Here is a 57,671-nt window from a genome sequence, read left to right on the forward strand (position 1 = left end):
TGGAGCTGACTGATACTAATCGTTCGAGGACTTAACCAAAATAGATTGCTCGTTCTTCTTGAATTCTTCTTACAACATTATCTAGTTTTGAGGGTACAAAACCTCAAATCAAATAGTCTGGTGGCGATGGCGAGAAGGTCACACCCGTTCCCATACCGAACACGGAAGTTAAGCTTCTCAGCGCCGATGGTAGTTGGGGGTTTCCCCCTGTGAGAGTAGGACGCCGCCGGGCACACGAAAGAACAGCTGTAATGGCTGTTCTTTTTTTGTATGCTGATTTATAAATGATGCGTGAAATATGGCAATAACCGATTATATTTGGCCTGACTACGGACAAGTTTCGTGGAAAAGCACACAAAGTTGTCTAACCTGAGTCAACTTCAGACAGGTTTGGAGGTAATGAACGAAAAGATGTCTGAACTTGATTCAACTTCAGACAGATTTGAAGGAAAAACACAAAAACTTGTCTGAACTTGATGCAACTTCAGACAAGTTTGAAGGAAAAACACGAAAAGTTGTCTGAACTTGAGCCAACTTCAGACAAGTTTAAGGGAAAACAACGAAAAGTTGTCTGAACTTGATTCAACTTCAGACAGGTTTGAAGGAAAAACACGAAAAGTTGTCTGAACTTGATGCAACTTCAGACAGGTTTGAAGGAAAAATACGAAAAGTTGTTTGAACTTGAGCCAACTTCAGACAGGTTTAACGGAAAACAACGAAAAGTTGTCTGAACTTGATGCAACTTCAGACAGGTTTGAAGGAAAAATACGAAAAGTTGTCTGAACTTGAGCCAACTTCAGACAGGTTTAAGGGGAAACAACGAAAAGTTGTCTGAACTTGAGCCAACTTCAGACAGGTTTAAGGGAAAACAACGAAAAGTTGTCTGAACTTAAGCCAACTTCAGACAGGTTTAGAGGAAAAAGCCGAAAAGTTGTCTGAACCTGAAGCAACTTCAGACAAGTTTGGTGGAAAAACACAAAAAGTTGTCTGAACTTAAGCCAACTTCAGACAGGTTTGAAGGAAAAACACAAAAAGTTGTCTGAACCTGAGTCACCTTCAGACAAGTTTGGAGGAAAAGCATAAATAGCTGCCCTATCAAGGCCAACGGCAACCTCAAAACACAGCAAGGACTTGTGAAAACAGCTATATTAGCTGTTCTTTAATTTACACCAACAATCAAAATAAGTTGAATGTGTCCATTTTATGAAAACCTTTCACCGATTATGGATATATGCTCTACACTTACCGATATTACTTTAGCGGGAATGGTTTGTATCTTGCAGTAATTTCATCAAGGGGGAGCACGAATTGTGGGGAAGAAAAAGTCTGGTCTGCGCTTGAAATTAGGGACTAAAATCAATTTAATTGTACTGGGCACGGTTCTGTTGTTATCTGTGATTATCGGCGTAGTCGTGACCAGGGAAGTGACAAAGGGAATCAAGTCTTTTGCGGTGGAGAAGGCAAGGGGAGACCTTGCTCTTAGTGAGCGGTATATCAACAATAAGTTTCCGGGTGAATGGGAAATCAAAAATGATAAGTTATATAAGGGTGATAAGCTTTTTAATGATTACTATGAGATTGTAGACACGATTGGTAATGATACAGGTGATACGGTAACGATTTTTCAGGGGGATACCCGGATAGCGACAAATGTCATGCTTGAGGGCGAGCGTGCTGTAGGAACGAAGGTTTCTGAGGAGGTGGCTGATGTTGTCCTGAAGCAAGGGAAACCATATTATGGTGAAGCAATGGTTGCCGGCCATTCTTATCAAACAGCTTATACGCCTATTAAAGATCAGAATGGTAAAGCAATCGGGATATTCTATGTAGGAGCTTCGGAAAAGACGATTGAACAGATACTTTCTTCTTTCATGACTAAGTTTATCATCCAGGTAATTGTCGTGGTCATCATCGCTTCGATAGGGATCTACTGGTTTACACGCAGTCTGAGAAGAAGGCTTGTGGCGGTATCGGAAGCGATGACAAATGCTGGAGCGGGGGATTTTACCGCAGTGGTTGAGGATCATAGTGGCGATGAACTTACTGATCTGGCATATAGTTTTAATAAAATGAAAGACAATCTAAGCTCGATGTTGAGAGAGGTTCTGGAAACATCCGAACAAGTGGCAGCATCATCTGAAGAATTGAATGCAGGCGCTGAACAGACAAGCAGGGCGACTGAGCAGATAACAGAGGCGATTCAACAAATTGCCGGCGGCTCGGTTAGCCAGACACAGGGTATAGAGGAGAGTGCCATGTCGTTGGAGGAGCTGGCCAGGGGAGTCGCTAATATTGCGGAGACTTCTTCCTTGATCGCTGAATCCAGTTCGGAGGCAAGTGACCATGCCAAACAGGGTGAGTCATTTGTCCAGCAGACTGCAAGCCAGATGAGTTTGATTCATGCTTCTGTCAATGAAACGGGAGAGGTCATCCGCTTGCTGAATGAAAGGTCGAGACAGATTGGAAGCATTTCCGAGGCTATTACCCAAATAGCGGATCAAACCAATTTACTTGCCCTTAACGCAGCCATTGAAGCAGCAAGAGCGGGAGACCATGGAAAAGGGTTTGCCGTGGTTGCGGCGGAGGTTAGGAAATTGGCTGAGCAGTCCCAGATTTCTTCATCCCAGATTTCGGATTTGATCAGGCATATCCAAACTGATATGGAGCATTCAAGTGATTCGATGGATACTGTCAAAAAAGAGGTGATGAGTGGTCTGGAGATAGTTGAAGGCTCGCAAAGAAGCTTTCAGGAAATCCTTCGATCCATGGAGAATCTGGGCGGACAAGTCGAAGGGATGGCTGCTACCGCAGAACAGATGTCTGCGAGTACAGAAGAAATATCAGCAACAGTCAATGGAATGGCCTCCATTTCCAGAGATTCCTCACTGCATAGCCAGAATGTTGCCGCATCGGCTGAAGAGCAATTAGCATCCATGGAGGAAATAACTGCTTCAGCAAATAACCTGTCGGCCATGGCAGAAACACTGAAGGATGCAGTATCAGCTTTTAAAATATAAAATCATAATCTCCAAGAACCCAAACATCAAGCCAATTCATGAATGGCTTGATGTTTTTTAAACTATGGAGACGGTGGAAAGCAGCTTTTCATTCCTGGCTTCCAAAAAGTATTGTTTTTGAATATACTCCTTCCCGCCATTCTCTTCGTACCAATTTTTAATGCGTTGCAGATGTTCCTGATCACAACTAACTTTATTTTCTATTTCTATGTAATTCTCATAGCTGTCGTATTCCCAGATAGCAAATATTTCTGTTGTATCATCATCATGTGGCAGCATCCATCTTCCTGTCAGTCTGGCTCCGTGCTTCAGTTGATTTGGCAAGTTTATCTCGGTGAAAAGCTTATTGAATGGTTCTACAAAATCATTTTTTACTAAGTAGAATTTACGCCGATAAAACAATACTTACAACCCCTTATAATCGTTTATCCTAAAATGGTATACTTATCCATCATACTCGTCAATCAACATCATTTTTAATGTAAAAAAGTTTCAAATCATGAGGTTAAGGAAACCTTAAAATAAGAATCTTTTTAGTTATGGTATTTAAAAATAGTGTCTAGCTCCAGCGCCTAGTCCCTCGAATCGCTTCGGTCCGTCCAATGAAGTCAAAAAGCGACTTCACTGGTCGGCCCTCTGAGGCATAGGAAGTGCAGACCCGCCAGCCACACGATGTGGCGTTTAGGCGGGCAGCGCTTGTCGGGACTGACCAAGACGCTTGCGCTTTTCCCTTTACAAGTGATTTGATTAATGCGAACATTAAGGCTTATTAGATGAGATGTCTGGAGGGTTTTGAATGCTGGAAAATAGTTTTGTCATGGTGGCCATCATCTTAATCATCAATATTGTGTATGTGTCTTTTTTTACAATCAGGATGATCTTAACGTTGAAGGGGCAGCGTTATTTGGCTGCTGGGCTAAGCACGATTGAGGTTGTGATTTATGTGGTTGGACTTGGTCTGGTACTTGAGAATTTAAATCAGATACAGAATCTGGTTGCATATGCTGTTGGCTATGGTATTGGTGTCATTGTCGGGATGAAAATTGAAGAGAAGCTGGCACTGGGCTATATTACGATCAATGTGATTACGAAAGAATATGATGTGGATCTGCCGAAGGCCTTGCGTGCTCTAGGTTATGGTGTGACGGACTGGGCTGCCCATGGGCTTGAGGGCGACCGGATGGCAATGCAAATTTTAACGCCGCGAAAATATGAGTTGAAACTATATGAGAAGATTAAGGAATTGGACCCGAAGGCATTTATCATCGCGTATGAACCAAAATCGATCCATGGCGGATTCTGGGTTAAATCGGTACGGAAAGGAAAGCTGTTTTCATGAGCAAGGGAAAAAAGAAGCAAATGTATGAAGTCGGTGAACATGAATCAATCGATGATTGTCTTAATAGAATGAAGAAAGATGGATTCGCCCCTGTCCGCAGGATGGAAAAGCCGATTTTTAAAGAAGTAGAAAAGAATGGCACCGTTGAATATGAGCCTGCTGGCAGGCAGACCATATTTGAAGCAAAGTTGATTGAAAGCTGACTTGCGTTAGTTGTTTAAAGACCTAAACACGAACAATATAAAATGGAAATTATCTAATGTTCGATTATTGATTGACAATAAGTCGAATTAGTTGTTAATATGTAAGTGTCGAAAGTGAAATTTAGTTTTCCCTCGTATAATAATGGGGATATGGCCCATGAGTCTCTACCCGGCAACCGTAAATCGCCGGACTATGAGGGAAAGTAGTTTTTTAAGTGAAGGGAAAAGAAATCGCGTTCACTTATGGATTTCTTTACTTATGCACCCGGACAGACTACTTTCTCTTCTATCAAGAGGAAGAAGTCTATCCGGGTTTTTTGTTGTGATACTCCAAAGGGAGGTTAGAGAAATGACGGTTGCAGTCATTATGGGGAGCAAGTCAGATTGGGAAACGATGAAGCACGCGTGTGACATACTTGATCAGTTAGAAGTTTCTTATATAAAGAAGGTCGTTTCAGCGCATCGGACGCCAGATTTGATGTTTCAGTTTGCGGAGAGTGCGAGAGACGCGGGAATTAAAGTTATCATCGCTGGAGCTGGCGGAGCCGCACATTTGCCGGGGATGGTAGCGGCGAAGACCACACTTCCGGTTATCGGGGTGCCAGTGCAATCGAGGGCTCTCAACGGCTTGGATTCACTTTTATCGATTGTCCAGATGCCTGGCGGAGTGCCAGTTGCGACGGTCGCGATTGGGAAAGCAGGTGCAACGAACGCAGGTCTCCTTGCGGCACAGATTCTTGGGGCATTTGACAGTGAAGTTGCCGGGAGATTGGAGTGGCTGAGGGAAGAAACAAAAATGTCAGTGATGGAAAGCAGTGATGAGCTTGTCTAAATTGATTTTTCCAGGAGAGACAATCGGGATCATTGGCGGCGGCCAGCTTGGCAAGATGATGGCGCTGTCGGCTAAAGCGATGGGATTCAAAGTCATTGTGCTTGATCCAACAGAGGATTGCCCGTGCGGCCAGGTGGCTGACGAGCAGATTGTCGGCGGATACGATGATCTTGTTAAAATAAAACAGCTGTCTGATAGCAGTGATGTAATTACTTATGAGTTCGAGAATATTGATGCGGATGCGCTTGACTGGCTGAATAAACATGCCTATGTGCCGCAGGGAACGGAATTGCTGCGGGTCACTCAGGACAGGATAGAAGAGAAGCGCAATATCCAGGCAGCTGGCGTCAGGGTTGCTCCATATACGACTGTGACAAGAGTGGAGGATGTCAGGGCAGGTGTCGAGGAACTGGGATTGCCAGCAGTATTGAAAACAGCACGCGGCGGCTATGACGGCAAGGGCCAGCTGGTCATCAGGTCTGTGGATGATATCCCATTGGCTGAAACATTAGTCAGCCAGGGGGCATGTGTGCTGGAGAAATGGATTCCTTTTGAAAAAGAAATTTCGGTGATCATCACTCGCAGTACGAAAGGTGAAAGTACCGTTTTTCCGGTAGCGGAAAACATCCATAAGGACAACATCCTGCACCAGACCATCGTGCCGGCGAGAATCAGTTCCGCGGCTGAAGCAAAGGCAATGGAAGCAGCTGAACAAATCGCGTCAGCATTAGGATTGGTCGGGACGCTGGCGGTTGAGATGTTTTTAGCGGCCAATGATGAGCTCTACATAAATGAACTGGCACCAAGGCCGCATAACTCGGGGCATTATACGATTGAAGCATGTGAGACTTCGCAGTTCGAGCAGCATATCAGGGCAGTTTGCGGCTGGCCAATGGGAAGCACGAATTTGCTGAAGCCAGCTGTGATGGTGAATATCCTCGGGCAGCACCAGCAGCCATTGCTGGATAAAATCGCCGACTTGCAGGATTGGAAAATCCATCTATATGGTAAAAAGGAAGCCAAATATAAACGGAAAATGGGGCATGTGACCCTTTTGCGAGAGACAGTAGAGCAAGCGCTGACAGAAGCGGAGCAAAGCAGCATCTGGGAAGGCGCAGCAGAAATGATCGGAGGACAAAAGAGATGATAGATCGTTATACAAGACCGGAAATGGGTGCAATCTGGACGGAGGAGAATCGCTTCAAGGCATGGCTTGAGGTTGAGATCCTTGCATGTGAGGCATGGGCTGAGCTTGGGGAGATTCCTAAGGAAGACGTAAAGAAACTGCGTGAGAATGCATCTTTTGATATTGACAGGATCAAGGAAATCGAAGAAGAGACGCGCCATGATGTGGTTGCTTTTACAAGAGCGGTTTCTGAAACGCTTGGCGAGGAGCGCAAATGGGTGCATTATGGCCTAACTTCCACAGACGTGGTGGATACGGCTTTATCGTATGTGCTTAAACAGGCGAATGAGGTTTTGCTGAAAGACCTTGAGAACTTTGTAGAGATCCTGGCTAATAAGGCCAAAGAACATAAATACACGGTCATGATGGGCCGTACTCACGGTGTTCATGCTGAGCCTACTACTTTTGGCTTGAAGCTGGCGCTATGGCTGGAGGAAATGAAGCGCAATCTCGAGCGATTCAAAATGGCGTCCCGTGATGTCGAGTTCGGCAAGATTTCCGGTGCGGTCGGAACATATGCGAATATCGATCCTTTCGTTGAAGCTTACGTCTGTGAAAAATTAGGGCTGCAGCCGGCACCGATTTCGACTCAGACCTTGCAGCGTGACCGCCATGCTTTTTATATGTCGACGCTTGCACTGATTGCGACTTCGATCGAGAAGTTTGCGGTTGAGATTCGCGGCCTGCAAAAGAGTGAAACACGCGAGGCAGAGGAGTTTTTTGCAAAAGGGCAGAAGGGTTCTTCGGCCATGCCGCATAAGCGCAACCCGATTGGCTCTGAGAATATGACAGGGATGGCCAGGGTCATCCGCGGCTATATGACGACTGCTTACGAGAATGTGCCTCTATGGCATGAGCGCGATATCTCGCATTCCTCTGCAGAGAGAATTATTTTACCAGATGCGACAATCGCATTGAACTATATGCTGAACCGCTTCGGCAATATCGTGAAGAATTTGACGGTGTATCCGGAGAACATGAAGCGCAATATGGACCGGACGCTTGGCTTGATTTACTCCCAGCGTGTGCTGCTTGCCTTGATTGACAAGGGCATGTCCCGTGAGGAAGCATATGACACTGTCCAGCCGCGAGCGATGGAGGCATGGGAAAAGCAAGTGCAGTTCCGCAGCCTGATCGAGCAGGATGAAAAGATTGCCGGACTGCTGAGTGAAGCGGAAATCGATGACTGCTTTGATTACAACTACCATATCAAGCATGTTGATATGATATTTGAACGACTGGGGCTTTAATATGAACGGGCAAGGTTTCTTGCCCTTCTTTTATCTAATAGTGACTGAAGATTGCTAATTATCTCAATCGGAGGGCGTTAAAATGGAAAATCTGTTATACGAAGGGAAAGCGAAACGGATATACGCAACAGATGACGAGCAGGTAGTAAGGGTCCAATACAAGGATTCGGCGACGGCCTACAATGGCGAGAAAAAAGCGGAGATTGTCGGCAAGGGCAGGCTGAATAACGAAATTACGAGTCTATTATTCTTGAAGCTTAGCGATGCGGGAATCCAATCGCATTTTATCGAAAAAATTTCCGGAAATGAGCAGCTGGTCAAGCGGGTTTCCATCATTCCGCTTGAGGTGGTAGTGAGGAATTTTGCTGCAGGCAGTTTTTCGAAGCGTCTTGGTGTTGAAGAGGGCCAGAAGCTTTCCCGCCCGATTGTCGAGTTTTATCTGAAGGATGATTCGCTGGGCGATCCGCTGATTACGGATGAGCATGTCGATGTGCTGAATTTAGCAACTTCAGAGGAAGTGGCTGAGCTGAAGACAGCAGCTTTGAAAATCAATGATGTACTTGGCGGTTTTTTTGCAGAGATTGGCGTGAGGTTAATAGATTTCAAGCTTGAGTTCGGCAAGGATGCAGACGGGAAGATTTTGCTGGCAGATGAGATTTCACCTGATACTTGCCGCCTGTGGGACATGGAGACACAGCAGAAGCTTGATAAAGATGTATTCCGCCGTGATTTGGGAAATCTGACAGATGCTTACGAAACCATTTTAACGAGATTGGGAGGACAATTGCATGTATAAAGTGAAGGTGTATGTGACGTTAAGGGAAAGTGTTTTGGATCCACAGGGGACGGCTGTTAAAAACTCGCTGGCAACCCACGGTTACGAAGGCATCCAGGAGGTTCGCATCGGAAAGTATATGGAGCTGACTTTGGATGAAACCGTGAAGGACGTTGATTCAGCGGTCAAGGAAATGTGCGAGCGCCTGCTGGCGAATCCGGTGATCGAGGACTACAGGTATGAAGTTGAGGAGGTTGTTGCACAGTGAAATTTGCGGTGATTGTCTTTCCGGGTTCGAACTGTGACATCGACATGTACCACGCGGTAAAAGATGAGCTTGGCGAAGAAGCGCAATATGTCTGGCATGATGCTGAAAGCCTTGAAGACTTTGATGCGGTGCTTTTGCCTGGCGGTTTTTCATATGGAGATTACTTAAGATCTGGCGCAATCGCGCAGTTCAGCAATGTCATGAAGGAAGTTGTGAAGGCTGCTGAAGCAGGAAAGCCCGTGCTAGGTGTCTGCAATGGTTTTCAGATTTTGCTTGAAGCGGGCCTGCTTCCAGGAGCGATGCGCCGCAATGACAGCCTGAAGTTCATTTGCAAGCAGGTGGAACTGAAGGTTGAGAATAACGAAACCATGTTTTCAGCTGGCTATGAAAAAGGCGAGGTCATCACAGTTCCGGTTGCGCATGGTGAGGGCAACTATTATTGCGACGAAGAAACCCTTGCTCGTTTAAAGGCAAATAATCAAATCGTGTTCACATACAAAGGCGAGAATCCGAACGGAAGCCTTGAAAATATCGCGGGAATCATCAACGAACGAGGAAACGTCCTCGGAATGATGCCGCATCCGGAGCGCGCGGTCGATGAGCTGCTTGGCGGCGCGGACGGGTTGAAGCTTTTCAAATCGATCGTCAAACAATGGAGGGAAGCATATGCGCTTAATGCTTGAACCAAGTCCAGAGCAAATTAAACAAGATAAGATTTATCAGGAAATGGGACTGTCAGACAGCGAGTTTGCTTCTGCCGAAAAGATCCTTGGACGTACTCCTAACTATACAGAAACAGGTTTGTTCTCTGTCATGTGGTCAGAGCATTGCAGCTACAAGAACTCAAAGCCTGTGTTGAAAAAGTTCCCTGTCACCGGAGAGCGTGTTTTACAGGGGCCAGGTGAGGGAGCGGGAATCGTTGATATAGGTGATGGCCAGGCGGTCGTGTTCAAAATTGAAAGTCATAATCATCCATCTGCAATCGAGCCTTACCAGGGTGCCGCTACGGGTGTTGGCGGAATCATCCGCGACGTTTTTTCGATGGGAGCAAGGCCGATTGCTTTACTGAATTCCCTCCGATTTGGCGAACTTGAGTCACCAAGGGTGAAATATTTGTTTGAACAGGTTGTTGCCGGAATTGCCGGATATGGAAACTGCATTGGAATACCGACAGTGGGCGGAGAAGTCCAGTTTGATGCTGCTTATGAGGGCAATCCTTTAGTTAACGCGATGTGCGTTGGACTGATCAACCACGAAGACATCAAGAAGGGCCAGGCACATGGGGTCGGCAATACGGTGATGTATGTTGGTGCGAAGACGGGCCGCGACGGGATTCATGGCGCCACATTTGCGTCCGAGGAATTGACTGAGGCATCGGAAGAGAAGCGTCCGGCTGTCCAGGTCGGCGATCCGTTCATGGAAAAATTACTGCTGGAAGCTTGTCTCGAGCTTGTAAAAAATGATGCTCTTGTTGGTATCCAGGACATGGGCGCTGCTGGTTTGACCAGTTCATCTGCAGAGATGGCGAGCAAAGCGGGTTCCGGGATCGAGATGAATCTAGACCTCGTGCCGCAGCGTGAAACAGGCATGACGGCTTATGAGATGATGCTTTCCGAATCACAGGAGCGCATGCTGATTGTTGTTGAAAAAGGCCGTGAGCAGGAAATTATTGATCTTTTTTCAAGGTATGAGCTTGAAGCAGTTACAATCGGAAAAGTAACGGACGACAGGAAGCTTCGACTTTTGCATAAAGGGGAAGTGGTGGCTGAGGTTCCTGCAGATGCGCTCGCTGAAGAGGCTCCTGTCTATTACAAGCCTTCCAGTGAACCGGCTTATTTCCGCGAGTTCCAGAACATGGACAATCAGGTTCCTGAAGTCGAAAACTATGAAGCGACTCTTTTGCAGCTGCTCCAGCAGCCAACGATTGCGAGCAAAGAGTGGGTGTATGACCAGTATGACCATATGGTGCGTACCAGCACGGTCGTTTCACCTGGTTCTGATGCAGCGGTTGTAAGGATTCGCGGCACAGAGAAGGGCCTGGCGATGACGACAGACTGCAACTCTCGCTATATCTATCTTGATCCTGAAACAGGAGGAAAGATTGCCGTTGCAGAGGCGGCGCGCAATATTGTCTGCTCTGGCGGCGAGCCTTTGGCAATCACGGACTGCCTGAACTTCGGAAATCCAGAGAAGCCGGAGATTTTCTGGCAGTTTGAAAAAGCGGTCGATGGCATGAGCGAAGCGTGCCGGACATTGAGCACACCTGTTATCGGCGGAAATGTGAGTCTTTATAACGAAACGAATGGCACAGCTGTCTATCCGACACCAGTTGTCGGCATGGTCGGTCTTGTTGAAAACTTAAAGCATGTGACGACTCAGCATTATAAAAATGCCGGCGACCTGATTTATCTGCTTGGTGATACGAAGGATGAGTATGGCGGCAGCGAGCTGCAGAAGCTTACGTATGGCCGGATTTTCGGCAAGGCGCCTGAACTTGATTTAGATGTGGAAGCCAGCTATCAAGCACAGATTTTAACAGCGATCAAAAATGGGCTTGTGGCTTCTGCGCATGATGTTGCGGAGGGCGGCGTGGCGGTTGCACTTGCTGAATCCGTGATTGGCAGCAAGGGGCTGGGAGCTAAGGTTACACTGGAAGGCAACACAGTTTCAGCCTTGTTCAGCGAATCGCAATCCCGCTTTATTTTATCGGTAAAACCAGAGCACCAAATCGAGTTTGAAAGCTTAACAGACGCGGTGCTGATTGGTGAAGTCGTTGAAACGCCGGTTTTAAAGATTGATGTCAATGGAGTGAACGTGATCAATCATGATGCAGAGGGGCTGAAAAAGGCCTGGAAAGGAGCCATCCCATGCTTGCTGAACTAAAAGGCTTGAATGAGGAATGCGGCGTTTTTGGAATCTGGGGACATCCCGAGGCAGCACAAATCACGTATTACGGCCTTCACAGCCTGCAGCATCGCGGCCAGGAAGGCACGGGAATCGTTGTCAGTGATGGTCAGCAGCTTAAGGGCCGAAAAGGCGAAGGGCTTGTGACAGAAATTTTTACGGCAGATGCGATGGACGACCTCCAGGGTGTCGGCGCCATTGGTCATGTCCGCTATGCAACTGCGGGAGGAGGCGGCTATGAGAATGTCCAGCCGCTTCTGTTCCAATCGCAAAGCGGCGGCCTGGCCCTTGCGCATAATGGCAATCTTGTAAATGCAGATGCGCTTAGGAACCAGCTTGAGGCCCAGGGAAGCATTTTTCAGACTAGCTCTGATACCGAAGTGCTCGCCCATTTGATTAAGCGAGGCGGCTTCAGCCAGCTGAGGGATCGCGTAAAAAATGCCTTGCCGATGCTGAAGGGTGCTTATGCCTTTTTGATCATGACCGAGACAGAATTCATTGTTGCGCTCGATCCGCACGGACTGCGCCCGCTCTCATTAGGCAGGCTGGGCGATGCTTATGTCGTCGCGTCTGAAACCTGCGCGTTCGACATTGTCGGAGCCGAGTTTGTCAGGGACATCCTGCCAGGCGAATTGCTCGTGATCGATGCAGACGGCCTGCATTCTGAAATGTACTCCATGAATTCAACCACGGCCATCTGTACAATGGAATATATTTATTTTTCCAGACCCGACAGCAATATCCACGGAATCAACGTCCATGCCGCACGTAAAAATCTCGGCAAGCAGCTGGCGAAGGAAGTGCCGATCGAGGCTGATGTGGTGACTGGTGTACCCGATTCCAGCATTTCTGCAGCGATTGGGTATGCAGAGGAATCTGGCATTCCTTATGAGATGGGTTTGATCAAGAACCGTTATGTCGGCCGGACCTTCATCCAGCCATCGCAGTCATTGAGGGAGCAGGGTGTGAAGATGAAGCTTTCGCCGGTGCGCGGAATTGTTGAGGGCAAGCGTGTCATCATGGTGGACGATTCGATCGTGCGCGGCACGACCAGCCGCCGGATCGTAAAAATGCTGAAGGAAGCAGGTGCGACAGAAGTACATGTCGTCATCAGCTCACCACCGATCCAGAATCCATGCTTTTACGGCATCGACACCTCGACACGTGAGGAGTTGATCGCTTCTGAACACTCAGTAGAGGAGATTCGCCAGTTAATTGGAGCAGACACATTGACGTTCTTGAGTGTCGAGGGCATGCTCGAGGCGATTGGGCGCAATGATGGCGGGGAGACCCGCGGCCAGTGCCTGGCATGCTTTACCGGGAAGTACCCGACGGAAATCTATCCGCAGGCCGTGCCTGCCGGACAGAAGTGTTGATTGGTTTTCGAGTTGTTTTTTCCGAATTTAGGATGGCGGCATGATTATCACGAGTTTTCGGGCAATTATGGGAAAAGTTTTGGAGATTATGGTCATGAATTGGGAGATTCCGGCCAGTGATTGGGAGAATATGAGTACTCATTAGGAGATTAGGGAAAATCATTGGGCAGCTGTGATTACTTATTAGAGGATTCCCGCTAGTAATCGAGAAAATTTGAATGTTTTTTCCGGGAATCCGCGGTGAGACCGTACATTCAGGTGCATTTCGTGGAACGATTGAACAAAAAACAGGTAACTAAAGATGAAAACAGCCAAATCGGAGGTAGTGAACATGGCAAATGCGTATAAGCAGGCTGGTGTGGATATTGAGGCCGGGTATGAAGCGGTCAAACGGATTAAAAAGCATGTGAATCGGACGGTCAGGCCTGGTGTAATGGGTGCGCTGGGCGGATTCGGCGGTATGTTCGACCTTTCCAGCCTTGGGCTGAAGGAGCCGGTGCTCGTTTCAGGTACGGATGGTGTCGGCACTAAGCTGATGCTGGCCTTTATGATGGACCGCCATGATACAATCGGCATAGACGCGGTCGCGATGTGTGTGAATGACATCGTCGTCCAGGGAGCGGAACCTTTATATTTCCTTGATTACATCGCCTGCGGCAAGGCTCAGCCTGAAAAAATCGAGGCGATTGTCAAAGGGATTGCCGATGGCTGTGAGCAGGCCGGATGTGCGCTTGTCGGTGGTGAAACTGCCGAAATGCCGGGGATGTATTCTCCGGAAGAATATGATCTGGCTGGGTTTGCGGTGGGAGCCTGTGAAAAAGCAGATATTATCACCGGCCAGCAAATCAAAGAAGGCGATGTGCTGATCGGGCTGGCGTCGAGCGGTATCCACAGCAATGGTTACTCGCTTGTGCGCAAGGTGTTTTTTGAACAGGCCGGCTGGGAGCTTGACCGCCATGTCGAGGAGTTCGGCTGCACGCTTGGGGAAGAGCTGCTCAAGCCGACGCGGATTTATGTAAAATCGGTGCTTGCCGCTATGAAGCAGTTCGAGCTTAAAGGTCTTGCCCACATCACGGGCGGCGGATTTATTGAAAATATCCCAAGGATGCTTCCGGAAGGGCTTGGCGCTGAAATCGAGGAAGGCAGCTGGGAGATTCCGCAGGTATTCAAAACATTGGAATCTTTAGCAGAACTTGATCGTACGGACATGTATAATACATTTAATATGGGCATTGGGATGGTAGCTGTTGTCGATAGTGAAATCGCCCATGAAGTTGCAGCGTTTTTTAACGAGCAGGGCGAGAAGGCTGCTATAATAGGCACAGTTACCGTTTCTGAAGGAATCCAGGCGAAAATGGCTGGTGAGCAGGCATGAAAAAAATAGCTGTTTTTGCATCGGGCAGCGGGAGCAACTTTCAGGCAATCGCGGTCGCGGCCCAGGCCGGCACATTGAAGGCTGACATCAGCCTGCTCGTTTGCGACAAGCCGGGCGCTTTTGCAATCGATCGCGCTGAAATGCTTGGAATTCCTGCATTCGTCATCAGCCCGAAGAGCTATCCTTCCAAGGCAGCATATGAGGCAGAGATTTTGCAAAAACTCGCTGGTCTTGAAATCGAGATGATTGTCCTTGCTGGCTACATGCGCCTGATCGGGCCGACACTTCTCGAGGCGTATGAAGGAAAGATAGTCAATATCCACCCGTCATTATTGCCTGCTTTTCCTGGAAAGGATGCGATTGGCCAGGCGCTGGCAGCTGGTGTGGAGAAAACCGGAGTGACGATCCATTACGTCGATGAAGGGATGGATACCGGACCGGCCATCGCAAGTGCGACAGTGAAAATCGCGCCAGGCGAGACGAGAGAGACACTTCAAAAGAAAATACAGCGGATTGAACACAGCCTGTTTCCAGAGGTTTTGGAGCAGCTGTTGAACGGAGAAGGGGAGGCAGTACAATGGGAAAAAAGCGTGCACTGATCAGTGTTTCAAATAAGGAAGGAATTGTCGAATTAGCGAAAGAGCTTGTACAGCTTGGATTTGAAATCGTCTCGACAGGAGGTACAAAGCAGGCGCTCAAGGATGGCGGCGTCCCGGTCATCGGCATCAGCGATGTGACAGGTTTCTCGGAGATCCTTGAGGGGCGGGTGAAGACGCTTCATCCAAAAATTCATGGCGGCCTGCTTGCGAAGTATGACGATCCATCCCACCAGGCTCAGCTATCTGAAAATGAAATCGAGAAAATTGAGCTTGTCTGCGTGAATTTGTATCCTTTTAAAGAAACAATCTCAAAACCTGGTGTTACGCCTGAGGATGCGATCGAAAACATCGACATCGGCGGCCCGGCGATGCTGCGTGCCTCTGCGAAAAACCATCAATACATAACAGTAATTGTCGACCCTGCGGATTACCAGCAGGTGATTGAAGAGTACAAAAGTCAGAACGAAACCACCCTCGAAACCCGCCGACGCCTGGCTGCGAAAGTATTCCGCCACACGGCTGCCTATGATGCGCTGATTGCAGAATACATGACCAACCTTGCGGGCGAGGAACAGCCGGAAAAAATGACGGTGACTTACGAATTGAAGCAAAGTCTGCGCTATGGAGAAAATCCTCATCAAAAAGCAGCTTTTTACCAGAAGCCGCTTGGCTCGGCATTTTCAGTTGCGGCAGCGGAACAGCTTCACGGAAAAGAGCTTTCCTATAACAATATTAACGATGCTAACGCTGCCTTGCAGATTGTAAAAGAATTTACTGAACCCGCAGCGGTTGCGGTCAAGCATATGAACCCTTGCGGAGTTGGCACTGGAAAAGATATTTTTGATGCTTTTGGAAGAGCATTTGAAGCAGATCCTGTTTCGATTTTTGGCGGCATTATCGCCCTGAACCGCGAAGTGGACGGAGAAACTGCCCGAAAGCTATATGAAATATTCCTTGAGATTATCATTGCGCCTTCATTTAGTGAGGAGGCCATAGAAATTTTAACGGCCAAGAAAAATCTTCGTTTATTGAAGGTCTCATTTGACGGGGAAGCTTCAAAGGAAAACACACTTTCCTCGATTGAAGGCGGATTGCTCCTCCAGGAACAGGATGCTTTTGGCTTTGATGAGGCAGAAATTTCTGTACCGACGAAACGTGAACCGACGGAAGCCGAGTGGGAAGCGTTAAAGCTAGGCTGGAAGGTTGTTAAGCATGTTAAGTCAAATGCAATCGTTGTATCAGATAAAGATATGACCTTAGGGATTGGAGCCGGACAAATGAACCGTGTCGGTGCCGCTAAAATTGCCCTTGAACAGGCTGGTTCGAAAGCGGATGGAGCAGCACTCGCATCGGACGCGTTCTTCCCGATGGACGACACCGTCGAGGCAGCGGCAAAAGCCGGTGTCACTGCGATTATCCAGCCAGGCGGATCTGTCCGCGATGCTGATTCAATCAAAAAAGCGGATGAATATGGCATTGCGATGGTGTTTACAGGCATAAGGCATTTCAGGCATTAATGGATGGCCAAATGCGGTTTTTGGCTTGAGTAAGGTGTCAATTTAATCAGTTATTCTGAAATTTACGGGGGTGTGTGTTATGAAGGTTCTTGTGGTTGGCAAAGGTGGCCGTGAGCATGCGATTTGCCGGAAGATCAGCGAAAGTCCGCTTGTGTCAGAGGTATTGGCGGCACCGGGAAATCCAGGGATGGCAGACTATGCTAAGCTAGTGGCGATCAATGAAAACGAATTGGATAAACTTGTTTCTTTTGCGAAGGAGGAGCAAGTCGGTCTGACAATCATCGGGCCTGAGGTTCCTCTGCTTGAGGGTCTGGCAGATCGTTTCATTGAGGAAGGGCTGAAGGTGTTCGGTCCGCGTAAAGCTGCGGCAATCATTGAGGGAAGCAAGTCGTTCGCGAAGGATCTTATGAAAAAGTACGGCATCCCAACTGCAGCGTATGAAACATTCACAGATTATTCGGAAGCACGTGATTATCTTGCCCAAGTTGGAGCGCCGATTGTCATAAAGGCGGACGGACTCGCGGCTGGCAAGGGTGTTGTCGTGGCGATGACAGTACAGGAAGCAGAACAGGCTTTGCAGGAAATGATGCTGGAGAGTAAATTCGGCGAGGCTTCTGCGAGCGTGGTAATGGAGCAATTTTTAACAGGAGAAGAGTTTTCGCTGATGGCGTTTGTGAACGGGGATAGTGTGATTCCACTGGAAATCGCTCAGGACCATAAGCGTGCCTTTGATGGAGATAAAGGGCCGAATACCGGCGGCATGGGGGCGTATTCACCAGTGCCGCATATCAGCAAGGAATCAATCGAGGTTGCAGTGGAGCAAATCCTTAAACCGGCGGCGATTGCGATGGAGATGGAAGGGCGCAGCTTTACCGGAATTCTGTATGCAGGGCTTATTGAAACAGTGGACGGTCCTAAGGTGATTGAGTTCAACGCGCGCTTCGGCGATCCGGAAACACAAGTGATTTTGCCAAGGATGAAATCAGATCTGGTCAAAGTCATGCTAGAAGTGCTGGAAGGAAATAAGCCAGAGATTGAATGGCATGATGAAGCAGTGGTCGGTGTAGTCGTCGCGGCCAAAGGCTATCCTGAGGAATATGAAAAAGGCGCTGTATTGAAGGGTCTTGAAAATATATCGCAGGTATTTCATGCAGGCACGGCGAAAAACAGTAGTGGTGAGTTTGTAACCAATGGCGGCAGAGTGCTGCTTGTCGGGGCAAAAGCGTCTTCATTAAAAGAAGCACAGCAAAAGGTATATGCTGAGCTTGAGAAACTGGACTGCCCGGAAACCTTTTACCGAAAGGACATAGGCAGCAGAGCTATCGGGCACGTCTCCTGTTAGAGCCCTTAGCGTAAACAAGCACAAGAGCGATGATGCTTCCGATCAATGCAATCCAGACGAAGCTGACATCCATTATATATTCCCAAAACATAAAATCATCTCCTTTAGATTAAGCCCCCGGTTTATTGGGGGCTTTTTAATTATGGCTCTTTTCTCAAACTTTGTTGCTATTGACTACATTGAATGACCTAACTTTCTTCGCAAAGTTGATCTTTTTATGAGAAAAGAGCCTGCAAACTTAATACCGACCTCCAAAATAACCTTTTATTACGTTAAAATCGGCAGTAGGATTTTAACAACAATCTTTACGAAAACAGCCTTAATTATTACATCAACTCGGGTTATAAGGAATCCAGCCTTCAGAATCCCCATTCTCAGCGTTCCGATCCTCCATCATGTCCTGGCCTTTTTCGTATGCGGCAGTCAGCGGACAATAGCGGACAATTCCTTCGCCGACCTTCATTGCGCCCATCATTGCCATGAAAATATAGGAATCCCTCCAGGGCCGTTTCACCATTTTCGATGTCGACCATGCCAGAATTGTAAGACCTGCTGTAATCCTGATCAGCGCGTTGATAATTCCGATATTCGGACGTACATTCATATCCTCATCGCTCCTTTACACTATTTTTACAGTTAATTTGAAATTCTTTAATGCGTTAAACAATGAAATATGTTACGATAGTACAATAATGTAAGGGCTTTCTTTTTAAGTGAATTACGATTTAAGCATGAGGCTCTGTTAAATCCATGTTATATATAACACTCTGTTGATTGAAGTGGAAGGCGTGTAGACTCCTCGGAAATTGCTAATGCAATTTCCTCGTGCGTGGGCCAATTCGCAGAAGCCTTTCAATGTCCTGCGGAATCAGCCGGCTAGGTGAGACCCCGCAGGAGCTTGCGACGAGGAGGCTCAGCGCCGGCCCCGAGGAAAGCGAAGCGCCTGGAACGAAAATCAACAGCCATTTTTAACAGAGCCCTAACATAGAGAAAAGGGGAACATGGTATGGAACAACGTTATCGATGGAAAAACAAACAATTGCGCGACCATGCTGCTGTTTTGGACGGCACCCTTTCACCGACGGTTCTATTGAAGAATGCGACATATTTGAACCAGACATTCCGCAAGTGGATGACTGCGAACATTTGGATTTACAATGACAGGATTGTGTATGTTGGTGAAAACCTGCCTGAAAATACAAAGCAATGTGAAATAGTGGATTGCACCGGGATGAAGCTGGTGCCGGGCTATATTGAACCTCATGCCCATCCATTTCAACTTTATAATCCCCATTCTTTCGCTGCCTATGCATCCCAGACGGGGACGACAACACTGATTAATGACAATATGGTGCTGGCTTTACAATTAGGAAAAAAGAAAGCGTTTTCTTTTATAAATGAGCTGAATGATAATCCGGTCACAATGTACTGGTGGTGCCGTTTTGATGCCCAGACTGAAATCCAGCATGAGGAGGAAGTCTTCTCCAACAGCAATGTAAGGGCATGGCTTGAGCATGAGAATGTCGTCCAGGGCGGTGAGCTGACGAGCTGGCCGAAGCTGATGAACGGCGACGACATGATCCTTCACTGGATGCAGGAAACGAAGCGCCGTCACAAGAAAATTGAGGGGCATTTTCCTGGTGCATCAGAAAAGACGCTGGCGAAGATGATGCTGTTTGGCGCAGATTGCGACCATGAGGCGATGACTGGCGAGGAAGTCCGCAGAAGGCTGATGCAAGGTTATATGGTTTCCTTGAGGCATTCATCGATCAGACCGGATTTGCCGAAGCTACTCGATGAGATCCATGAACTGGATATTGCGGTGTACGATCGGTTTATGATGACAACGGACGGGGCATCGTCTGCGTTTTACGAAAATGGCGTGATCGATGAACTGATCCGCATTGCCATCGATCGAGGCGTCCCAGTCATTGATGCTTATAATATGGCAAGTATCAACGTGGCCCGTTATTATAACTTCGAGCATCTTCACGGCAATATTGCGACAGGCCGGGTTGCGAACATCAATATTTTGAGTGATAAGTTGAACCCGACACCTGTGTCAGTATTAGCAAAAGGCCAGTGGGTAAAGCGTGATGGAGAAGCGATCGATGCAGCGAAAGAAATTGACTGGGCTCAAATGGGATTTGAGCCGCTTAAAATGGATTGGGACCTGACGGTGGATGATATGCAATTCTCGATGCCTTTTGGAATAAAAATGGAGAATTCGGTCATTACAAAACCGTACTCGATTTCAATTGATGTGTCCGCTGAGGAATTATCTTCAAATCATGATGAGTGCTTTTTCATGCTGATCGACCGTCATGGCAAATGGCGTATCAATACCATGCTGAAAGGGTTCGCGACAGACTTGCAGGGACTGGCAAGCTCGTTTTCCAATACTGGAGACATCATTCTGATTGGTAAAAACAAGCAGGATATGATGGCTGCTTTTAACAGGATGAAGGAACTTGGCGGTGGCATTGTAGCGTGTGAAAATGGCGTGACTGTCAGGGAAATCCCGTTGAGGCTGCAGGGCATCATGTCGAGCCATCCTGTGACTGAGCTGATGGCTGAGGAGAAGAAGCTGCTTGACTATTTAAAGGAAAAAGGCTACAAATTCGCCGATCCGATTTATTCACTATTATTCTTCAGTTCAACGCATTTACCATATATCCGTATCACACAGGAGGGTATCTATGATGTGATGAAAAAAACGGTACTCTTTCCAACGATAATGCGTTAAAATATAAAAGTGCATCTAGACATAGACAGCCATGAACGAACTGGGAGTTCAAGGGGTGGCTCAATAATGAAAAAATGGATCGCTGTGCTGGCAGCCGCAATTTTTCTTACGGCGGGGTGCAGCAGTAAAGAGACAGAGAAAAAAGAAGCAACAGAACATAAAGAAAAAGAGATTGTAGTAGATGAGGTTGTTCCACCGGAGGAACTTCCTTATCAATTCCCGCTGACCGGGATGGGTACTGCAGAAGAGAGCTTCGACCGGGCAGTGGCCGTGGTGGTCAATAACCACCCAAAGGCGCGGCCGCAATCAGGTCTTGACAAAGCTGACATCGTCCACGAGGTTCTTGCTGAAGGAGACGTGACAAGGTTCATCGCGATTTTTCAAAGTGAACATCCTGAAAAAATAGGGCCGGTCCGCAGCGCGAGGGAATACTTTATCGACCTGGCATCCGGATATGACAGCTTTTTTATCGCACACGGCTACAGTCCTGAAGCGAAGGACATGCTTGAACGCGGAGTGATCGATAACATCAACGGCATGCAGTATGATGGAACATTGTTCAAACGGGCCGATTTCCGCAAGGCGCCTCATAATTCTTATATTACCTATAAGAATATTGTGAAGGGAGCGGAAAAGAAAGGCTACGCACTTGATGAAGCACCGGCTTCTGCAGTATTCTTGAGCAGTGAGGAAGCGGAAGGCCATGAAGGTGCTCCAGCCGGGGAAATCATGGTCAACTACGGAACGCCGTCGTTCGATGCGATCTACGAATATGACGCGGAACAACAGAAGTACCACCGTTTTAATGGCAGTGAGGAAAGTGTTGACTTTGAATCGAAGGAACCAATTCTGATTGACAACATCCTTGTCGTGCAAATGGACCATCGCATCGTGGATGATGTGGGCCGCAGGGTCATTGACATGGCATCCGGCGGCAAGGGATATCTGTTCCAAAAAGGCAAAGTGAATGAGATACAATGGAAAAATGAAGCTGGCAGAATCGTCCCTTATAAGGATGGAGCAAGAGCTGGTTTCGTTCCCGGGAAAACATGGATCAACATTGTCCCATCGATCAGCGATGTCTCATTCGACTCTCAACAATAAAATTCTGAGTGAAATAAGGGGTAGACTATATGCAAATTGATAAATTAAGAGGCAAGGAACTCGATCAATTATTCAAGGCGATTTTATCGCTGAAAGATCTCGATGAGGCGTATCGCTTCTTCGACGACCTTGCGACAGTGAACGAAATCCAGTCACTTGCACAGCGCCTTGAGGTTGCCCGCATGCTTCGCGAGGGCAAGACTTATCATAAGATCGAAACAGAAACAGGCGCGAGCACGGCAACGATTTCCCGTGTGAAGCGATGCCTGAACTATGGAAACGATGCATACGAAATGGCGCTCGAAAGATTGAAAGAGCAGGACAACGCTGAAAAAGCGAAATAGTATTTTGATGAAGGACGGAACCGGGTATGGTTCCGTTCTTTTTTATGGGTGGCAGAATTGGAAAAAAGCGCAGGTAATTTCCAATTCCTATAAAGAAATTTTTTTCGTTATAAAAAAGAAAAAGTCGCTATAAAAAAATAATTCTTCATTATATCAGTCTAATCTGCTCGAATAAGTTTCCCAACTCAACAAAAAACTGCTAATAAAATTGGAAAAACAGACTGTAAATTTCCAGTTCGCCAATAAAAATAAAAAATCGCTAATAAAATATTATTTTCGCCAATAAATCCTGTGGAATAGCCAATAAAACTGTGAACTCTGCTAATAAGACAGGTTAACCTTGTTCCTAGGAAGTCTGGCAGTCTATCTTGGCGAAAAAGAGATCATCAGCTTCTTCGGACTTGATCCAATCTATCTTGCGCTGATTGTCAGCGGTATCAGCTTCTATGTTTTTTCAAGGTTGTTCACCGAGCAATATGAGCACCGAGATTTATAATTTTACATCAAAATGCGTTCCGGCATTTGGAGCGCTTTTTTCATATGTTTCCTTTTTTATATACAGGCAACAAATGCTATAATGGTGGAATGGATAGATAGAATGGGGGCAATTCAAGGATGTACGATGTTCGCGAGTGGAGACATGTGTTCAAGCTCGATCCAAATAAAGAGATAACTGATGAAGAATTAGATAGAATTTGCGAGTCTGGAACCGACGCGATCATGGTGGGAGGGACGGATGGAGTCACTCTTGAAGGAGTCCTTGATTTGATGTCCCGAGTCCGCCGCTATACGGTTCCATGCATTCTCGAGGTTTCGACGATTGACTCGATCACACCGGGATTCGATTTTTATTTTATCCCGACAGTATTGAACAGCCGCAATCCACAGTGGATCACCGGCCTGCACCATGAGGCGGTCAAGGAGTATGGCGAACTGATGGATTGGGACGAGCTGAAAATGGAAGGCTATTGCATCCTGAATCCGGATTGCAAGGCGGCTAAGCTTACTGATGCGAAGACGGAGCTTTCGATTGACGATGTACGGGCATACGCGATGATGGCAGAAAAAATGTTCAGCCTGCCGATTTTCTATTTGGAATACAGCGGGGTATATGGCAATCCTGAGTATGTTAAAGCAGCCAAAAGCGTCCTCGAAAAAACGGTTCTCTTTTACGGCGGAGGAATTGAAACAGCGCAGCAGGCAGAAGAAATGGCCGGGCATGCCGATGTCATCGTGGTTGGGAATGTTGTATACAGCAACCTTGATGAGGCATTGAAGACTGTAGCTGCAGCAAAGAAATAACGAAGTTGTATATAAGGGTTTTATGAGATAAAATAAGAACAAATGTTTGTATGGTGGTGACGAGTGTGCAATTTTTAACGGATAAATTATTGAATGGCTTGAACCCTGAGCAGCAGAAGGCGGTCAAGGCAGTGGACGGGCCTTTGCTATTGATGGCAGGGGCAGGCTCTGGTAAAACAAGAGTCCTGACACACAGAATTGCGTATTTAATGGTGGAAAAAGGGGTAAATCCTTATAACATCCTTGCAATTACGTTTACGAATAAAGCAGCGCGTGAAATGCGCGAGAGGATCCAGAAAATGATGGGCGGAGCGGCAGACGATATCTGGATTTCGACGTTCCACTCAATGTGTGTGCGCATTTTGCGCAGGGACATCGACCGTCTTGGCTATAACCGCAACTTCACGATCCTTGACTCGACTGACCAGCAGTCTGTCATCAAGTCGATTTTGAAGGACAAGAATATGGATCCGAAAAAATATGATCCTCGTGCGATCCTTGGTACGATCAGCTCGGCGAAAAATGAGTTGATTACGCCCGAGGAATATGCGAAGTCGGCGGGGGATTATTTTTCCCAGAAGGTCAGCGATGTGTATACGGAATACCAGCGCAGGCTGCGAAAAAATAACGCGCTCGATTTCGACGATTTAATCATGACGACGATCACGCTGTTCATCCGCGTGCCGGAAGTGCTTGAATATTACCAGCGCAAGTTCCAGTACATCCATGTCGATGAGTATCAGGATACGAACAGGGCACAATACATGCTGGTAAAATTGCTTGCGCAAAGATTCCAGAACCTATGTGTCGTAGGTGACTCGGATCAGTCGATCTATCGCTGGCGCGGTGCGGACATCACGAATATCCTTTCTTTTGAAAAAGACTACCCAAGGGCAAGCGTCATTTTGCTAGAGCAGAACTACCGCTCGACAAAGAAGATTTTGCTGGCGGCGAATATGGTCATCCAGAACAACATGAACCGCAAGCCGAAAAACCTTTGGACAGAGAACCCAGAGGGAAACAAAATCATGTACTATCGCGCGGACAGCGAACAGGGCGAGGCGCAGTTTGTCATCGGCAAAATCCAGGAGCAGCTTCGCAATGGCCGCAAGCTGTCTGATATCGCGATTCTTTACCGTACGAACGCCCAGTCCCGTGTGATCGAGGAATCTTTCTTGAAGTCGAACATCGATTACTCAATCGTCGGCGGCATCAAATTCTATGACAGGAAGGAAATCAAGGATATCCTTGCCTACCTTCGCTTGATTTCGAACCCTGATGATGATATCAGTTTGCAGAGGATCATCAATGTTCCGAAGCGCGCGATCGGTTCAACCTCGATTGATAAAATCGCCAACTTCGCGACAATGCATGATTTGTCGATGTTCCAGGCCTTGGAGACGATTGAAATGATTGGCCTGAGCCCGAAAGCGGAAAAAGCTGCGGCTGAATTCCGCAACCTGGTCAGCAATTACACTCATCAGCAGGAATATCTGTCCGTGACGGAGCTGGTGGAGGAAGTTCTTGATAAAACAGGCTACCGTGACATGTTGAAGGCGGAAAAATCGTTGGAGTCACAGAGCCGACTTGAGAACATAGATGAATTTTTAACGGTAACAAAAAGCTTTGAAGAAAGCAGTGAAGACAAGAGTCTGGTCGCATTCCTGACAGATTTGGCACTTGTCGCTGATATTGACCGCCTGGATGATGACGGCGAGAAAAAAACAGATTTCGTCACATTGATGACACTGCACTCAGCCAAGGGACTCGAGTTCCCCGTTGTCTTCCTGATTGGTATGGAAGAGGGAGTATTCCCGCACAGCCGCTCCTTGATGGAGGAGGATGAGATGGAGGAAGAACGCCGTCTTGCCTATGTAGGAATAACCCGTGCCGAAGAAGAACTATTCATCACGAATGCACAGATGCGTACCCTTTTCGGCCGTACCAATATGAACCCGGAATCACGGTTCATTAAGGAAATACCGGCTGATTTGGTTGAAGACGCCGTTCCGAAAGTGAGAAGGCCTGCGCCAGCAAGCGGCGGCAGACCTGCCCCTTCAGCAAGACCGTCCATGCCGACTCGCGGTGCTGTCTCCCGTCCGGTCGCAGCTGCAAGCGGCGGCGAAGGCATCGATTGGAAGGTTGGCGACAAAGCCCAGCATGGCAAGTGGGGAACAGGAACGGTTGTCAGCGTAAAAGGGTCAGGAGAAGGCACAGAGCTTGACATTGCATTCCCAAGCCCAACAGGAATCAAGCGATTGCTGGCTAAGTTCGCACCGATTACAAAGGCTTAAACAATTTTTAATAACACATTGAATACTGTCTAGCTCCAGCGCCTAGCCCCTCGAGTCGCTTGTCTGGGCTGACCAAGGCGCTTGCGCTTTCTGTTTTCACTTCATTTATGAAAGGGCTGGATTTATGGATTTTCAAAGTGCTGAGAGAAAAGCCAAGGATTTGCAAAATCTGCTTAATCAATATAGTTATGAATATCATGTTCTTGACCAGCCGTCGGTTCCGGATGCGGAGTATGACAGGCTTTTGAGGGAACTGATTGAAATCGAGGAGCAATTCCCTGAACTGCAGACTCCCGACTCTCCTACACAGCGTGTTGGCGGCGAGATTTTAACGATGTTCAATAAGGTGCAGCATGCAATTCCGATGCTGAGCCTGGGAAATGCCTTTGATGAGCAGGACCTGCGGGATTTTGACCGCCGTGTCCGCCAGGGTGTTGGCGACAATGTTTCTTATGTTTGCGAACTGAAGATCGATGGTCTGGCAGTTTCGCTTATTTATGAGGACGGGATGCTTGTCCGAGGTGCGACTCGCGGTGATGGAACGACTGGTGAGGATATTACGTCTAATCTGAAGACGATCCGTTCTTTGCCGATCCGCTTGAAAGAGCAGGTTTCGCTTGAGGTGCGCGGTGAGGCGTTCATGCCGAAGAAATCATTCGAAGCATTGAACAAAGCAAGAAAAGAGCTTGAAGAAGAACCTTTTGCCAACCCGCGTAATGCGGCCGCTGGCTCCCTTCGCCAGCTTGATCCGAAGATTGCTGCTTCAAGAAATCTGGATGTATTCCTATATGGTATTGCAAATGTCGGTAATACTGGAATCCGCGCACATAGCGAGGGACTGGATTATCTGGAGAATCTTGGATTTAAAACCAATAAAGAGCGCCGGAAAGTTGACAGCATTGAAGGTGTCATCGAGTATGTGAACAGCTGGGTCGAAAAGCGCCCTGACCTGCCATACGATATTGATGGAATTGTAATCAAGGTTGATTCACTCGACCAGCAGGCTGAGCTTGGGACGACAGCGAAGAGTCCTAGGTGGGCGGTCGCTTATAAATTCCCTGCCGAAGAAGTCGTGACAACTTTGAAGGAGATTGAATTGAGCGTTGGCCGCACAGGTGTCGTCACACCGACTGCCATCCTTGAACCAGTCCAGGTAGCTGGTACTACCGTTGGACGTGCTTCCTTGCACAATGAAGACTTGATCCGGGAAAAAGATATCAAAATCGGTGATAAAGTTGTCATCAAAAAAGCAGGAGATATTATCCCGGAAGTTGTTAATGTCCTTGCTGAGCAGCGCACAGGCGATGAAGTCGAGTTCCACATGCCTACAGAATGCCCTGAATGCGGCAGCGAGCTTGTCAGGATTGAAGGAGAAGTCGCGCTTCGCTGTATCAATCCGAAATGCCCTGCTCAAATCAGGGAAGGCCTGATCCACTTCGTTTCCCGAGATGCGATGAATATTGACGGACTCGGAGAGAGAGTGGTCAGCCAACTGTTTGTACAAGAGCTGATCAAGGATGTAGCCGACATTTATAAGCTGACACGCGAGCAGCTTCTGGCTCTTGAGCGAATGGGCGAGAAGTCCGTCAACAATTTGCTGTCAGCAATCGAAGCCACGAAGGATAATTCATTGGAAAAGCTATTGTTCGGACTGGGTATCCGTCTGGTTGGGGCAAAAGCCGCAAAGACTTTGGCTCAGCAATTTGAAACAATGGATCATTTGATGAAGGCGACGAAGGAAGAATTGACGGCCATTAATGAAATCGGCGACAAAATGGCCGACTCCATCGTTACATTCTTTGACAGTGATGAAGTGCGCGAGCTGGTTTCCGAGCTGAAGGCTGTCGGCGTCAATATGGAATACAAAGGGCCTAAGAAGGTTACCGCTGAAGAATCGGATTCATTTTTTGCCGGCAAAACAATCGTGTTGACCGGGAAGCTCGAGCAAATGGGCCGAAACGAAGCAAAAGAAAAAATCGAGGCGCTCGGCGGCAATGTAGCCGGAAGCGTCAGCAAGAAAACGGATTTACTCATTGCCGGGGAAGATGCAGGTTCAAAGCTGACAAAAGCAGAAAGCCTGGGGATTGAAGTGTGGAACGAGGAGAGAATGCTTGAAGAATTAAATAAATAAGCTCTTTTCGTAAGCTTTGTTGCTTTCACATCCAAAGTAAAAACCGGGTTTTGGGTTTTTACGGATATTTCCGCATCTCCGGTTCGGAAGTCTCCTCGAAAAGAACCCGATACTTTAAGGAATGCGGTTATTAATATGTGTTCGAAAAGCTGCAATGACTGCGAAAACAGCTAATAGATAAGAGGTGTACACGCCATGAGGAAGCTCTCAATGGTCGCTCTATCTCTTGTCCTTTTGCTGACGGCCTGTGCCCCTAATTTTCAAAAGCAGGAAGAGGTCGTCCAGGAGAAGGATGATGAAACAAAGGAAAAAGCGATTATTCCGAAATATAAAATTTCGGACAAATACTACCGTACTATTATGCCGTTCGAGCCTGGGGAAGCCCGCGGCATGGTCGTTAACAATCTGAATACGCGTTATGACATCACCGAGTTCGAGACCGGACTGATGAGGGTTGCCCAAAACTCTTTCCCAACAGACAAGTATGTCTTTAAAGAAGGCCAGTATCTCGACAGCAGTACCGTAGCATCCTGGCTGGAACGCGAAATGACTCCGGCTCAGGTCGATGCTAAGGAAAAAGAATTGCAGGCTAAGGCTAAAAAAGAAAAAAGTAATAAAAAGGTCACAGTGAAAAACCTGGGTCTGAATCCTGCCAATTCTGGCAAGGGCGACGCCCATGAACAGAATAAAAAGAATCCTATTTATCTAGCACATATCCTGGAGCATAATTATCTCGTCCAATCAGGGGAGAAGGATACGTACCAGCTTGGCGGCATCGCCATTGGACTGGCACTTAATTCCGTCCATTATTATCAAGAGGTTGAATTTGGGGCAGTATTTGAGAAGAATATTTCCCGATCCGTTCTTGAAGCTGAAGGGAAGAAAATTGCCCAGGAAGTCGTCAACAGGTTAAGAGGAATCGAAGAACTGAAAAATATACCGATTACCATCGGATTGTTTGAACAGGAAAGCCGATCTTCTGTTGTTCCTGGCAACTTTTTCACCTATGCAGAAGTATCACAGGGCAGCAACAATATCGGCAGCTGGAAGGATGTAAAAGAAGAATACATCCTGTTTCCGTCGGATAAAGCCGAGAAGGAACACCGGGATGACCTGACATTTTTCCAGAATTTCAAGCAGGATGTTGAGGAATATTTCCCTAACTTCAACGGCGTCATCGGCAAAGGCTTTTATCTGGATGGCCAGCTTCAGGAAATAAACATCGAAATACCGATCCAGTTCTACGGCGAAGCCGAGGCTATTGGCTTCACCCAGTATGTAACGGGACTGGTCATGGAGCACTTCCCTAACTACATTTCCGTGCAGGTCAGCGTATCATCCGTACTGGGGCAGGAAGCCTTGATCGTTAAAAAGCCGGATCAGGATGAACCATTTGTGCATATCTATCAGTAACGAGTAAAGGGCTTTTAGTCCTTTACTTTTTTTATTAAAGAAAAGTAAAGCAAACACTGCAAATTAAATTTCAGATTCCAAAAAGAAAAATATTTAAGCAAGGTAATAAAACCCGGATTTGCTAGTTTAATAAATAGTTATTCTGCACTTGGAGCCGTATTTTCCACTATGACTTTCCATCTATAAAATTATTTAGTAAACCAAAATAATATGACTATTCTATCAATTTGATTCCATTGCTGACTTATTATTTTATATTTTCCAATATTTATAATAACCTTACACTGTAAGCACTTACATATTGAAGGGAGGAGAAGAAAGTAACTTATTTGTGAAAATAAAGTCTATAGGAGGAATAAAATGAAGAAACTAAGTACCATGATTAGCGTTCTTGTGTTAGCTTCAACTCTTGTAGTGCCACTTGGAAGTAATGCTCAATCTTCTAACGACCTCAACTATCCTGATCCGCCAACAGATAAAGCAAGGAATGGTATGGTTCAAAGAATCATTGCCCATATGTCTGATAAAGAGAAAATCGGACAACTTGTGATGCCTTCTACTCATGATAATCAAAACCAGATGCCAGATGAACGCACTCGAAAATTAATTGAAGAGTACAATGTCGGTTCTGTCATAGTTTATGGTGACAGAGATGCAAAGAAAACCGCTGAATACAATAATCAGTTGCAAGGATGGGCTTCCCAAACCCGTTTGAATATTCCATTATTTATATCTGCCGACTTGGAATATGGCTCTGTCCAGCATGTTTCTGATGGTACAGCCTTCCCGCGTCAAATGGGGATTGGTGCAACAAGAGATCTTCAAGCTGCAGAAGAAGTAGCTAAAATTACAGCCATTGAGTCAAAGGCGACGGGATTTAACTGGAACTATTCCCCTGTAGCGGATGTCAACACAAATCCGGCCAATCCAGTCATTGGTGTCAGGTCCTTCAGCGAAAAAACTCAACTTGTATCAGATATGACCAAAGCACAAATCAAGGGATACCAGGATAACGGTGTCCTAGCAACAGCCAAACACTTCCCAGGTCACGGTGATACCAGTGTCGATTCGCATTATGGACTGGCTGCGGTAACCTATGATCGTGAAACGCTGGAGGAAGTACATTTACCACCGTTTAAAGCGGCAATTGATGCTGGCGTAGATTCCATTATGACAGCTCACGTCATCATTAATGCTATTGACCCTGAGCTTCCAGCGACTCTTTCTAAAAAAGTCCTTACTGGGCTCCTTCGTGAAGAAATGGGCTTTGATGGCATAATAGTCACTGATGCAATGAGTATGCATGCGATTGATAAAGAGTGGGGCGCAGGCGAGGCAGGTGTGATGGCGATTAATGCTGGCGCTGATATTGTTATGGCAACCGGAACATATGAACAGCAACTTGAAACTTATGATGCGTTATATAATGCTTTGAAATCAGGTGATTTAACGGAAAAGAGGGTTGACGAATCTGTAAAAAGAATTCTGACGGCAAAGTTTAAATATGATTTATTCAATGACCGTTATGACGACCCTGCAACTGCAACAAAAGTTGTCAATACTACTGCCCACAAAGAAGCAGCGTCAGAGGTAGCTAGAAAGTCAATAACTCTGTTGAAAAATGATGGAGTACTGCCGTTTGAGACAGCTAATGACGAAACTACACTTGTTGTTGGTCCAAAAATTTATGGATCAGCTAAACATATCAGTGAAGTCATAAATGCTGTGGATGCTAAGACTTCAGAAACAGTGCTGAGTGCGATTACCGAGACGAACTCTACTAATGCTGATATTGCAAACGCAGTTCAATTGGCAGAACAGGCAGATCGAATAATAGTAGCCACTTTCTCACCGGGTGAACTAGCTGAAGGACAGGTGGATTTGGTACAAGCTTTAAAGGCTACTGGTAAGCCAGTTGTAGCACTATCATTGGGATTGCCTTATGATATAAAACATTTCCCTGAAGTAGATGCATATTTAGCATCCTATGCTATTGAGCGGTGGGGCTCACCCGTCCCAACCTCATGGAACGCCGCAGTTGATGTTATCTTTGGTGCTCAGCCGGGAGGAAGGCTGCCGGTGAACATCGAAGGGTTTTATCAATTTGGGGACGGTTTAAGTTACTAGTGGAAAACAATCCGATTCGGAAAAAAGCAAAGAGCATCTTGGGCTCTTTGCTTTTTTGAATCAGTTTATGTTAAATACACTTCTTAATATCAAGGATTGTCTGTAAATGCATGCCTTCATGGAAAATGGTCCGAACCAGGACTTGCTCGATTGTATGCATCCCCATTTCGGTTGGGGTGAATTCATCATCCAATCTGTCACCATAAGATTCTTTTATTCTAGCAGGCTGTGTTTTCAGCAAGTCTTTTAACTCGCTGACGGTAGGGGTTTCCTCTGTAAAATTGGCCGGGGAGGTACCATAGCCAAACCAGGACTTGAACTCTTCCGGGACATCTGCCGGCTCTTTTGTCACCGCCTGGATCCATAAATATTGATCAAGGTAAATATGCCCAAGGTTCCAGCGGATATTATTGTTAAAGCCTGCAGGGATTTTCTCCGCATCTTCCTCAGAAACTGTATCTGTTACACCCAAAATATAGCTTCGATAGGATTCAAGCTGATTGAACAGCACTTCATGGCGTTTTTTCATGTATTATAGGCTCCTTTTTTGCATGGATAGAGTAATATTCGCTAGATTAAAGGGATTCCCTGCTGTTCATTAATGCGATTTTTACTAATCTATTAATTTTACTTTCGGAAAAAAATTTTGACCACCTTGAGAGATTATTCGTCCAATTTCACACTTCATTCGACCACATCTACGATTAAATCGACCAACACCAAAAAAGCAAACAAAAAACGAGCAAATTACAATATTGGCATAATAAAGATTGCGAAAATTCTCAATCCAAGACTTGCTAGTACGTTGACGTTGAACACTGTGAGACTCTCATGATAGAATGGGGAAGGAATGAAAACGTTTTAATACATAGGAGGGGATAGAATGGTTCAGCCATACAAACACGAGCCTTTCACGAATTTTAAAGATGAGGAAAACCGTGAAGGATACCTTACAGGATTGAAGACCGTAGAAGGCTATCTTGGCCAGGATTATGACTTGGTGATTGGCGGAGAGAGAATCTCGACTGAAGACAAAATTGTATCTTACAACCCATCCAATAAAGAGGAAGTTATTGGACGCGTATCAAAGGCAAACCGCGACCTGGCTGAAAAAGCAATGCAGGCTGCTGTTGAAGCGTTCAAGACTTGGAAAAAAGTAAAGCCTGAGACACGTGCAGATGTATTATTCAAGGCTGCAGCAATCATTCGCCGCCGCAAGCATGAATTCTCAGCGCTTTTAACAAAAGAAGCTGGTAAGCCATGGAACGAGGCGGATGCTGATACAGCAGAAGCAATCGACTTCCTTGAGTACTATGCTCGCCAAATGCTAAGAATCAAAGAGGGCGTGAAAGTAGAAAGCCGTCCAAATGAATATAACCGTTATGATTACATTCCTCTTGGAGTGGGAGTCATCATTTCTCCATGGAACTTCCCGTTGGCAATCATGGCTGGTACAACTGTAGCAGCGATCGTTACAGGAAACACAGTTCTTTTGAAGCCAGCTTCAACTACTCCAGTTGTTGCGGCTAAGTTCGTTGAAGTAATGGAAGAAGCAGGTCTGCCTGCGGGTGTCCTTAACTTCGTACCAGGAAGCGGCGCAGAAGTGGGCGACTACCTTGTTGACCACAAAGACACTCGCTTCATCAGCTTTACAGGTTCACGTGACGTAGGTCTGCGCATTAACGAGCGCGCATCAAAGCTGAACGAAGGCCAAATCTGGCTTAAGCGCGTAGTCGCTGAAATGGGCGGAAAAGACACAATGGTTGTCGACAAAGACGCTGATCTTGAATTGGCTGCTCAAGCGATCACTGCTTCAGCATTCGGCTTCTCTGGCCAGAAGTGCTCTGCATGTTCACGTGCTGTCATCGTTGAGGATGTATATGACCAGGTTCTTAACCGCGTGGTTGAATTGACAAATGAGCTTAAGCTCGATGATCCAACTGATCAAAGCACATTCATGGGTCCTGTAAACGACCAGGGTGCGTTCGACAAGATCATGAGCTACATCGAAATCGGCAAGCAGGAAGGCCGTTTGATGACTGGCGGCGAAGGAGACAGCTCTAAAGGCTACTTCATCAAGCCAACAATATTTGCTGATGTGGATCCAAAAGCCCGCATCATGCAGGAAGAAATCTTTGGACCAGTTGTGGCATTCGCAAAAGCGAAGGATTTCGACCATGCGCTTGAAATCGCGAACAACACGGAATACGGCCTGACTGGTGCGGTGATCACGCGCAACCGTGAAAACATCCAGAAGGCACGTGAAGATTTCCATGTCGGAAACCTTTACTTCAACCGCGGCTGCACAGGCGCAATCGTCGGTTACCAGCCATTCGGCGGCTTCAACATGTCTGGAACAGATTCAAAAGCTGGCGGACCAGACTATCTGCTTCTGCACATGCAAGCGAAGACTACTTCTGAAATGTACTAATACAGAATTGGAATCCCCTTCTCGTTTGAGAAGGGGATTTTTTGTGCGTTTAATCTGGGATGAACTGTTCAATGCCGCAACAGAGGTGTTCCTTTTGCCGTTTTTTGTAAGGGAACAGCAATTTGGGTAAAATAAGAAGCGCTCAAAATGACATTTGAATACAATAGCGTGTTCTCGGTTGTACTTTTCTACGAGTCCATGAAAAAAGTAACAACAATCTAAACTTTGATACATCAGTCCTCATGACCCTTTTCTATTGAGAAAAGGTTTTTTTTATAGGACGAAATTCTCACTCTTAAAAATTTTTCAGAAAAATTCAACAAAATAGTTGCAATCTAAAACCTCTGTTATATAATACATATTAGGGTTATTGATACTGTACTATAACAAAGGGGTGAAGACAGTCTATGTCGACACAAACTACAGGAATTGAAATAGTGGGCAGCATGAAAAAAGGATACGAAGAAATTTTGACACCAGAGGCTCTTGATTTTGTAGAGCGGCTTGAAAGGCATTTTGGCGAGCGTCGGGTGGAATTGCTGGCCGCGCGTGAAATGCGCCAGGCGGAAATCAACGGAGGGAAGCTGCCGGACTTCTTGCCGGAAACAAAGCACATCCGTGAGAGCGAGTGGACAATCGCGCCGCTCCCGAAAGATCTTCAGGATCGCAGAGTCGAGATCACTGGTCCGACTGACAGGAAAATGGTCATCAATGCGCTCAATTCTGGAGCGAAGATTTTTATGGCAGACTGCGAGGATTCAACTTCGCCGACATGGGAAGCGATTGTTGAAGGGCAGATCAATCTTAGGGACGCCGTTAACAAAACGATCTCTTTTGAAAATGCAAATGGCAAAAAGTATCAACTGAATGAAAAAACAGCTGTTTTAATGGTTCGCCCAAGAGGCTGGCACCTAGAAGAAAAACATGTATTGCTTGATGGCAACCCCATTTCTGGCGGCTTATTCGATTTCGCGATGTACTTTTTCCATAATGCGAAAAAGCTGGTGGAGCAGGGCACAGGCCCATACTTCTACCTTCCTAAGATGGAGAGCCACCTTGAAGCGCGCCTATGGAACGATGTGTTCGTTTATGCACAGAATCATCTTGGCATTCCACAGGGAACGATTAAAGCAACTGTTTTGATTGAAACGATCCTGGCTTCATTCGAAATGAATGAGATTCTATATGAACTGAAAGAGCACTCCGCTGGTTTGAACTGCGGCCGATGGGATTATATTTTCAGCTATCTGAAAAAGCTGCGTTCACAGGACGATGTGATTTTACCGGATCGCTCACAGGTAACAATGACGGTTCCGTTCATGAGGTCATACTCGTTGCTGACGATCCAGACCTGCCACCGCCGCAAGGCTCCGGCAATGGGCGGAATGGCGGCGCAAATCCCGATCAAAAATGACGAGGAAGCAAATGCTGAAGCATTCGCCAAGGTACGCGCTGATAAAGAGCGTGAAGCCCGCGACGGCCATGATGGCACATGGGTAGCACATCCAGGACTGGTACCGGTAGCACTTGAGGCGTTCAACAAGGAAATGCCAGAACCGAACCAGATAGAATCTGGCAAGCAGATGGATGTTGAAGTGAATGCAGCTGACCTGCTTGCTGTACCAGAAGGGACTATAACAGAAGCCGGTGTGCGAATGAACATCAATGTTGGCATCCAGTACGTGGCCAGCTGGCTGAATGGCCGCGGCGCAGCTCCGATTCATAACCTGATGGAGGATGCAGCAACAGCAGAGATTTCCCGTGCTCAGCTATGGCAATGGATTCGCCATCCAAAAGGACTTCTGGAAGATGGCCGCAAAGTGACGGTTGAAATGTACCACGAGCTGAAGGAAGAGGAACTTGAGAAAATCAAGCTGGAAGTCGGCGAAGCGGTATTTGAAAATGGGAAATTCGAGCAGGCGGCAGAGATGTTTGATGAATTGATTTTAAATGAAGACTTCGTTGAATTTTTAACATTGCCTGGCTATCAGGCTTTAGCTTAATAGATTGATAGATTCATATAAAACAAACACTAGGAGGAATAAAAAATGACTCAAGATCGTGTAAAGAAATTGCAGGAAAGCTGGGAAATGGATAGCAGATGGGTTGGAGTGGAAAGAACTTATACGGCGGAGGATGTCATCAAGCTTCGCGGTTCGATTGATATTGAACATACACTGGCTCGCCGCGGTGCAGAGAAGCTGTGGAAGCTTGTACATGAAGAGGATTTCGTTAACGCTCTTGGTGCTTTAACTGGCAACCAGGCTGTCCAGCAGGTAAAAGCTGGCCTTAAGGCAATCTACTTGAGCGGCTGGCAGGTTGCAGCGGATGCAAACCTTTCCGGAAACATGTATCCTGACCAGAGCTTGTACCCGGCGAACAGCGTTCCCGCTGTAGTTAAGCGTATCAACCAGGCGCTGCAGCGTGCTGACCAGATCACTCATGGAGAAGGAGATGATTCCATCGACTGGTTCGCACCAATCGTGGCGGATGCAGAAGCAGGATTCGGCGGACAGCTGAATGTATTCGAATTGATGAAGGGTATGATTGAAGCTGGTGCAGCTGGCGTACACTTTGAGGACCAGCTTTCTTCTGAAAAGAAATGCGGACACCTTGGCGGAAAAGTTTTGCTTCCGACACAGACGGCAGTCCGCAACCTGATTGCTGCCCGTCTTGCAGCCGATGTAATGGGAACACCAACTTTGATTGTAGCCCGTACTGATGCGAATGCGGCAGATTTGATCACTAGCGATGTCGATCCATATGATGCTCCATTCATCACGGGGGACAGGACACCGGAAGGCTTCTTCCGCGTAAATGCTGGCCTTGACCAGGCAATCGCCCGCGGTTTGGCATATGCTCCATATGCTGATTTGGTTTGGTGCGAAACATCTGAGCCGGATCTGGATGAAGCCCGCCGCTTTGCTGAAGCGATCCATGCGAAGTATCCTGGCAAGCTGCTTGCTTACAACTGCTCACCATCATTTAACTGGAAAAAGAAGCTGGATGACGAAACAATCGCGAAGTTCCAAACCGAGCTTGGCAAAATGGGTTACAAGTTCCAGTTCGTGACACTTGCTGGCTTCCACGCCTTGAACCACAGCATGTTCGAACTGGCTCGCGGCTACAAAGAACGCGGAATGGCTGCCTACTCCGAACTGCAGCAGGCTGAGTTCGACAGCGAGCAGTACGGCTACACTGCAACAAGGCACCAGCGCGAAGTCGGAACAGGTTACTTCGATGATGTATCAATGGTCATTTCCGGAGGAACTTCCTCAACGACTGCGCTAAAAGGATCTACCGAAGAAGCACAGTTTACTGCTTCCTGATCACGGGTTTTCTCTTCGCTTGAGCCCTCCAACTCAGGCGAAGATTCACCATAACTGTTTTTGATTTTTTACCTTGCATTCTCCTATTTGTGTCCTTCTCTTCGATTCGAAGAGGAGGTTTTTTTTGCTCAAAATAGGTTAACCTTAAACTAGCACAGACTTTTGGGCGGGAACATACATATAAGGGTGAATAATCCACATAGGAATTTAGAATTGCGGACGTAAAAAATAAATTCAAAAGGATAAAAACGTGTATCGATAATGGATAAGAATAAGGATGTACCCGAAAAGGCTGGACCCAGGATTGCTAGACTAATATGTGCCCGAAAAAGGAGAGGACCGAGAATTTCGGTAACAAGTGAGGCCAACATGTGCCCGAAAAGGGAGACAACCGAGAATTTCGGTAACAAGTCAGGCCAACATGTGCCCGAAAAACGAGAGAACTGAGGATTCCGGTAACAAGTAAGGCCAACATGTGCCCGCAAAGGAGAGAATCCAAGATCTCGGTAACAAGCTAGACTAACATGAGCCCGAAAAGAAAGTAACGAGAATTCGGCAAGAAAACTAAATGCATTGTATTTCATCAGGACATAAGCGACTGCCTGGGTTAAGATAAAAATGTATTTAAGGACTGCGGAACCAAGTATATGTGGAGGGGGTGACGATTATGGGCAGCAATAAAGTGGATGATTATCTGCAGCAGGGGATTCATGGTGCTAAACAGACAAAGCCTGATGAGAGACGGCGTTTCCTGACGACACTCAGGGAGCGGGTGGTCATTGCGCTTACGCAGGGCGAGGTCATGAGGAAGGGTGTTGAACCTGAAGTTGAGGAGCTTATGGATGAAAACCGCGAAGCCCACCTCTTTTTAAACGGCAATATATCATATTCTTATTTATCTGAGTACATTAAAGCGGCTGAAAAACGGGGCATCGAGTTTACAATCGTGACAAATAAGGATTACGATTCAGAACTCGGACTCGTTTTAGCGCACGGCCATGCTATTGATAAAGAGGAGATTTATCTTGGCAAAAAGAAACCCGTGATTCAAACAGCTGAACCTAAGAAGAAAAAGGGATTCTTATCTGGGTTTGGTAAGTTTTTTAGGAAATAGAGCAGCCTTTTAGGTTGGCTCTTTTTTTTTGGCCATTTTTCCAATGATTACAGTTACTGAAATCCAAAAAATTACAAAAATAAGTTGTAAATCGACAGCGGTGTCGTTATAATGAAAATAACAAACCGACATAAGTGTCGCTTTAGTCTGGAGGGATGAGAATGGGCGGTCTTTTAAAGAACAAGGGGTTTATCACCTTAATGCTTGCGCAGTTAATATCAAGTATTGGTGACTGGTTGAGTGTGATTGCAATCATCACGATGGTTGGCCTGAAGTGGGAGGCTTCTCCAATGGAGGTTTCCTTTATCATTTTATGTTTGGCTGTTCCGATGGCGCTGCTTGGACCATTCACCGGAACGATTGCTGACAGGATGAACAGAAAGGCGATCATGATCTTCTCAGACGTAGTCAGAGCGGGATTAATTCTGACTCTGGCATTTGCTGATTCCTTATGGATGGTCTATATTTGCTTGTTCATGGTCGGAATGCTCTCGGCTATATTTGTCCCGGCGAAGAATGGTAAGCTTAAAGAACTAATTGATCAAGAACATATGAAAAGTGCCATGTCCATTACCTCGATGATTGATTCCGGGACGAAGGTGTTGGGGCCATTATTAAGCGGTCTGCTGGTCTCGGTCTTTGGGACAAAAATGGTATTCATTATGGATTCAGGCACATTTATTATTTCAGCGTTACTGCTGATCACTTTACCAAAGGCAGCAGCATCTGTAAGAGTAGATTCGGGTGAACAAGGAGGAGCTTCGTTTAAGGAGGATTTCCTCGAGGGAATCAGGTTCATCAAAGGCAGTCGTTACTTAGTTATTGGTATGATTGTTATGGGGGTAAGCCTCCTGATCTTACAATTGTCTGATTCGCAAATCATTGTTTTATTGAGGGAACTATCGAATGCATCTCCTGATTTGTTTGGTTATATTGTTACGGCATCAGGTGTTGGAATGTTTTTTACAGGATTGCTGTTGGCTAAAAAAACAGATTACAATGCGCTGGTTCTATTGTTCATTGGAGTTTGCGGGATGGGGATCAGTTTTAGTATTCTGGCTTTATTGACCCAATTGGATTTAGCACTGCCGGTGTTATGGGGGCCAGCTCTGGGATTGGCGGCTGGATTTTCAGCAGGGTTGGTATTCATCCCTTTTCAGGCAGCAGTCCAAACCGAGACTCCTGTTCACATGACAGGCAGGGTTTTCGGAGTGTTGAACAGCGTGACCACCACGGCCACAGTCATTGGGCCATTGGCTGGCGGATTGCTTGCCACTGTCCTGGGAGTCATACCGACATTTGTGATAACTGGATTATTGTTGGTTGCAGTCTCGATTATTGGTCTGGTTTTCAAGAGTAAAATAGAACGGGGGAGAGCAAATGTCTCCGAAAGTCAGTCGGGAACACATGGAACAGCGTCGAGCTGAAATTTTGAAGGCGGCAGAGAAGGTTTTCATTGAATATGGATATGAGCGGGCCACGATGAAGCACATAATGGACGCTGCGAATGTCAGCAGAGGCGGGCTGTATCAATATTTTTCAAATAAAGAAGCAGTATTCGAAACGATTCTAGAAGAAGGATTATCGATAGAATTGGATGAGACATTGGAGATGTTAAAGGACAATGCCACATCCTATTGGGATCTGCTCATGCAAACCATCTTTGGCGAGACCGGGGAGCCTGATGATGAAATGGATCCTTTGGCGCCGGCAAAACTTGAGTTTTTTATAATCGGAAGAAATGATGAACATAGAAGAGAATACGGATCAGTTCGATACAATAATGGCTTGAAATTATATGCTCATATTATTGAACATGGCCAAAGAAGCGGGGAATTCAGCACAAGATTTGATCATGAAATCATTGCCCGTTCGATCATTGCCTTCATCGACGGCTTAGCAGTAGAGGATGCAATGTTATCCAAGGAAGATTTGAGGATTAAAGAGCAATCGATACTATTTGTGGAATATTTAAAACTGGCGTTGGGAATAGGTGATCAATCTACACGTGGTTTATAACTCATTTAGCAGATTCATAAGTTTTCTTAGAGGATTCGACAGCAAAATGGGCAAGGGGTGGATTTAACTTCCACCCCTTTTATTAAATCAGCTTTAAATCAAAATGAACAATAATGTTGAAGCCACAACTCCTAAAATGAACGGAAGCAGCTTGCTTTTGCGATCTTTAGGCAGTTCTTCCTTTATGGTGTTCAATAAGATGCCTCCAGCCAGCCAGCTGAACCACAGGGCGAAAATGAAGGTAGGAAGTGTGACGAGGTAGCCGAGCAGCCATCCACCCACCACAGAAACAGCCAGGATCAGCGAACCCCATGGATCATAACGCTTTTTATGGTCCAGCCGGAGTCCGACATCATTAACCATGAGGTGCAGGACGAAAACGGCCGTGAAAATGATTAACGCTTTAGGCTCCTGCTTCAAGCCTTTGATCAGGTAATAGCCAATGAACGAATTATAGAGGACAAAGGCTCCTATATGAAAAATAAAGACAGGAAGATTGGGCCTGTTCTGTTCAGAAGCTTTTACAAAATGATTGATAGAATAAAAAGCGATGAAGCCAATTGTCGCGATCAGGTACAAACTGTATTCTTCATAATGTTTGGGTAAGTGTATCAGCTTATTGAATTCCTTCTGCACCTTCTGGAATTCAGGCAGCAGATGCACGGTCACATAGGCAACGGATGCACCGCCGGCGAAGCTGAGTATTGGTTTACGCGGCTGTTCCATTAATTTTGAGTAGTATTTTACCGATAGATGAACTCCTGCTAACAGGATAACCAGGAAAAAAGTTAATATAGCCAAGTTTTTAACCTCCTTTGGCTATCCCTTCCCGCTGTCCTTCATCTGCAAACTAATTTAATGAACGAAAATGTCCTATATGTCTGCGATCAAGCTCTGCTTCTGTTAAAATAGTACAAACGGCAAGCTTGTATTGCTTTAACGTGGAAAACTTTGCTATGATCATTATTATTGTTATTATCAGACGATTAAGATGGAGGTGCTTTTATGTCAAGGATTTCTGAGGAACAGGTGAAGCATGTCGCGCACCTGGCAAGACTGGCTATTACGGAAAAAGAAGCGAAAATGCTGACGGACCAGCTGGATAAAATCATTACATATGCGGAGCAGTTGAATGAGCTGAATACAGATAATGTAGAGCCAACTGCACATGTGCTTGAAATAAAGAATGTCATGCGGGAAGATCGTGCAAAAGAGGGCCTTCCGCGTGAAGAGGTATTGAAAAATGCGCCTGAGCACCAGGATGGTCAGATCAAAGTGCCAGGAATTATGGAGTAGGAGGATCGGCGATGAGTTTATTTGAACACAAGATTTCGGAGCTTCATGAGCTTTTACATAAAAGAGACCTCAGCGTTTCCGACCTGGTCGACGAATCGTACAAGCGGATTGGCGAGGTTGAAGGCAAGGTCCAGGCGTTTTTAACATTGGATGAAGAAAATGCAAGAGCAGCAGCAAAGGCATTGGATGATAAGGCAATCCAACATGCTCCAACCAGTAAGTTATACGGACTGCCGATTGGCATCAAGGACAATATCGTCACGAAAGGTCTGCGTACAACGGCTGCAAGCAAGATCCTCGAAAACTTTGATCCTATTTATGATGCGACAGTTATCCAGAAGCTCCAACAGGCAGAAACGGTGACGATCGGCAAGCTGAACATGGACGAGTTCGCAATGGGATCCTCAAACGAAAACTCCGGCTTCAAAAAAACGTTCAACCCCTGGAATCTTGACCGTGTACCTGGTGGTTCTTCTGGCGGTTCGGCTGCATCGGTAGCGGCGGGGGAAGTACTGTTCTCGCTTGGTTCCGATACAGGCGGATCGATTCGCCAGCCGGCATCTTTCTGTGGTGTGGTCGGCATGAAGCCAACTTATGGACTTGTTTCACGCTTTGGATTGATCGCATTTGCCTCTTCTTTGGACCAGATTGGACCAATTACTCGGAATGTAGAAGACAATGCTTTTCTTTTAAAAGCGATCGCGGGGCACGATGAAATGGATTCGACCTCCGCAAACGTGGACATCCCTGACTATATCGCTTCTTTGACTGGCGATATAAAAGGCTTGCGAATCGCTGTGCCGAAGGAATACCTCGGTGAGGGCGTGAATGAAGAAGTCCGTAAATCAGTAATGGACGCACTTGTCATTCTAGAGCGACTGGGGGCGACTTGGGAAGAAGTTTCCCTGCCGCACTCCAAGTATGCTTTGGCTACATACTATCTGTTATCATCATCGGAAGCTTCAGCAAACCTGGCGCGCTTTGACGGCGTGCGTTATGGATACAGAACGCCGAACGCTGAAAACTTGCTCAATATGTATAAGATGACTCGCGAAGAAGGCTTCGGTGAGGAAGTAAAACGCCGAATCATGCTTGGTACATTTGCGCTGAGTGCAGGTTATTATGATGCCCATTATAAAAAAGCACAGAAGGTCCGCACGCTGATCAAGCAGGACTTTGAAAAGGTGTTTGAACAGTACGATGTCATCATCGGACCGACCGCACCAACACCGGCATTCAAACTTGGCGAAAACACAAGAGACCCACTGACGATGTATGCCAATGATATTTTGACGATTCCGGTCAACCTTGCAGGTGTGCCAGCCATCTCGGTTCCGTGCGGCTTTGACAAAGGTCTGCCGCTTGGCCTGCAAATCATCGGGCGTCATTTTGATGAAAGCACTGTATATAAAGTTGCCCATGCATTCGAGCAGGCAACAGATTACCATAAACAACAACCTGAGCTGTAAAGGGGTGAAAATGATGAAGTTTGAAACGGTAATTGGCCTTGAGGTCCATGTTGAATTAAAAACAGAATCAAAAATCTTTTCGGCGAGCCCGAACCATTTTGGTGCCGAGCCGAATACAAATACAAGCGTAATCGACCTGGGTTATCCGGGAGTACTCCCAGTCGTGAATAAAAAAGCGGTTGAATACGCGATGAAAGCCGCAATGGCTTTGAACTGCGAAATCGCGGAGCATACAAAGTTCGATCGAAAAAACTATTTTTATCCGGACAATCCTAAGGCCTATCAGATTTCCCAGTTCGACAAGCCTATTGGCGAGAACGGCTGGATTGAGATCGAGGTGAATGGCTATAAAAAGAAAATCGGCATCACGCGAATTCATATGGAAGAAGATGCTGGCAAACTGACTCACGGTAATGGTTATTCGCTGGTGGATTACAACCGCCAGGGAACACCGCTCGTTGAGATCGTATCGGAACCCGATATACGCACGCCGGATGAGGCATATGCCTATCTTGAGAAATTAAAGTCAATCATCCAATATACGGGCGTATCGGATTGCAAAATGGAAGAGGGCTCACTTCGATGTGATGCGAATATCTCCATCAGGCCGGTTGGGCAAAAGGAATTCGGTACGAAAACTGAGTTGAAAAACCTGAACTCTTTCAACTTCGTACGCAGAGGCCTTGAGTACGAGGAAAAGCGGCAGGAAGAGGAAATCCTTGCTGGCCGTGAAATCCAGCAGGAAACAAGGCGATATGATGAATCCACGAACACCACTCTCTTAATGCGTGTAAAAGAAGGATCAGATGATTATCGATATTTCCCTGAACCGGATCTTCCTGACCTTTATATCGACGAAGAATGGAAGACAAGGGTTCGTGCGGAAATCCCTGAACTTCCGGACGAGCGGAAAAAGCGATATATCGAGGGAATGGGACTGCCAGCTTACGATGCAGAGGTGCTAACGGTATCAAAAGAAATGGCTGATTTCTTTGAATCGGCTGTGAAAGCCGGGGCGGATCCTAAGCAGGCATCCAACTGGCTGATGGGAGAATTCTCAGCCTACCTGAAGGCCGAATCGAAAGAGCTGCATGAAACAGCACTGACTTCTGAAGGACTTGCTGGCTTGATCAAGCTGATTGAAAACGGCACAATCTCTTCCAAGATTGCCAAGCAGGTGTTCAAGGAATTGATCGAAAAGGGCGGCGATCCGGAGAAAATCGTCAAGGAAAAAGGACTTGTCCAAATTTCCGACGAAGGCGAACTGCTTAAGATCATTATTGAAATAATCGATGCGAATCCTCAATCAGTAGAAGATTTCAAGGGTGGCAAGGATAAAGCAAAAGGCTTCCTCGTCGGCCAGATCATGAAAGCAACAAAGGGCCAGGCAAACCCGCCGCTTGTAAACAAATTGCTTGTTGAAGAGTTGAATAAAAGATAATTGCGAAAGCTGGCGAACCACTCGCCAGCTTTTTTGTCGATATTTCCCGGGAAAGGGGGAAAAGAATCGGGATTTATATTGTTTTAGTAACCAGAGCCTTGTATATCAACCCCGACCATCATCCATCACACGTTCGATCAACTTTTCCTTATCATGGACGGTTTGCTGGAGAAACGCGCGATCAAAAATCATATACACTGGAGTTATATTGGTTAGAAGCTCAGGATATTTCTTCTTAAGTCCATCCAAATCATCTGATATTTGGAAGGACTCAAGTTTTTCCTTTACTTCGTCTGGAATGTCATACTTTTCTGAATCTCCACGTGGAACAATTGCCAGGACTGATAGTTTCTCAGGATCCTTTGAGAGGAAATCATAGAAAAGTGGCAGGTCCTCTATATCCGTTTTAATATAATATGTGCTGTAACCCTTTTTCCATTCTGCTTTTATTTTAAAATATATATTTTCTGGGGTAAGGCTTTTAGGAATTGGCAGGGTGTTTTCTTTAGCTTTTTGCTTTTCCATGCCAGGGGCTGCGTTAACCTGGCTGATTGAAATAGTTTCAGGCTCTATTTCTGGAGGAAATGAGACCTCGAGTGTTTCTCTTTCCTTCACCTTGGAGGGATTCGTGCCAGCCATGGCTTTGATTGGATCCATTTTCTCCGTTTTCGTGCCATGCCAATCATATTGACCGAGAATGTGGGGGATCTCCTGCCCATTCACCGTTACGGTCGGTATAGGCGGCTTTTCCTCTTTATATAATTTATAGCGGTCCATGGCAATCAAGACGGTTAAAAGCAATATAGCAGATGTTCCGTAGAATAGCAGCTTTCTCTTCATCATTTTCCCCTCAGACTTTTAGTTATCATTATATGAATTCGATTATCGATATGTAATTTCCTGTAAGTTTTTATCGGAAAATCAAATTAAAATACCACAGAGAAAGGCTCTCTGTGGCATCAATTTTAGGATTTTAAGTTTTCAACACTCATATCGAATTCTTTTTCAATCTCAGGGTTTGGTTTATAAGTTACCAAGCTGACAGCAACAGAAATAATCAGGTTGATAATGAAACCCGGAACGATTTCGTACATCACATCGCTCAGGCCGAAATTGCTCCAGATGACGACGGTAGCGGCCCCGGCAATCATACCGAGAATCGCGCCCCAGTTGGTCATCTTCTTCCAGTACAGGCTAAGGATGATGATTGGTCCGAACGCTGCGCCGAAGCCAGCCCAGGCGTACGCAACCAGGCCAAGGATCGTGTCGTTCTGCACCCAGGCAAGTGATGCAGCGATGATGGCTACTAAGAGTACCGCCAAACGTCCAAAAAACACGTATTGCTTATCAGTTTTTTCTTTTTTGAACAAGATTTTATACAAGTCCTCAGTCAGGGCGCTGGACGTTACGATCAGCTGGGAGGAGATTGTGCTCATGATTGCTGCCAGTACGGCTGCCAGCATGAGGCCGGCGAACAATGGATGGAAGAAGATTTGCCCGAGTACGATAAATACTGCTTCAGGGTTATCCAGCTTAACATCCGGATTCTGTGTAAAATAAGCAAGACCGATCAAAGCTGTCAGCATTGCTCCAATCAAGGAGAAGATCATCCAGCCCATTCCGATTCTTCTGGCGCTCTTTGTTTCTTTTATTGAGGTGATTGCCATGAAGCGGGTGATGATATGAGGCTGGCCGAAGTAGCCAAGACCCCATGCTGCAGTTGATATGATACCGAGCACCGTCGTACCTTTAAATAAATCTAGCAATGCAGGGTCAATCGAACGGATGGTATCGAATGTTTCTGCAGGTCCCCCAGTTTTTGAGAAGCCGATAATCGGCACTAGCAGCAGGGCGAGAAGCATCATCATTCCCTGGATAAAATCTGTATAGCTTACTGCCAGAAAGCCGCCGAATAATGTGTAGGCAACTACGACTGCAGAGACCAGCAGCAAGCCGGTATGGTAATCAAGGCCGAATGAATTCTCGAAGAAAACAGCTCCGGCGACCATCCCGGAGGAAACGTAGAAAGTAAAAAATAGAAGAATAACAATTCCGGATACAATTCTTAAAAGCTTTGTATCATCTTTAAAACGGTTTTCCAGGAAGCTTGGAATCGTGATGGAGTCATTCGCCACATGGGTGTATGAGCGAAGTCGAGGTGCTACATAAAGCCAGTTGAGATACGCGCCGACGGTCAATCCTATGGCAATCCATGCATTCGCTAAACCGCTTACATAAATTCCTCCTGGAAGGCCCATCAAAAGCCATCCGCTCATGTCAGCCGCACCGGCGCTGAGCGCTGTGACTGCCGGACCGAGTGATCTGCCGCCAAGCATGTAGTCAGTCAAATTGCTTGTCTTTTTGTAGGAATACCAGCCGATATAAAGCATCGCGGCCATGTAGATCCCGATGGCAATGATTTGATACATTTCATTGGACATAATCTTTCCCCCTTTGTTATTGTGAAAAATTATTGAAAAAATATTGCTAATACAAATAATATTCTATCATTTCATATTAATGAATAACAATCTATTTTTTCTCCAAAAATACTATTATATAAATAGTATTTTATTTTACTAATATATCTATAGAGTAAAATAATAACCATGGCTGATGGAAGCCATGGTTAAAGTTTACGTCTTAAGATCTTTTGGAGGGAGACGGTCACCCTTCACCTTTTTATCATTGATTTTTGGTTCCTTGCCGATGAAAAAGTTCTGCAGATTAGAACGATGGAGGAAAATTAAAAATATAATAAAAGCAGTAAAGATGATTGGTTCATTAATCTCCGGAGAGTAAAATGAAAAAATGAGCATCGCGATACCCACCGAAATCGAACCCATGAACACATATTTGGTCAGAAAAATGACCGCGAAAAAGGTCACATACACGGCCAGGAACATTCCGATGTCAACTACCAGCAGTGCGCCCGCCGTCGTTGCGATCGCCTTGCCGCCGCGGAATCCTGCGAAAATCGGGAAGCAGTGTCCGATGACGGCAATCAGGCCGGCATACAGCGGTTCAACAGGAGTATTGAAGATCAGCGGAAGCGAAGTTGCCAGCATCCCTTTTGCTACATCCACAAGCAGCACGACAATCGCTGCCCGCTTGCCCATGACCCGCAATGTATTCGTCGCGCCTGGGTTTTTGCTGCCATGATCCCTGATATCCACATGGAAAAAATATTTACCAATCAATAAAGCAGTAGGGATGGAACCAACCAAATATGCTGCAAAAAGACAAATCCAAGTCATATAGCGTCACCCTTTTAATCTAGTTAAAGAATTTTATTCTGAAATAGTCCTGGTTAGAAGGTTTTTATTACCGTGCCAAAAGTATTTTGATACTAAAACTGGTGTTGTGCATGCAGATAACCTTCGGGAACTTTTATACCGTTTTTAACGTCTGTAATATCAGAAAGCAGTTTGTATCCTTTTTTTATTGAAGCACTTAAATATGAAAACACGCATGGAAATAGAGTCGAGCAAGACAATGGGTTCATGTCCAATTGAGTAAATCAATAGTGCAGCCCGAAACGCAGCTTGTACTTTTGCCAAGATTGTAAATTGGGTAATAAGGTTTGAATGGGCTATAAATTTATATCCTAAATCACAGGTGGAGGTTTCCAATTTATGTAACCACCCTCTTTGTATTGTAAAAAAGAAAGAGGATGAATGGAAGAGTTTTTCGAAAAATACGATAGTTAACACTTTGAATAAATAGTGGGTTCTTTTTGGCAAATGGGCAGAAATTAGTTTATGATATATCCGGTACCATCGATATTCAGGTAATTGCCTGGATAGTCGTAATGGGCTATGATGTAAAAGAATGGAATTTAAAACCATATTAAGTAGGATGATGGGTATGAAAAGAGCAAGAATCATTTATAATCCGACTTCAGGTCGTGAAATTTTTAAAAAGCATCTTGCTGAGGTCTTGGTGAAGCTGGAGAATGCCGGCTATGAGACTTCATGCCATGCAACGACAGGTGAAGGGGACGCGACGCAGGCAGCAAGGATTGCGGTCGAGCGGCGCTATGACCTGGTGATTGCGGCTGGCGGGGATGGTACGATCAATGAAGTAGTCAATGGGATAGCTGAACAGGAATACCGCCCGAAAATCGGTGTCATTCCGGTCGGCACAACAAATGACTTTGCACGCGCGCTCCATATCCCAAGGGATATCGATGCTGCGGTCGACATTATTGTTAAAGGTGACACGATCCCGGTGGACGTAGGCCGGATCAACGATAAATATTTCATTAATATAGCAGGCGGCGGCAGACTGACGGAGCTGACATACGAAGTGCCGAGCAAGCTCAAGACCATGCTGGGACAGCTCGCTTATTATCTAAAAGGAATCGAGATGGTGCCATCCATTCGTGCTTCTGAAGTAACAATTGAGTATGATGGAAAGCTTTACGAAGGCGAAGTCATGATGTTCCTTGTCGGGCTGACGAATTCCGTCGGAGGCTTTGAACGCTTGGCTCCAAACTCATCAATCAATGATGGAATGTTTTCTTTGTTGATTTTGAAAAAGACGAACCTGGCTGATTTTATCAGAATTGCCTCACTCGCAGTCCGCGGTGAGCACATTAATGACCCGGGTGTGATTTACACACAGGCAAACCGTATCAAGGTTCAATCTAAGGAAACTGTGCAATTGAACCTCGACGGTGAATATGGCGGCAATCTGCCAGCAGAATTCGAAAACCTGTTCAGGCACATTCAAGTCTATGTGCCGCTGGATGAAATTCGTCCCGAAGACCGTCCGGAGAATCTGGAATTGAATTTTAAAGCGGAATGATCGGAAGCCACTCCTTGGTTTGGAGTGGTTTTTCTGTGCGCTGAGATAGGGTATAGGAGGATATTATAGATTACTTGAAACAAGGCTAGTGTATTTACTTGGTCTTCGGACAACAGCAAGAGGAGAATCCGCGAAAATGTCCGAACCTGGTATGACTTCGGACAAAATGAAGAGGAGAAGCCGCGAAAATGTCCGAACCTGGTAGACTTCGGACAAAATCAAGAGGAGAATCCGCGAAATTGTCCGAACCTGATGTGACTTCGGACAAAATCATGAGGAGAGGCAGAGGTTTTTTCTGATGACTGGTTTTGGAGGTAATTTCTAAAAAGCAATCAACCAAAATATCCTGCCAAGATGAAAAATTTGCCTGTACATCATATTTGGAAGAAAATAAAAGATAATAAGATAAAAGGATGTGGATACATAATGGGGAAGAAGGCGTTGATCAATATCGACTATACATATGACTTTGTTGCGGATGATGGGCGGCTGACTTGCGGAGAGCCGGGGCAGGCGATTGAAGAGAAGCTTGTCGGCGTGACGAAGGGGTTCATCGGAAATAGTGACTATGTTGTATTCGCGATTGATGTCCATGATGAAGGCGATGAGTTCCATCCGGAGACAAAGCTGTATCCGCCGCACAATATCCGCGGTACGAAGGGCAGGGATTTGTACGGAAGCCTGCAGGAGGTTTATGAGGAAAATAAGCATCTTGACTATGTACACTATATTGACAAGACCAGATACTCGGCGTTCGCAGGCACGGACCTGGAGATCAAGCTGCGCGAGCGGGGAATCACTGAAGTACATCTCGTCGGCGTCTGCACGGATATATGTGTCCTTCACACGGCAGTTGACGCTTATAACAGGGGATTTAAGGTTATTGTGTATAAAGATGCTGTTGCTTCCTTTGACCAAATAGGCCATGAGTGGTCGCTCCGTCATTTTGAGAGCTCGATTGGAGCCGAGGTCAAGTAATGCCCAACGAAGTTATAACTGCTCGATTTGAAGCCAGGGCAGGTAGTGCCGACCGGCGTTAAAAATAGCTCTCTATTGATGGCAGTAAATTTGGAGGTTTTTTGATGAGCACTAAATTCACAGATGACAGCTTGATGCTGCATACGGACTTATACCAATTGAATATGATGGAAACATACTGGCGCGATGGCGTTCACAATCGCCGCGCAGTCTTTGATTTATTTTTCCGGAAGCTTCCTTTCGGCAATGGCTATGCCGTTTTTGCCGGGCTAGAAAAAATCATCAGCTATATCGAAAACTTTGGCTTTACGGAAGATGATATTCAATACTTAAGAGAAGAAGGAAAGTTCGATGAGGATTTTCTTGCCTTTTTAAAAGATTTGCGTTTTACAGGATCAATCCGTGCGATGCAGGAGGGCGAGATTGTTTTTGCCAATGAGCCCCTGGTCAGAGTGGATGCACCCCTGGTTCAAGCGCAATTGATTGAAACGGCGCTGCTTAATATTGTGAACTATCAGACACTAATTGCGACCAAGGCCTCAAGGATCAAACAGGTTGTAAAGAACGAAATCGCGATGGAGTTCGGCAGCCGCCGTGCGCATGAAATGGATGCAGCACTGTGGGGCACACGCGCCGCGTATGTTGGAGGCTTTGATTCCACAAGCAACGTGCGTGCTGGCAAGCTGTTCGGAATCCCGATTTCCGGAACGCATGCACACTCAATGGTACAGGCGTACAGAGATGACTACACCGCTTTTAAAAAATACGCGGAGACGCACAGGGACTGCGTTTTCCTTGTCGATACGTATGATACGCTGAGATCCGGAGTGCCAAACGCAATAAAAGTGGCAAAGGAATTCGGCGATAAAATCAATTTCGTCGGCATCCGTCTCGACAGCGGCGACCTTGCCTACCTTTCAAAGGAAGCTCGTAAAATGCTTGATGAAGCAGGTTTTAAGGATGCTAAAATCGTAGCATCCAGCGATCTGGATGAGTATACGATTATGAACTTGAAAGCTCAGGGTGCGAAAATCGATACTTGGGGAGTCGGAACAAAGCTGATTACTGCCTATGAACAGGCTGCCCTAGGTGCTGTATATAAAATCGTCTCAGTCGAGCAGGGTGACGGAACGATGGAGGACACCATCAAGATTTCTTCCAACCCCGAAAAAGTGACGACGCCGGGCATTAAAAATGTATACAGGATCATCAACAAAGCCAATAATCGCTCTGAAGGGGATTACATCACGCTTGAAGGTGAAGATCCACAGCAGGAAAAGCGCCTGAAGATGTTCCACCCGGTCCATACTTTTGTCAGCAAATTCGTCACCAATTTCGACGCGCGGGATCTGCATCACGATATTTTCAAGGAGGGCAAGCTTGTGTACACCCAGCCGAGCCTGGAAGAAGTCCGAAAGCATTCTAAATACTGCCTCGGCGTTCTCTGGGAAGAATACACACGTATGCTTAATCCCGAAGAATATCCAGTCGACCTCAGCCAGAAATGCTGGGACAACAAAATGCGCAATATAGAAGAAGTGAAAGAAAAGGTCATGGAGATGACTGGAGAGAAGACGGAATAGAATGGGCTGCTTTCCTTAGGGGGAAGCAGTTTTTTATATTGCGTGGATATTATTGAAGCACAAATGAACCTAATCCAGGTTCATTTTTTATTGGAAAAATAAACAAAAACCTTGTCCAAATGTGTTAACTTTTCAATAGGATAAACGTTATATAAGCGGGAGGTCGGTATGGGAGATGTAAATCAAGATCTTAATAATGAGCTGAACATTGTGTATCGGTATCTGCTGAAGCAGGGAATTGCCCATGTCGATGCAGAAGATATTGTTCAGGAAACCGCATATAAATATTTGCTTTATAGTGATTCGATCCAGCCGGCAAAAACCCGCAGCTGGCTGATTCGTGTCGCCTTGAATTTTCATTATGACCAATACCGGAAGCTTAGACGCATTGAGCTTACTTTGGAGAATGATCAGCACACGTCCAATAGTGACGAACAGCCTGAAGCAGCCATTTTAACAAAGGAAAGCGCAAGTGAGCTTGGAGAATCGCTGGGCCAGTTAAAGCCCCAATACCAGGAGTTATTATTATTGAAATATCAGAGCGGGCTTTCCTACCAGGAAATTGCGCAATTATTGGGCGTTAGTATGAGTTCAGTCAAAACTAATTTGTTCAGGGCCAGGCAGCGGTTAGCTAAGGTATTAAAGGAGGCAGACTATGACTGAGAATAACAGAGAAAAAACCTCGCAGGATATTGACTTTATGAGCAGTCCTTCCATGCAGAGAGCATTAAGGAAATCGAGACTGAAGCAGACCATTAGGTACACAGTCATTGCATTCCTTGCGTCGGCGTTATTGTTGACTGTGGTATTTATAGGCAGTGATTATCTCATGAATAAAAAACTGCGGGACAACCGGAACTTCATGCAACGCATGGTGAAGGGCGCAAATATTACTGGGGAAAACACTTATTATATTCATAATCTCTTCAGCGTCTTAGGGGAAACAACTTATTATAAAACAATTGGTGGCAGGCAGATTGTCTGGGATAAAACAACTAAAAAAATCCCTCTTTTCGGGCGGACCCAAATCATCCACCGCGGCAGCGGAATGGTTGCAACGAATGGCATGGACGAAGAAGCGAAAAGGACGGTCCGTTATAATGATTTTAATAATGAACGGAAGATTGATTTCTATTATCCGGGCCTGTCATATGATTTTTTGCCAAAGGAATTGGATCTTGCTGCAAGTTTGGATCAGAATATGCTTGTTGAGGTTGCCCTGTCTTTCAAGGAGCCGATGACATTGGATCAGCTGAGCAAAACTCTTGGGCATGAAAATGTCAATTGGTTATGGGTGGATACGACGTCTGAATCACAAAGGGCAAGGATGAATGATGAATTAGACGATGACAGCTTAAAAGTAAAGGGCGGAGGCAATGCTTTTGGATTTGAAGTGACAGAAGCTTATCCTTATTCAGCAAGTAATGGCCCAGGGTATATTGGCGCCTTAGAAGGAGCAAGCCAATCAAGCTCTTCTGCAAAAAAAGCCCTGAATGCGATCAAGGCTAATGCCCAAAATGGTGAAATTTTGATCAGCGGTGCAGTCGTTACCGGGACCCCGGAAGAATTGCAGCGTTTCAGGACGCTGGATTTTATCAGGGCATCGGTACTTGGAGTGACAATTGATAAATATTAGTTCTAATCCGTCACTATTTCACTGTTTTTTTAGAGGATTTCCCCTAGTGATAAAGAATTATTAGGGTACGAATCTTTTCTAGGGGTGCTGCCGTGTGAATGACAAGTATATCGGTGTAGATTATGAACAGTTCATACCTAGGGAAACAGGCTTTATATTTAAATTCATCAAAAAAGACAACCAATTCATCCATACTTTTATTGAAGGGAAGCTCATAGAAAAGATCGGTCTTTACTCAGACCTTATAATCGGAAAAACGTTGATCGAATTTTTGCCGGCTGACCAGGTAAAACGCAAAGAGATTTTTTACGAAAAGGCCTGGAATGGGGAGCAAGTCAACTATGAAGGCAACCTTGGAGGCATTTATTATTTGGCGGTTCTGAATCCAATTCAAATAAATGGAGAGACGGTTGAGGTCATCGGGACAGCGATAGATATAACCAGCGAAAAAACGAGGGAGAAGCAGGCGCAGCAAATGGAGAAGCTCTCTGTAGTTGGAGAACTGGCAGCAGGGATTGCGCATGAAATCAGGAATCCGCTCACCTCGCTAAAAGGTTTTGCTAAAATCGTCAAAGAAAGCGTTGCAGATCAAAAGTTGATTCCTTACCTCGATATCATGCTGGATGAAATGGACCGAATCAATCAAATCGTCAATGAGTTCATGTTCATTGCCAAACCGAATGAGAATGTTCATTTTCAATATGTGAATTTTAGTAAGCTGGTTTCCGATTGCATTCACTTCATGGAACCCCAGGCCAACCTTAAAAGTATAAAAGTTGATTTTGAAGTTGATAGGGAAATCATTTTGAATTGTGACCGGAACCAGATGAAGCAGGTGTTGATTAACCTTCTCCAGAATGCGATTGAAGCGACGGATGATAATGGCCATTTTATCAGCGTAAGGCTTGATGAAGTGGTTGGGGAATCGGTCATGGTCACCATTCGTGATAAGGGCTGCGGAATACCAGAATCCCGGTTGAAGCGATTGTTTGAACCTTTTTATTCAACGAAGGAAAAGGGCACCGGATTGGGTTTGCTCACCTGCAAACGGATCATCGACCTTCACCAAGGCAGCATCGATATTGAAAGCCAGCCTGGGGAAGGCACACTCATCCGTATCGTGCTGCCTCGCAATAAAAATGCAGAAACATTGTTGATTGCAGAATAGACGGTGCCATGCTTTTTTGAAGCATGGCATTTTTGCTGTCGTTCTAGAAGGTTTATCTGTTAAAATGAAAGAGTAACCCTCTATTTCCCCCACATTTTCTCACTGAAAGGAGCCACCTCGTTATGCTGCAAAAAGCTCATGAATTATTGCAAAATCATTTTGGTTATTCCTCATTCCGCTTGGGGCAGGAACAGGCGATTTCATCTGTGCTTGAAGGAAAAAACACGGTCTGCGTCATGCCGACTGGAGGAGGTAAATCGATCGTCTATCAAATCCCGGCGCTCGTGCTGCCTGGGACAACCATCGTCATTTCTCCGCTGATCTCTCTGATGAAGGACCAGGTCGATACGCTCACCCAGCTTGGCATTCCGGCAACATATATCAATAGCTCGCTGACTGCGGGTGAAGCTGCCGCTCGAATGGATGACGCCAGGAACGGAAAGTACAAGCTATTGTACATCGCGCCCGAGCGGCTGGGGTCCTGGGAGTTCATCGATGACCTGCAGGACATGGAAATCCCGCTAATCGCCGTCGATGAAGCACACTGTATTTCCCAGTGGGGACATGATTTCCGCCCAAGCTATCTGCAGATTTCGGGACTTGCTGACCGTTTGCCGAGAAAGCCGATTGTTCTTGCCTTGACGGCAACAGCAACACCTAAAGTACGGGAAGACATTTGCGCTTCGTTAAAAATAAACCCTGAGAATACGGTGATTACCGGGTTTGAGCGCAGCAATCTCAGTTTTTCTGTAGTAAAAGGGCAGGATCGCCAGGCGTATTTAAGGGATTTTATCAAAAAGAATGAAAAGGAAGCTGGCATCATTTATGCGGCGACAAGGAAGATTGTCGACCAGCTGTATGAATGGCTGCAGAAAGAAGGTTTCGATGCGGCACGCTACCACGCGGGCATGAACGATGAAGACCGCAACAGAGAACAGGAACGATTTTTGCAGGATGAAGCGACCGTGATGGTTGCGACATCGGCATTCGGAATGGGCATCGATAAAAGCAATATCAGATATGTCCTCCACTTCCAGCTGCCGAAGAATATGGAGAGTTACTATCAGGAGGCCGGCCGTGCCGGTCGTGATGGACTGGACAGCGAATGTACCGTGCTTTATTCGTCGCAGGATGTCCAGGTTCAGCGCTTTTTGATTGACCAGTCCCCCGATCGCGAACGAATAGGGCCTGAGCTGGAAAAATTGCAACAAATGGTCGGTTACTGCCATACCGAGGAATGCCTGCAATCCTACATCCTTCACTATTTTGGCGAGACAGAGACGGAGCCGTGCGGACGCTGCGGCAATTGTACGGATGCTCGTGATACGGAGGATGTCACGAAGGATGCTCAGATGGTGCTGTCTTGCATCATCCGGATGGGACAGAAATACGGTAAAGCAATGACGGCCAATGTTTTGACCGGCTCTAGGAATAAAAAGGTCCTCGAGTTCCGGCTTGATAAATTGCCGACGTATGGCTTGATGAAGGATCGGAATGCCAAGCAGGTCAATGACCTGATTGAGTTCCTGATTTCCCAGGAGCTGATTGGCGTCGAGCATGGGACCTACCCGACGATTTATGTGCCGGAGAAAGGGAAGGATGTTTTGCTCGGCAAGACAAAGGTTTTCAGGAAGGAAGCCATCAAGGTCAAGCAGGTTTCAAATGATGATCCGTTGTTTGAAGAACTGCGTGAATTGCGCAGGGAGGTTGCCGCTGCGGAAAAGGTGCCGCCGTTTATGATTTTCTCCGATTCCTCATTGAAGGATATGTGCCTGAAGCTGCCGCTGACGGATGCTGAGTTTCTCAATGTGGCTGGTGTCGGGGAACACAAGCTGCAGAAATATGGTGCTCCGTTCATACAAAGGATTATCGAGTTCTGCGAGGAGCATCCTGAGCGCCAGCCAGTGATGAATGCCGTTGCAGAACCAGTGGGGAAACCGGCGAAAAAAGCCGTCGGGGATTCTCATCTTGAAACCTACAAGCTCCATCAGGAGAAACTGTCCGTAGCCGAGATTGCCGCGAAGCGCGAGCTGGTCGAAAGCACGGTCGAAAATCACCTGATCCAGTGCATCCAGCAGGGAATGGAAGTTGATTATGGGGTGCTGATCCCTGCTCGGCATATCGATGGCCTTGAAAAGGCCGTCGCAGAAGCCGGCCGCGAAAGGCTCAAGCCAATCAAGGAACTGCTGCCTGATGAAGTCAGCTATTTTATGATCAAGGCATTTCTGTATATGTCGAAAAAGAAGGTCCATTAAGAAGAGACGAAGCCCGCGGGCTTCGTCTTTTTTAATACCTCTGAACGATTATGACCATCTAAGCTGAAAATTCTGAGGTAAGTGGCCGTTGTGGGACCCTAAAGACCATCGGAGCCGGAAAAACAGCCCAAGGTGGTCATTAAAAGAGTTCTATAGACCTCCAATACCAGAATATTTAAGTAAGGTGGTCGTAAGAGCAGTCAGAAGGTATAGAGAGATATAAAAACTTTTAAATAATACTTTTCTGAAAAATTAAAAATGGTAAAATATAACTAGTGTCAAAAAAAGGCTGGTGTTAGGATGCATCCGATTACAGTTATTGAGATATTGTCGGCCTTGGGTTTCATCTTGCTGATATTAGGTGTTGGTTATTTTTTGCCCGGAAAAAAGAGAAATACTGCGATAAAGATTATGTAATTGTCGCAGAGCTCGCTTTCTTTTCGGTCCGGCCGCTTTGGATCGACTACCATCGCGGAATCAAAACGGAACAGCTGACTGATTACCTGGAAGAGAGGTATCCGGGTGAGGAGTTTAAGATTAGTTACCGAACGAGCAGGAGCTATAATCCATACCATTTGGAAGTGACGTTCGCTAATGAGCCTGGCTGGATTTACTCCTATTCTGTCAATGATGAAAGGATCAAGCAGGTAAGCGTAGGTGTACCGGATGCTCAATTGCCGGATGAAGGCCTCCATTATG

Annotated in this window: 49 protein-coding genes, 1 rRNA gene and 1 riboswitch (1 of these 51 running past the window's edge); of the genes, 42 read left to right on the forward strand and 8 right to left on the reverse strand. The window is 46.1% G+C overall.

Annotation, left to right across the window (positions count from 1 at the left end; all coding sequences use genetic code 11):
• Nucleotides 1–116 precede the first annotated feature (116 nt).
• Nucleotides 117–232, forward strand: a 5S ribosomal RNA gene (gene rrf / locus J7E35_RS18405).
• 1,078 nt (nt 233–1,310) lie between these two features.
• A complete protein-coding gene (locus J7E35_RS18410) occupies nt 1,311–3,017 on the forward strand; it encodes a methyl-accepting chemotaxis protein (RefSeq protein ID WP_214782267.1) in 1,707 nt (568 codons plus the stop codon).
• Nucleotides 3,018–3,074: 57 nt separating this feature from the next.
• On the opposite strand, the gene J7E35_RS18415 is transcribed toward J7E35_RS18410, so the two are convergent.
• Nucleotides 3,075–3,419, reverse strand: coding sequence for an NIPSNAP family protein (locus J7E35_RS18415; protein WP_214782269.1), 345 nt, complete (start codon nt 3,417–3,419; stop codon nt 3,075–3,077).
• Between the two features lie 394 nt (nt 3,420–3,813).
• Here J7E35_RS18415 and J7E35_RS18420 point away from each other — a divergent pair, with 394 nt between their 5' ends.
• The 14 genes from J7E35_RS18420 (at nt 3,814) to purD (ending at nt 17,983) form a co-directional block, all read left to right on the forward strand.
• Entirely contained in the window at nt 3,814–4,356 is a 543-nt protein-coding gene (locus tag J7E35_RS18420; RefSeq protein ID WP_041963873.1) for a DUF2179 domain-containing protein, read from the forward strand.
• Entirely contained in the window at nt 4,353–4,559 is a 207-nt protein-coding gene (locus J7E35_RS18425; RefSeq protein ID WP_214782272.1) for an NETI motif-containing protein, read from the forward strand. Before J7E35_RS18420 ends, J7E35_RS18425 begins: the two co-directional genes overlap by 4 nt.
• 112 nt (nt 4,560–4,671) lie before the next feature.
• Nucleotides 4,672–4,773: riboswitch (purine riboswitch) on the forward strand.
• 135 nt (nt 4,774–4,908) lie between these two features.
• Nucleotides 4,909–5,391 carry a 5-(carboxyamino)imidazole ribonucleotide mutase gene (purE, locus tag J7E35_RS18430; RefSeq protein ID WP_214782275.1) on the forward strand — a complete coding sequence of 161 codons (483 nt, stop codon included), beginning with the start codon at nt 4,909–4,911 and terminating at the stop codon, nt 5,389–5,391.
• Nucleotides 5,378–6,538 carry a 5-(carboxyamino)imidazole ribonucleotide synthase gene (gene purK / locus J7E35_RS18435; RefSeq protein ID WP_214782278.1) on the forward strand — a complete coding sequence of 387 codons (1,161 nt, stop codon included), beginning with the start codon at nt 5,378–5,380 and terminating at the stop codon, nt 6,536–6,538. Before purE ends, purK begins: the two co-directional genes overlap by 14 nt.
• Nucleotides 6,535–7,827: an adenylosuccinate lyase gene (gene purB, locus J7E35_RS18440; protein ID WP_214782281.1), complete on the forward strand. Its 1,293-nt coding sequence runs from the start codon at nt 6,535–6,537 to the stop codon at nt 7,825–7,827. The genes purK and purB overlap by 4 nt, the downstream gene beginning before the upstream one ends.
• A gap of 82 nt (nt 7,828–7,909) precedes the next feature.
• Nucleotides 7,910–8,623: a phosphoribosylaminoimidazolesuccinocarboxamide synthase gene (purC, locus tag J7E35_RS18445; protein ID WP_214782284.1), complete on the forward strand. Its 714-nt coding sequence runs from the start codon at nt 7,910–7,912 to the stop codon at nt 8,621–8,623.
• Nucleotides 8,616–8,870, forward strand: coding sequence for a phosphoribosylformylglycinamidine synthase subunit PurS (gene purS / locus J7E35_RS18450; RefSeq protein ID WP_214782287.1), 255 nt, complete (start codon nt 8,616–8,618; stop codon nt 8,868–8,870). The genes purC and purS overlap by 8 nt, the downstream gene beginning before the upstream one ends.
• The gene (gene purQ / locus J7E35_RS18455; protein WP_214782290.1) at nt 8,867–9,553 is read left to right on the forward strand and encodes a phosphoribosylformylglycinamidine synthase subunit PurQ; all 687 of its coding nucleotides are present in this window, start codon (nt 8,867–8,869) and stop codon (nt 9,551–9,553) included. The genes purS and purQ overlap by 4 nt, the downstream gene beginning before the upstream one ends.
• Nucleotides 9,537–11,753: a phosphoribosylformylglycinamidine synthase subunit PurL gene (gene purL / locus J7E35_RS18460; RefSeq protein WP_214782292.1), complete on the forward strand. Its 2,217-nt coding sequence runs from the start codon at nt 9,537–9,539 to the stop codon at nt 11,751–11,753. Before purQ ends, purL begins: the two co-directional genes overlap by 17 nt.
• A complete protein-coding gene (gene purF / locus J7E35_RS18465) occupies nt 11,738–13,150 on the forward strand; it encodes an amidophosphoribosyltransferase (protein ID WP_214782294.1) in 1,413 nt (470 codons plus the stop codon). Before purL ends, purF begins: the two co-directional genes overlap by 16 nt.
• Before the next feature lie 331 nt (nt 13,151–13,481).
• Nucleotides 13,482–14,525, forward strand: a complete 1,044-nt coding sequence (gene purM, locus J7E35_RS18470) for a phosphoribosylformylglycinamidine cyclo-ligase (protein ID WP_214782296.1) — start codon at nt 13,482–13,484, stop codon at nt 14,523–14,525.
• Complete coding sequence (gene purN / locus J7E35_RS18475) at nt 14,522–15,124, forward strand: phosphoribosylglycinamide formyltransferase (RefSeq protein ID WP_214782298.1); 603 nt, start codon at nt 14,522–14,524, stop codon at nt 15,122–15,124. The genes purM and purN overlap by 4 nt, the downstream gene beginning before the upstream one ends.
• On the forward strand, nt 15,103–16,641 hold the full coding sequence (gene purH / locus J7E35_RS18480; protein WP_214782300.1) for a bifunctional phosphoribosylaminoimidazolecarboxamide formyltransferase/IMP cyclohydrolase: 1,539 nt from the start codon (nt 15,103–15,105) through the stop codon (nt 16,639–16,641). The genes purN and purH overlap by 22 nt, the downstream gene beginning before the upstream one ends.
• A gap of 79 nt (nt 16,642–16,720) precedes the next feature.
• Nucleotides 16,721–17,983 (forward strand): phosphoribosylamine--glycine ligase, encoded by a 1,263-nt coding sequence (gene purD / locus J7E35_RS18485; protein WP_214782302.1) that lies wholly within the window; start codon nt 16,721–16,723, stop codon nt 17,981–17,983.
• Here the strand turns inward: purD and J7E35_RS23765 are convergent.
• Entirely contained in the window at nt 17,961–18,074 is a 114-nt protein-coding gene (locus J7E35_RS23765; RefSeq protein WP_353050380.1) for an EYxxD motif small membrane protein, read from the reverse strand. The genes purD and J7E35_RS23765 overlap by 23 nt on opposite strands.
• 240 nt (nt 18,075–18,314) lie before the next feature.
• Nucleotides 18,315–18,587, reverse strand: a complete 273-nt coding sequence (locus J7E35_RS18490) for a YgaP family membrane protein (RefSeq protein ID WP_214735797.1) — start codon at nt 18,585–18,587, stop codon at nt 18,315–18,317.
• 402 nt (nt 18,588–18,989) lie between these two features.
• Here J7E35_RS18490 and J7E35_RS18495 point away from each other — a divergent pair, with 402 nt between their 5' ends.
• The 9 genes from J7E35_RS18495 (at nt 18,990) to J7E35_RS18535 (ending at nt 31,444) form a co-directional block, all read left to right on the forward strand.
• Nucleotides 18,990–20,729, forward strand: coding sequence for an adenine deaminase C-terminal domain-containing protein (locus tag J7E35_RS18495; protein WP_214782305.1), 1,740 nt, complete (start codon nt 18,990–18,992; stop codon nt 20,727–20,729).
• 66 nt (nt 20,730–20,795) lie between these two features.
• Nucleotides 20,796–21,833: a DUF3048 domain-containing protein gene (locus J7E35_RS18500; RefSeq protein ID WP_214782308.1), complete on the forward strand. Its 1,038-nt coding sequence runs from the start codon at nt 20,796–20,798 to the stop codon at nt 21,831–21,833.
• A 29-nt stretch (nt 21,834–21,862) separates the two neighbouring features.
• Nucleotides 21,863–22,177 carry a YerC/YecD family TrpR-related protein gene (locus J7E35_RS18505; RefSeq protein ID WP_214782311.1) on the forward strand — a complete coding sequence of 105 codons (315 nt, stop codon included), beginning with the start codon at nt 21,863–21,865 and terminating at the stop codon, nt 22,175–22,177.
• A gap of 340 nt (nt 22,178–22,517) precedes the next feature.
• Nucleotides 22,518–22,673, forward strand: coding sequence for a hypothetical protein (locus J7E35_RS18510; protein WP_214782314.1), 156 nt, complete (start codon nt 22,518–22,520; stop codon nt 22,671–22,673).
• Between the two features lie 119 nt (nt 22,674–22,792).
• The gene (gene pcrB / locus J7E35_RS18515; RefSeq protein ID WP_214782317.1) at nt 22,793–23,479 is read left to right on the forward strand and encodes a heptaprenylglyceryl phosphate synthase; all 687 of its coding nucleotides are present in this window, start codon (nt 22,793–22,795) and stop codon (nt 23,477–23,479) included.
• Nucleotides 23,480–23,544: 65 nt separating this feature from the next.
• Nucleotides 23,545–25,773: a DNA helicase PcrA gene (gene pcrA, locus J7E35_RS18520; protein ID WP_214782321.1), complete on the forward strand. Its 2,229-nt coding sequence runs from the start codon at nt 23,545–23,547 to the stop codon at nt 25,771–25,773.
• Nucleotides 25,774–25,897: 124 nt separating this feature from the next.
• The gene (gene ligA, locus J7E35_RS18525) at nt 25,898–27,904 is read left to right on the forward strand and encodes an NAD-dependent DNA ligase LigA (protein WP_214782323.1); all 2,007 of its coding nucleotides are present in this window, start codon (nt 25,898–25,900) and stop codon (nt 27,902–27,904) included.
• Between the two features lie 195 nt (nt 27,905–28,099).
• The gene (locus J7E35_RS18530) at nt 28,100–29,317 is read left to right on the forward strand and encodes a CamS family sex pheromone protein (protein WP_214782325.1); all 1,218 of its coding nucleotides are present in this window, start codon (nt 28,100–28,102) and stop codon (nt 29,315–29,317) included.
• A 360-nt stretch (nt 29,318–29,677) separates the two neighbouring features.
• Complete coding sequence (locus tag J7E35_RS18535; protein ID WP_214782327.1) at nt 29,678–31,444, forward strand: glycoside hydrolase family 3 protein; 1,767 nt, start codon at nt 29,678–29,680, stop codon at nt 31,442–31,444.
• A 70-nt stretch (nt 31,445–31,514) separates the two neighbouring features.
• Here J7E35_RS18535 and J7E35_RS18540 read toward each other — a convergent pair whose 3' ends face one another.
• The gene (locus J7E35_RS18540) at nt 31,515–31,973 is read right to left on the reverse strand and encodes a DinB family protein (RefSeq protein WP_214782329.1); all 459 of its coding nucleotides are present in this window, start codon (nt 31,971–31,973) and stop codon (nt 31,515–31,517) included.
• Between the two features lie 354 nt (nt 31,974–32,327).
• Here J7E35_RS18540 and pruA point away from each other — a divergent pair, with 354 nt between their 5' ends.
• The 6 genes from pruA (at nt 32,328) to J7E35_RS18570 (ending at nt 40,337) form a co-directional block, all read left to right on the forward strand.
• Nucleotides 32,328–33,875, forward strand: a complete 1,548-nt coding sequence (pruA, locus tag J7E35_RS18545; protein WP_214782331.1) for an L-glutamate gamma-semialdehyde dehydrogenase — start codon at nt 32,328–32,330, stop codon at nt 33,873–33,875.
• Nucleotides 33,876–34,282: 407 nt separating this feature from the next.
• Nucleotides 34,283–35,878, forward strand: a complete 1,596-nt coding sequence (gene aceB, locus J7E35_RS18550; protein ID WP_214782333.1) for a malate synthase A — start codon at nt 34,283–34,285, stop codon at nt 35,876–35,878.
• Between the two features lie 45 nt (nt 35,879–35,923).
• Complete coding sequence (gene aceA / locus J7E35_RS18555; protein WP_214782335.1) at nt 35,924–37,204, forward strand: isocitrate lyase; 1,281 nt, start codon at nt 35,924–35,926, stop codon at nt 37,202–37,204.
• Between the two features lie 667 nt (nt 37,205–37,871).
• Entirely contained in the window at nt 37,872–38,318 is a 447-nt protein-coding gene (locus J7E35_RS18560) for a YueI family protein (protein WP_214782337.1), read from the forward strand.
• Nucleotides 38,319–38,479: 161 nt separating this feature from the next.
• Entirely contained in the window at nt 38,480–39,745 is a 1,266-nt protein-coding gene (locus tag J7E35_RS18565; RefSeq protein WP_214782340.1) for an MFS transporter, read from the forward strand.
• The gene (locus tag J7E35_RS18570; protein WP_251041081.1) at nt 39,726–40,337 is read left to right on the forward strand and encodes a TetR/AcrR family transcriptional regulator; all 612 of its coding nucleotides are present in this window, start codon (nt 39,726–39,728) and stop codon (nt 40,335–40,337) included. The genes J7E35_RS18565 and J7E35_RS18570 overlap by 20 nt, the downstream gene beginning before the upstream one ends.
• Nucleotides 40,338–40,430: 93 nt before the next feature.
• Here J7E35_RS18570 and J7E35_RS18575 read toward each other — a convergent pair whose 3' ends face one another.
• Entirely contained in the window at nt 40,431–41,138 is a 708-nt protein-coding gene (locus J7E35_RS18575; protein WP_214782346.1) for a hypothetical protein, read from the reverse strand.
• Between the two features lie 204 nt (nt 41,139–41,342).
• Here J7E35_RS18575 and gatC point away from each other — a divergent pair, with 204 nt between their 5' ends.
• From gatC to gatB, 3 genes are read left to right on the forward strand one after another with little or no spacing between them, the layout of a single operon-like run.
• Nucleotides 41,343–41,633 carry an Asp-tRNA(Asn)/Glu-tRNA(Gln) amidotransferase subunit GatC gene (gene gatC / locus J7E35_RS18580; RefSeq protein WP_214782349.1) on the forward strand — a complete coding sequence of 97 codons (291 nt, stop codon included), beginning with the start codon at nt 41,343–41,345 and terminating at the stop codon, nt 41,631–41,633.
• Nucleotides 41,634–41,644: 11 nt separating this feature from the next.
• On the forward strand, nt 41,645–43,102 hold the full coding sequence (gene gatA, locus J7E35_RS18585) for an Asp-tRNA(Asn)/Glu-tRNA(Gln) amidotransferase subunit GatA (RefSeq protein WP_214782352.1): 1,458 nt from the start codon (nt 41,645–41,647) through the stop codon (nt 43,100–43,102).
• A gap of 13 nt (nt 43,103–43,115) precedes the next feature.
• Entirely contained in the window at nt 43,116–44,543 is a 1,428-nt protein-coding gene (gene gatB / locus J7E35_RS18590) for an Asp-tRNA(Asn)/Glu-tRNA(Gln) amidotransferase subunit GatB (RefSeq protein ID WP_214782355.1), read from the forward strand.
• 105 nt (nt 44,544–44,648) lie between these two features.
• On the opposite strand, the gene J7E35_RS18595 is transcribed toward gatB, so the two are convergent.
• The 3 genes from J7E35_RS18595 to plsY all read right to left on the reverse strand — a co-directional run bounded on the left by J7E35_RS18595 (nt 44,649) and on the right by plsY (nt 47,800).
• A complete protein-coding gene (locus J7E35_RS18595) occupies nt 44,649–45,383 on the reverse strand; it encodes a hypothetical protein (RefSeq protein ID WP_214782358.1) in 735 nt (244 codons plus the stop codon).
• A 125-nt stretch (nt 45,384–45,508) separates the two neighbouring features.
• Nucleotides 45,509–46,984: a sodium/proline symporter PutP gene (gene putP / locus J7E35_RS18600; RefSeq protein WP_214782361.1), complete on the reverse strand. Its 1,476-nt coding sequence runs from the start codon at nt 46,982–46,984 to the stop codon at nt 45,509–45,511.
• 195 nt (nt 46,985–47,179) lie between these two features.
• Entirely contained in the window at nt 47,180–47,800 is a 621-nt protein-coding gene (gene plsY / locus J7E35_RS18605; protein WP_214782364.1) for a glycerol-3-phosphate 1-O-acyltransferase PlsY, read from the reverse strand.
• 610 nt (nt 47,801–48,410) lie between these two features.
• On the opposite strand from plsY, the gene J7E35_RS18610 reads away from it, so the two are divergent.
• The 8 genes from J7E35_RS18610 to J7E35_RS23580 form a co-directional block, all read left to right on the forward strand.
• Nucleotides 48,411–49,352: a diacylglycerol kinase gene (locus tag J7E35_RS18610; protein WP_214782367.1), complete on the forward strand. Its 942-nt coding sequence runs from the start codon at nt 48,411–48,413 to the stop codon at nt 49,350–49,352.
• A 426-nt stretch (nt 49,353–49,778) separates the two neighbouring features.
• Nucleotides 49,779–50,330 carry a cysteine hydrolase family protein gene (locus J7E35_RS18615; RefSeq protein WP_214782370.1) on the forward strand — a complete coding sequence of 184 codons (552 nt, stop codon included), beginning with the start codon at nt 49,779–49,781 and terminating at the stop codon, nt 50,328–50,330.
• Between the two features lie 104 nt (nt 50,331–50,434).
• Entirely contained in the window at nt 50,435–51,913 is a 1,479-nt protein-coding gene (locus tag J7E35_RS18620) for a nicotinate phosphoribosyltransferase (protein ID WP_214782373.1), read from the forward strand.
• Between the two features lie 168 nt (nt 51,914–52,081).
• Nucleotides 52,082–52,576 carry an RNA polymerase sigma factor gene (locus tag J7E35_RS18625; protein WP_214782376.1) on the forward strand — a complete coding sequence of 165 codons (495 nt, stop codon included), beginning with the start codon at nt 52,082–52,084 and terminating at the stop codon, nt 52,574–52,576.
• The gene (locus J7E35_RS18630) at nt 52,569–53,549 is read left to right on the forward strand and encodes an anti sigma factor C-terminal domain-containing protein (protein ID WP_214782379.1); all 981 of its coding nucleotides are present in this window, start codon (nt 52,569–52,571) and stop codon (nt 53,547–53,549) included. Before J7E35_RS18625 ends, J7E35_RS18630 begins: the two co-directional genes overlap by 8 nt.
• Nucleotides 53,550–53,643: 94 nt before the next feature.
• Nucleotides 53,644–54,717, forward strand: coding sequence for an ATP-binding protein (locus tag J7E35_RS23770; RefSeq protein ID WP_214782382.1), 1,074 nt, complete (start codon nt 53,644–53,646; stop codon nt 54,715–54,717).
• Between the two features lie 122 nt (nt 54,718–54,839).
• On the forward strand, nt 54,840–56,972 hold the full coding sequence (recQ, locus tag J7E35_RS18640) for a DNA helicase RecQ (protein ID WP_214782385.1): 2,133 nt from the start codon (nt 54,840–54,842) through the stop codon (nt 56,970–56,972).
• Between the two features lie 581 nt (nt 56,973–57,553).
• Nucleotides 57,554–57,671, forward strand: the 5' portion of a protein-coding gene (locus tag J7E35_RS23580) for a hypothetical protein (protein WP_285290812.1). It continues 17 nt past the right edge of the window; 118 of the gene's 135 nt are visible here — the first part of the coding sequence; the start codon lies at nt 57,554–57,556; the stop codon falls past the right edge of the window.

Source organism: Bacillus sp. ISL-45 (genome assembly GCF_018613195.1).
Classification (GTDB): Bacteria; Bacillota; Bacilli; order Bacillales; family Cytobacillaceae; genus Mesobacillus.

What these genes read in the sequence shown, in the direction of transcription:
- J7E35_RS18420 (WP_041963873.1), top strand. Translation starts at nt 3,814, where the DNA reads ATGCTGGAAAATAGTTTTGTCATGGTGGCCATCATCTTAATCATCAAT.
- J7E35_RS18425 (WP_214782272.1), top strand. Translation starts at nt 4,353, where the DNA reads ATGAGCAAGGGAAAAAAGAAGCAAATGTATGAAGTCGGTGAACATGAA.
- purE (WP_214782275.1), top strand. Translation starts at nt 4,909, where the DNA reads ATGACGGTTGCAGTCATTATGGGGAGCAAGTCAGATTGGGAAACGATG.
- purK (WP_214782278.1), top strand. Translation starts at nt 5,378, where the DNA reads ATGAGCTTGTCTAAATTGATTTTTCCAGGAGAGACAATCGGGATCATT.
- purB (WP_214782281.1), top strand. Translation starts at nt 6,535, where the DNA reads ATGATAGATCGTTATACAAGACCGGAAATGGGTGCAATCTGGACGGAG.
- purC (WP_214782284.1), top strand. Translation starts at nt 7,910, where the DNA reads ATGGAAAATCTGTTATACGAAGGGAAAGCGAAACGGATATACGCAACA.
- purS (WP_214782287.1), top strand. Translation starts at nt 8,616, where the DNA reads ATGTATAAAGTGAAGGTGTATGTGACGTTAAGGGAAAGTGTTTTGGAT.
- purL (WP_214782292.1), top strand. Translation starts at nt 9,537, where the DNA reads ATGCGCTTAATGCTTGAACCAAGTCCAGAGCAAATTAAACAAGATAAG.
- purF (WP_214782294.1), top strand. Translation starts at nt 11,738, where the DNA reads ATGCTTGCTGAACTAAAAGGCTTGAATGAGGAATGCGGCGTTTTTGGA.
- purM (WP_214782296.1), top strand. Translation starts at nt 13,482, where the DNA reads ATGGCAAATGCGTATAAGCAGGCTGGTGTGGATATTGAGGCCGGGTAT.
- purN (WP_214782298.1), top strand. Translation starts at nt 14,522, where the DNA reads ATGAAAAAAATAGCTGTTTTTGCATCGGGCAGCGGGAGCAACTTTCAG.
- purH (WP_214782300.1), top strand. Translation starts at nt 15,103, where the DNA reads ATGGGAAAAAAGCGTGCACTGATCAGTGTTTCAAATAAGGAAGGAATT.
- purD (WP_214782302.1), top strand. Translation starts at nt 16,721, where the DNA reads ATGAAGGTTCTTGTGGTTGGCAAAGGTGGCCGTGAGCATGCGATTTGC.
- J7E35_RS23765 (WP_353050380.1), bottom strand. Translation starts at nt 18,074, where the DNA reads ATGTTTTGGGAATATATAATGGATGTCAGCTTCGTCTGGATTGCATTG.
- J7E35_RS18490 (WP_214735797.1), bottom strand. Translation starts at nt 18,587, where the DNA reads ATGAATGTACGTCCGAATATCGGAATTATCAACGCGCTGATCAGGATT.
- J7E35_RS18495 (WP_214782305.1), top strand. Translation starts at nt 18,990, where the DNA reads ATGGAACAACGTTATCGATGGAAAAACAAACAATTGCGCGACCATGCT.
- J7E35_RS18500 (WP_214782308.1), top strand. Translation starts at nt 20,796, where the DNA reads ATGAAAAAATGGATCGCTGTGCTGGCAGCCGCAATTTTTCTTACGGCG.
- J7E35_RS18505 (WP_214782311.1), top strand. Translation starts at nt 21,863, where the DNA reads ATGCAAATTGATAAATTAAGAGGCAAGGAACTCGATCAATTATTCAAG.
- pcrB (WP_214782317.1), top strand. Translation starts at nt 22,793, where the DNA reads ATGTACGATGTTCGCGAGTGGAGACATGTGTTCAAGCTCGATCCAAAT.
- ligA (WP_214782323.1), top strand. Translation starts at nt 25,898, where the DNA reads ATGGATTTTCAAAGTGCTGAGAGAAAAGCCAAGGATTTGCAAAATCTG.
- J7E35_RS18530 (WP_214782325.1), top strand. Translation starts at nt 28,100, where the DNA reads ATGAGGAAGCTCTCAATGGTCGCTCTATCTCTTGTCCTTTTGCTGACG.
- J7E35_RS18535 (WP_214782327.1), top strand. Translation starts at nt 29,678, where the DNA reads ATGAAGAAACTAAGTACCATGATTAGCGTTCTTGTGTTAGCTTCAACT.
- J7E35_RS18540 (WP_214782329.1), bottom strand. Translation starts at nt 31,973, where the DNA reads ATGAAAAAACGCCATGAAGTGCTGTTCAATCAGCTTGAATCCTATCGA.
- pruA (WP_214782331.1), top strand. Translation starts at nt 32,328, where the DNA reads ATGGTTCAGCCATACAAACACGAGCCTTTCACGAATTTTAAAGATGAG.
- aceB (WP_214782333.1), top strand. Translation starts at nt 34,283, where the DNA reads ATGTCGACACAAACTACAGGAATTGAAATAGTGGGCAGCATGAAAAAA.
- aceA (WP_214782335.1), top strand. Translation starts at nt 35,924, where the DNA reads ATGACTCAAGATCGTGTAAAGAAATTGCAGGAAAGCTGGGAAATGGAT.
- J7E35_RS18560 (WP_214782337.1), top strand. Translation starts at nt 37,872, where the DNA reads ATGGGCAGCAATAAAGTGGATGATTATCTGCAGCAGGGGATTCATGGT.
- J7E35_RS18565 (WP_214782340.1), top strand. Translation starts at nt 38,480, where the DNA reads ATGGGCGGTCTTTTAAAGAACAAGGGGTTTATCACCTTAATGCTTGCG.
- J7E35_RS18570 (WP_251041081.1), top strand. Translation starts at nt 39,726, where the DNA reads ATGGAACAGCGTCGAGCTGAAATTTTGAAGGCGGCAGAGAAGGTTTTC.
- gatC (WP_214782349.1), top strand. Translation starts at nt 41,343, where the DNA reads ATGTCAAGGATTTCTGAGGAACAGGTGAAGCATGTCGCGCACCTGGCA.
- gatA (WP_214782352.1), top strand. Translation starts at nt 41,645, where the DNA reads ATGAGTTTATTTGAACACAAGATTTCGGAGCTTCATGAGCTTTTACAT.
- gatB (WP_214782355.1), top strand. Translation starts at nt 43,116, where the DNA reads ATGAAGTTTGAAACGGTAATTGGCCTTGAGGTCCATGTTGAATTAAAA.
- J7E35_RS18595 (WP_214782358.1), bottom strand. Translation starts at nt 45,383, where the DNA reads ATGAAGAGAAAGCTGCTATTCTACGGAACATCTGCTATATTGCTTTTA.
- putP (WP_214782361.1), bottom strand. Translation starts at nt 46,984, where the DNA reads ATGTCCAATGAAATGTATCAAATCATTGCCATCGGGATCTACATGGCC.
- plsY (WP_214782364.1), bottom strand. Translation starts at nt 47,800, where the DNA reads ATGACTTGGATTTGTCTTTTTGCAGCATATTTGGTTGGTTCCATCCCT.
- J7E35_RS18610 (WP_214782367.1), top strand. Translation starts at nt 48,411, where the DNA reads ATGAAAAGAGCAAGAATCATTTATAATCCGACTTCAGGTCGTGAAATT.
- J7E35_RS18615 (WP_214782370.1), top strand. Translation starts at nt 49,779, where the DNA reads ATGGGGAAGAAGGCGTTGATCAATATCGACTATACATATGACTTTGTT.
- J7E35_RS18620 (WP_214782373.1), top strand. Translation starts at nt 50,435, where the DNA reads ATGAGCACTAAATTCACAGATGACAGCTTGATGCTGCATACGGACTTA.
- J7E35_RS18625 (WP_214782376.1), top strand. Translation starts at nt 52,082, where the DNA reads ATGGGAGATGTAAATCAAGATCTTAATAATGAGCTGAACATTGTGTAT.
- J7E35_RS18630 (WP_214782379.1), top strand. Translation starts at nt 52,569, where the DNA reads ATGACTGAGAATAACAGAGAAAAAACCTCGCAGGATATTGACTTTATG.
- recQ (WP_214782385.1), top strand. Translation starts at nt 54,840, where the DNA reads ATGCTGCAAAAAGCTCATGAATTATTGCAAAATCATTTTGGTTATTCC.